At 74.0% G+C, this 53,527-nt stretch carries 50 protein-coding genes and 2 riboswitches; of the genes, 35 read left to right on the plus strand and 15 right to left on the minus strand.

All coding sequences use genetic code 11. The features are described from left to right. The first annotated feature begins 180 nt into the window (after positions 1-180). The 10 genes from V2S66_RS30965 (at position 181) to V2S66_RS31010 (ending at position 10,261) form a co-directional block, all read left to right on the plus strand. On the plus strand, positions 181-789 hold the full coding sequence (locus V2S66_RS30965) for a CDP-alcohol phosphatidyltransferase family protein (protein ID WP_330800073.1): 609 nt from the start codon (positions 181-183) through the stop codon (positions 787-789). A 23-nt stretch (positions 790-812) separates the two neighbouring features. Next, complete coding sequence (locus V2S66_RS30970) at positions 813-3,308, plus strand: mannose-1-phosphate guanyltransferase (protein ID WP_330800074.1); 2,496 nt, start codon at positions 813-815, stop codon at positions 3,306-3,308. Positions 3,309-3,370: 62 nt separating this feature from the next. Further along, positions 3,371-4,315, plus strand: coding sequence for a DUF881 domain-containing protein (locus tag V2S66_RS30975; RefSeq protein ID WP_330800075.1), 945 nt, complete (start codon positions 3,371-3,373; stop codon positions 4,313-4,315). Next, positions 4,312-4,644: a small basic family protein gene (locus tag V2S66_RS30980; protein WP_202237672.1), complete on the plus strand. Its 333-nt coding sequence runs from the start codon at positions 4,312-4,314 to the stop codon at positions 4,642-4,644. Before V2S66_RS30975 ends, V2S66_RS30980 begins: the two co-directional genes overlap by 4 nt. A gap of 7 nt (positions 4,645-4,651) precedes the next feature. After that, positions 4,652-5,515 carry a DUF881 domain-containing protein gene (locus V2S66_RS30985; protein WP_330800076.1) on the plus strand — a complete coding sequence of 288 codons (864 nt, stop codon included), beginning with the start codon at positions 4,652-4,654 and terminating at the stop codon, positions 5,513-5,515. A gap of 361 nt (positions 5,516-5,876) precedes the next feature. Then, positions 5,877-6,410 (plus strand): FHA domain-containing protein, encoded by a 534-nt coding sequence (locus V2S66_RS30990; RefSeq protein ID WP_330800077.1) that lies wholly within the window; start codon positions 5,877-5,879, stop codon positions 6,408-6,410. A 47-nt stretch (positions 6,411-6,457) separates the two neighbouring features. After that, positions 6,458-7,210, plus strand: coding sequence for a transcriptional regulator FtsR (gene ftsR, locus V2S66_RS30995; protein ID WP_330800078.1), 753 nt, complete (start codon positions 6,458-6,460; stop codon positions 7,208-7,210). A gap of 115 nt (positions 7,211-7,325) precedes the next feature. Then, entirely contained in the window at positions 7,326-7,799 is a 474-nt protein-coding gene (locus V2S66_RS31000; RefSeq protein WP_093716750.1) for a bifunctional nuclease family protein, read from the plus strand. Between the two features lie 235 nt (positions 7,800-8,034). Beyond that, positions 8,035-8,637 (plus strand): MerR family transcriptional regulator, encoded by a 603-nt coding sequence (locus V2S66_RS31005; RefSeq protein ID WP_330800079.1) that lies wholly within the window; start codon positions 8,035-8,037, stop codon positions 8,635-8,637. Positions 8,638-8,749: 112 nt separating this feature from the next. After that, the gene (locus tag V2S66_RS31010) at positions 8,750-10,261 is read left to right on the plus strand and encodes a DNA polymerase IV (protein WP_330800080.1); all 1,512 of its coding nucleotides are present in this window, start codon (positions 8,750-8,752) and stop codon (positions 10,259-10,261) included. Here the strand turns inward: V2S66_RS31010 and V2S66_RS31015 are convergent. Next, positions 10,177-10,554 (minus strand): PRC-barrel domain-containing protein, encoded by a 378-nt coding sequence (locus V2S66_RS31015; RefSeq protein ID WP_330800081.1) that lies wholly within the window; start codon positions 10,552-10,554, stop codon positions 10,177-10,179. The two genes, V2S66_RS31010 and V2S66_RS31015, sit on opposite strands and share 85 nt — an antisense overlap. 145 nt (positions 10,555-10,699) lie before the next feature. Then, a riboswitch (glycine riboswitch) is annotated at positions 10,700-10,808 on the plus strand. Then, a riboswitch (glycine riboswitch) is annotated at positions 10,809-10,933 on the plus strand. 60 nt (positions 10,934-10,993) lie between these two features. Here V2S66_RS31015 and gcvP point away from each other — a divergent pair. Beyond that, the gene (gcvP, locus tag V2S66_RS31020; protein WP_330800082.1) at positions 10,994-13,882 is read left to right on the plus strand and encodes an aminomethyl-transferring glycine dehydrogenase; all 2,889 of its coding nucleotides are present in this window, start codon (positions 10,994-10,996) and stop codon (positions 13,880-13,882) included. A gap of 46 nt (positions 13,883-13,928) precedes the next feature. Here the strand turns inward: gcvP and V2S66_RS31025 are convergent, their stop codons facing one another. Both V2S66_RS31025 and V2S66_RS31030 read right to left on the minus strand, forming a co-directional pair. Continuing rightward, positions 13,929-14,135 (minus strand): DUF5999 family protein, encoded by a 207-nt coding sequence (locus tag V2S66_RS31025; RefSeq protein WP_330800083.1) that lies wholly within the window; start codon positions 14,133-14,135, stop codon positions 13,929-13,931. Between the two features lie 263 nt (positions 14,136-14,398). Beyond that, positions 14,399-14,986: a hypothetical protein gene (locus V2S66_RS31030; RefSeq protein ID WP_330800084.1), complete on the minus strand. Its 588-nt coding sequence runs from the start codon at positions 14,984-14,986 to the stop codon at positions 14,399-14,401. 480 nt (positions 14,987-15,466) lie between these two features. Between V2S66_RS31030 and V2S66_RS31035 the strand changes: the two genes are divergently transcribed. The 3 genes from V2S66_RS31035 to V2S66_RS31045 all read left to right on the plus strand — a co-directional run bounded on the left by V2S66_RS31035 (position 15,467) and on the right by V2S66_RS31045 (position 18,397). Continuing rightward, on the plus strand, positions 15,467-16,957 hold the full coding sequence (locus V2S66_RS31035; protein WP_330800085.1) for a glutamate--cysteine ligase: 1,491 nt from the start codon (positions 15,467-15,469) through the stop codon (positions 16,955-16,957). A 202-nt stretch (positions 16,958-17,159) separates the two neighbouring features. Next, positions 17,160-17,309 (plus strand): hypothetical protein, encoded by a 150-nt coding sequence (locus V2S66_RS31040; RefSeq protein WP_330800086.1) that lies wholly within the window; start codon positions 17,160-17,162, stop codon positions 17,307-17,309. Between the two features lie 347 nt (positions 17,310-17,656). Continuing rightward, on the plus strand, positions 17,657-18,397 hold the full coding sequence (locus V2S66_RS31045; RefSeq protein WP_330800116.1) for a CPBP family intramembrane glutamic endopeptidase: 741 nt from the start codon (positions 17,657-17,659) through the stop codon (positions 18,395-18,397). Between the two features lie 37 nt (positions 18,398-18,434). Here V2S66_RS31045 and V2S66_RS31050 read toward each other — a convergent pair whose 3' ends face one another. Beyond that, the gene (locus V2S66_RS31050; protein ID WP_330800087.1) at positions 18,435-19,262 is read right to left on the minus strand and encodes a PhzF family phenazine biosynthesis protein; all 828 of its coding nucleotides are present in this window, start codon (positions 19,260-19,262) and stop codon (positions 18,435-18,437) included. A gap of 109 nt (positions 19,263-19,371) precedes the next feature. Continuing rightward, positions 19,372-19,563, minus strand: coding sequence for a DUF1059 domain-containing protein (locus V2S66_RS31055; protein WP_330800088.1), 192 nt, complete (start codon positions 19,561-19,563; stop codon positions 19,372-19,374). A gap of 145 nt (positions 19,564-19,708) precedes the next feature. Between V2S66_RS31055 and V2S66_RS31060 the strand changes: the two genes are divergently transcribed. The 3 genes from V2S66_RS31060 to V2S66_RS31070 all read left to right on the plus strand — a co-directional run bounded on the left by V2S66_RS31060 (position 19,709) and on the right by V2S66_RS31070 (position 22,511). After that, the gene (locus V2S66_RS31060; RefSeq protein WP_413966522.1) at positions 19,709-20,845 is read left to right on the plus strand and encodes a class I SAM-dependent methyltransferase; all 1,137 of its coding nucleotides are present in this window, start codon (positions 19,709-19,711) and stop codon (positions 20,843-20,845) included. A gap of 96 nt (positions 20,846-20,941) precedes the next feature. Further along, entirely contained in the window at positions 20,942-21,706 is a 765-nt protein-coding gene (locus V2S66_RS31065) for a helix-turn-helix transcriptional regulator (protein WP_330800089.1), read from the plus strand. 148 nt (positions 21,707-21,854) lie between these two features. Further along, entirely contained in the window at positions 21,855-22,511 is a 657-nt protein-coding gene (locus V2S66_RS31070) for a PadR family transcriptional regulator (protein WP_330800090.1), read from the plus strand. Between the two features lie 66 nt (positions 22,512-22,577). Here V2S66_RS31070 and V2S66_RS31075 read toward each other — a convergent pair whose 3' ends face one another. Continuing rightward, entirely contained in the window at positions 22,578-23,618 is a 1,041-nt protein-coding gene (locus V2S66_RS31075; RefSeq protein ID WP_330800091.1) for a LacI family DNA-binding transcriptional regulator, read from the minus strand. Between the two features lie 221 nt (positions 23,619-23,839). Between V2S66_RS31075 and V2S66_RS31080 the strand changes: the two genes are divergently transcribed. The 4 genes from V2S66_RS31080 (at position 23,840) to V2S66_RS31095 (ending at position 29,486) form a co-directional block, all read left to right on the plus strand. Then, positions 23,840-26,098 carry a glycoside hydrolase family 3 N-terminal domain-containing protein gene (locus V2S66_RS31080; protein ID WP_330800092.1) on the plus strand — a complete coding sequence of 753 codons (2,259 nt, stop codon included), beginning with the start codon at positions 23,840-23,842 and terminating at the stop codon, positions 26,096-26,098. 142 nt (positions 26,099-26,240) lie between these two features. Further along, positions 26,241-26,966: a pyridoxine/pyridoxamine 5'-phosphate oxidase gene (locus V2S66_RS31085; RefSeq protein ID WP_330800093.1), complete on the plus strand. Its 726-nt coding sequence runs from the start codon at positions 26,241-26,243 to the stop codon at positions 26,964-26,966. Positions 26,967-27,163: 197 nt separating this feature from the next. Further along, positions 27,164-28,264: an EamA family transporter gene (locus V2S66_RS31090; RefSeq protein WP_330800094.1), complete on the plus strand. Its 1,101-nt coding sequence runs from the start codon at positions 27,164-27,166 to the stop codon at positions 28,262-28,264. A gap of 196 nt (positions 28,265-28,460) precedes the next feature. Beyond that, positions 28,461-29,486, plus strand: a complete 1,026-nt coding sequence (locus V2S66_RS31095) for a DMT family transporter (protein WP_330800095.1) — start codon at positions 28,461-28,463, stop codon at positions 29,484-29,486. A gap of 15 nt (positions 29,487-29,501) precedes the next feature. Here the strand turns inward: V2S66_RS31095 and V2S66_RS31100 are convergent, their stop codons facing one another. Together V2S66_RS31100 and V2S66_RS31105 are read right to left on the minus strand one after the other, a co-directional pair. Beyond that, positions 29,502-30,173 carry an FMN-binding negative transcriptional regulator gene (locus V2S66_RS31100; RefSeq protein WP_330800096.1) on the minus strand — a complete coding sequence of 224 codons (672 nt, stop codon included), beginning with the start codon at positions 30,171-30,173 and terminating at the stop codon, positions 29,502-29,504. Between the two features lie 27 nt (positions 30,174-30,200). Beyond that, positions 30,201-30,896: a pyridoxamine 5'-phosphate oxidase family protein gene (locus V2S66_RS31105; RefSeq protein WP_330800097.1), complete on the minus strand. Its 696-nt coding sequence runs from the start codon at positions 30,894-30,896 to the stop codon at positions 30,201-30,203. A gap of 26 nt (positions 30,897-30,922) precedes the next feature. Here V2S66_RS31105 and V2S66_RS31110 point away from each other — a divergent pair, with 26 nt between their 5' ends. Further along, on the plus strand, positions 30,923-32,263 hold the full coding sequence (locus V2S66_RS31110; protein ID WP_330800098.1) for an aminotransferase class I/II-fold pyridoxal phosphate-dependent enzyme: 1,341 nt from the start codon (positions 30,923-30,925) through the stop codon (positions 32,261-32,263). Between the two features lie 28 nt (positions 32,264-32,291). Here V2S66_RS31110 and V2S66_RS31115 read toward each other — a convergent pair whose 3' ends face one another. After that, positions 32,292-33,350, minus strand: coding sequence for a DMT family transporter (locus V2S66_RS31115; RefSeq protein WP_330800099.1), 1,059 nt, complete (start codon positions 33,348-33,350; stop codon positions 32,292-32,294). A gap of 72 nt (positions 33,351-33,422) precedes the next feature. On the opposite strand from V2S66_RS31115, the gene V2S66_RS31120 reads away from it, so the two are divergent. Next, positions 33,423-34,328, plus strand: a complete 906-nt coding sequence (locus V2S66_RS31120; RefSeq protein ID WP_330800100.1) for a LysR family transcriptional regulator — start codon at positions 33,423-33,425, stop codon at positions 34,326-34,328. A 20-nt stretch (positions 34,329-34,348) separates the two neighbouring features. On the opposite strand, the gene V2S66_RS31125 is transcribed toward V2S66_RS31120, so the two are convergent. Both V2S66_RS31125 and V2S66_RS31130 read right to left on the minus strand, forming a co-directional pair. Continuing rightward, positions 34,349-34,858 carry a Rieske (2Fe-2S) protein gene (locus tag V2S66_RS31125; protein ID WP_330800101.1) on the minus strand — a complete coding sequence of 170 codons (510 nt, stop codon included), beginning with the start codon at positions 34,856-34,858 and terminating at the stop codon, positions 34,349-34,351. 97 nt (positions 34,859-34,955) lie between these two features. Then, complete coding sequence (locus tag V2S66_RS31130; RefSeq protein WP_330800102.1) at positions 34,956-37,115, minus strand: S9 family peptidase; 2,160 nt, start codon at positions 37,113-37,115, stop codon at positions 34,956-34,958. 31 nt (positions 37,116-37,146) lie between these two features. On the opposite strand from V2S66_RS31130, the gene V2S66_RS31135 reads away from it, so the two are divergent. From V2S66_RS31135 to ung, 5 genes are all read left to right on the plus strand, one after another. Then, positions 37,147-37,980 (plus strand): HipA family kinase, encoded by an 834-nt coding sequence (locus V2S66_RS31135; protein ID WP_330800103.1) that lies wholly within the window; start codon positions 37,147-37,149, stop codon positions 37,978-37,980. Next, positions 37,977-38,360, plus strand: a complete 384-nt coding sequence (locus tag V2S66_RS31140) for a DUF3037 domain-containing protein (protein ID WP_330800104.1) — start codon at positions 37,977-37,979, stop codon at positions 38,358-38,360. The genes V2S66_RS31135 and V2S66_RS31140 overlap by 4 nt, the downstream gene beginning before the upstream one ends. 198 nt (positions 38,361-38,558) lie before the next feature. Then, entirely contained in the window at positions 38,559-39,320 is a 762-nt protein-coding gene (locus V2S66_RS31145; protein ID WP_330800105.1) for an SDR family oxidoreductase, read from the plus strand. Between the two features lie 98 nt (positions 39,321-39,418). After that, the gene (locus V2S66_RS31150; RefSeq protein WP_330800106.1) at positions 39,419-40,177 is read left to right on the plus strand and encodes an SDR family oxidoreductase; all 759 of its coding nucleotides are present in this window, start codon (positions 39,419-39,421) and stop codon (positions 40,175-40,177) included. 136 nt (positions 40,178-40,313) lie between these two features. Then, positions 40,314-40,991 carry a uracil-DNA glycosylase gene (gene ung, locus V2S66_RS31155; RefSeq protein ID WP_330800118.1) on the plus strand — a complete coding sequence of 226 codons (678 nt, stop codon included), beginning with the start codon at positions 40,314-40,316 and terminating at the stop codon, positions 40,989-40,991. A 144-nt stretch (positions 40,992-41,135) separates the two neighbouring features. Here the strand turns inward: ung and V2S66_RS31160 are convergent, their stop codons facing one another. Then, positions 41,136-41,624: a hypothetical protein gene (locus V2S66_RS31160; protein ID WP_330800107.1), complete on the minus strand. Its 489-nt coding sequence runs from the start codon at positions 41,622-41,624 to the stop codon at positions 41,136-41,138. 208 nt (positions 41,625-41,832) lie between these two features. Between V2S66_RS31160 and V2S66_RS31165 the strand changes: the two genes are divergently transcribed. Further along, the gene (locus V2S66_RS31165) at positions 41,833-42,726 is read left to right on the plus strand and encodes a Gfo/Idh/MocA family protein (RefSeq protein ID WP_330800119.1); all 894 of its coding nucleotides are present in this window, start codon (positions 41,833-41,835) and stop codon (positions 42,724-42,726) included. On the opposite strand, the gene lnt is transcribed toward V2S66_RS31165, so the two are convergent. Together lnt and V2S66_RS31175 are read right to left on the minus strand one after the other, a co-directional pair. Next, on the minus strand, positions 42,704-44,404 hold the full coding sequence (lnt, locus tag V2S66_RS31170) for an apolipoprotein N-acyltransferase (protein WP_330800108.1): 1,701 nt from the start codon (positions 44,402-44,404) through the stop codon (positions 42,704-42,706). The genes V2S66_RS31165 and lnt overlap by 23 nt on opposite strands. Before the next feature lie 105 nt (positions 44,405-44,509). Then, positions 44,510-45,106: a histidine phosphatase family protein gene (locus V2S66_RS31175; protein WP_330800109.1), complete on the minus strand. Its 597-nt coding sequence runs from the start codon at positions 45,104-45,106 to the stop codon at positions 44,510-44,512. Between the two features lie 243 nt (positions 45,107-45,349). Here V2S66_RS31175 and V2S66_RS31180 point away from each other — a divergent pair, with 243 nt between their 5' ends. Next, the gene (locus V2S66_RS31180; protein ID WP_330800110.1) at positions 45,350-46,792 is read left to right on the plus strand and encodes a dihydrolipoyl dehydrogenase family protein; all 1,443 of its coding nucleotides are present in this window, start codon (positions 45,350-45,352) and stop codon (positions 46,790-46,792) included. Positions 46,793-46,900: 108 nt separating this feature from the next. On the opposite strand, the gene V2S66_RS31185 is transcribed toward V2S66_RS31180, so the two are convergent. After that, the gene (locus V2S66_RS31185) at positions 46,901-47,605 is read right to left on the minus strand and encodes an SDR family oxidoreductase (protein WP_330800111.1); all 705 of its coding nucleotides are present in this window, start codon (positions 47,603-47,605) and stop codon (positions 46,901-46,903) included. A gap of 112 nt (positions 47,606-47,717) precedes the next feature. Here V2S66_RS31185 and V2S66_RS31190 point away from each other — a divergent pair, with 112 nt between their 5' ends. From V2S66_RS31190 to V2S66_RS31210, 5 genes are all read left to right on the plus strand, one after another. Then, the gene (locus tag V2S66_RS31190; protein WP_330800120.1) at positions 47,718-48,332 is read left to right on the plus strand and encodes a TetR/AcrR family transcriptional regulator; all 615 of its coding nucleotides are present in this window, start codon (positions 47,718-47,720) and stop codon (positions 48,330-48,332) included. 428 nt (positions 48,333-48,760) lie between these two features. Next, on the plus strand, positions 48,761-49,990 hold the full coding sequence (locus tag V2S66_RS31195; RefSeq protein WP_413966523.1) for an ROK family transcriptional regulator: 1,230 nt from the start codon (positions 48,761-48,763) through the stop codon (positions 49,988-49,990). Positions 49,991-50,501: 511 nt separating this feature from the next. After that, complete coding sequence (locus tag V2S66_RS31200) at positions 50,502-50,993, plus strand: flavin reductase family protein (protein ID WP_330800113.1); 492 nt, start codon at positions 50,502-50,504, stop codon at positions 50,991-50,993. Between the two features lie 100 nt (positions 50,994-51,093). Continuing rightward, a complete protein-coding gene (locus V2S66_RS31205; protein ID WP_330800114.1) occupies positions 51,094-52,479 on the plus strand; it encodes an LLM class flavin-dependent oxidoreductase in 1,386 nt (461 codons plus the stop codon). After that, positions 52,476-53,527: aldo/keto reductase (locus V2S66_RS31210; protein WP_330800115.1), on the plus strand; the 1,052-nt coding region annotated here is incomplete at its 3' end. The genes V2S66_RS31205 and V2S66_RS31210, both read left to right, overlap by 4 nt.

Here is a 53,527-nt window from a genome sequence, read left to right on the forward strand (position 1 = left end):
AGCGCCGATGGTACTGCAGGGGGGACCCTGTGGGAGAGTAGGACACCGCCGAACAATTCTTCACAAAGAGGCCCGGCCTCGGATCCCGTATCCGAGGCCGGGCCTCTTTTGCGTCTGGGGTAGAGTCGGCCAGCAACGTCCGCACGTCCGCACAGACTTACAGCAGCAGGAGGGGACCCGGTGGAGGTCCAGGAGACACGGGTGCAAACGGATCGGATCTTCACGATCCCCAACATCCTCAGCATGGCTCGCCTGGTCGGCGTCCCCGTGTTCCTGTGGCTGATTCTGTGGCCCGAGTTCGGCGGCCCGAAGCTCGACGGGTGGGCGCTGCTGCTGCTGGCGTTCAGCGGTATCAGCGACTACCTGGACGGAAAGCTGGCCAGGCGCTGGAATCAGATCAGCAACCTCGGCAGGATCCTGGATCCCGCCGCGGACCGGCTGTATGTACTGTCCACGCTGGTCGGACTGACGTGGCGGGACATCCTGCCGCTGTGGCTCACGGTGCTCCTGCTGGCACGTGAGGCGATGATGGCGGTGATGCTCCTGATTCTGCGGAGGCACCGCTACGGCCCACCCCAGGTGAACTTCATCGGGAAAGCGGCTACCTTCAACCTCATGTACGCCTTTCCGCTGCTGCTCCTGAGCGACGGCAGCGGGTGGCTTGCGACTGTGGCGTCAGTTTTCGGCTGGGCGTTCGCAGGTTGGGGTACAACCCTGTACTGGTGGGCAGGGATCCTCTATGTGGTGCAGGTCCGGCGACTTGTCAGGACTGCCACCACGGTTGACTGAGTCACGAGGAGGACGTTTCCGACATGAAGGCGGTTGTTATGGCCGGCGGCGAAGGTACCCGCCTTCGCCCCATGACGTCGAGCATGCCCAAACCTCTGCTGCCCGTGGTGAACCGCCCGATCATGCAGCACGTTCTGACACTGCTCAAGCGGCACGGCCTCACTGAGACGGTGGTCACAGTCCAGTTCCTCGCATCCCTCGTGAAGAATTACTTCGGGGACGGCGAGGATTTCGGGATGGAGCTCACCTATGCCAACGAGGAAAAGCCGCTGGGCACGGCCGGAAGCGTCAAGAACGCCGAAGAGGCGTTGAAGGACGACTCTTTCCTGGTGATCTCGGGCGATGCCCTCACCGATTTCGATCTGACCGAGCTGATCGCCTTCCACAAGGAGAAGGGCGCTCTTGTCACCGTATGCCTGACGCGGGTGCCGAACCCCCTGGAGTTCGGCATCACCATCGTCGACGACGAGGGCAAGGTCGAGCGTTTCCTGGAGAAGCCGACATGGGGTCAGGTGTTCTCCGACACCGTCAACACCGGTATCTACGTGATGGAGCCGGAGGTCTTCGACTACGTCGAACCCGACGTCTCCGTCGACTGGTCGGGTGACGTCTTCCCGCAGTTGATGAAGGAGGGCAAGCCCGTCTTCGGCTATGTCGCCGAGGGGTACTGGGAGGACGTCGGCACCCACGAGAGCTATGTGAAGGCGCAGGCGGACGTCCTCGAGGGCAAGGTCGACGTCGACATCGACGGCTTCGAGATCTCACCGGGCGTGTGGGTGGCGGAAGGCGCCGAGGTGCACCCGGACGCGGTGCTGCGCGGCCCCCTCTACATCGGTGACTACGCGAAGGTCGAGGCCGGAGCCGAGATCCGCGAGCACAGCGTCATCGGGTCGAACGTCGTGGTGAAGACCGGCGCGTTCCTGCACAAGGCGGTGATCGCCGACAACGTGTATGTGGGCCCGCAGACCAATCTGCGCGGCTGCGTCATCGGCAAGAACACCGACGTGATGCGGGCCGCGCGGATCGACGAGGGCGCGGTCATCGGCGACGAGTGCCTGATCGGCGAGGAGTCGATCATCGCGGGCAACGTCCGCGTGTACCCCTTCAAGACGGTCGAGGCGGGCGCCTTCGTCAACACCTCCGTCATCTGGGAGTCGCGCGGCACCGCCCACCTGTTCGGCGCCCGCGGCGTCACCGGCATCCTCAACGTGGAGATCACCCCCGAGCTGGCGGTGCGGCTGGCCGGCGCGTACGCGACGACGCTGAAGAAGGGCGCGACCGTCACCACGGCCCGTGACCACTCCCGCGGCGCCCGCGCGCTCAAGCGCGCGGTGATCTCGGCGCTCCAGACCAGCGCGATCGACGTGCGGGACCTGGAGAACGTGCCGATGCCGGTGGCACGGCAGCAGACCGCCCGCGGCAGTGCGGGCGGCATCATGATCAGGACCACCCCGGGCCGTCCCGACTCGCTCGACATCATGTTCTTCGACGAGCGCGGCGCCGACCTGTCCGCGGCCGGCCAGCGCAAGCTCGACCGGGTGTTCTCCCGGCAGGAGTACCGCAGGGCGTTCCCCGGCGAGATCGGCGACCTGCGGTTCCCGCCGACGGTCTTCGACTCGTACACCGGCGCCCTGCTGCGCGCCGTGGACATCTCGGGGATCGCCGACTCCGGCCTGAAGGTCGTGGTGGACGCCGCGAACGGCAGTGCGGGCCTGGTGCTGCCCAGCCTGCTCGGCCGGCTGGGCGTGGACGCGCTGACCATCAACCCGGGCCTGGACGAGGCGCGGCCCACCGAGACCGAGGAGAGCCGCAGGGCCGGCCTGGTCAGGCTGGGCGAGATGGTGTCGTCCGCGCGGGCCGCGTTCGGTGTCAGGTTCGACCCGGTCGGCGAGCGGATGTCGCTGGTCGACGAGCGGGGCAGGATCGTCGAGGACGACCGTGCGCTGCTGGTGCTGCTCGACCTGGTGGCGGCCGAGCGCCGCAGCGGGCGGGTGGCACTGCCGGTGACGACCACGCGCATCGGCGAGCAGGTCGCCGCCTACCACGGCACGCAGGTGACGTGGACGACGACCGCCGCCGACGACCTGACCCGGGTGGGCCGGGAGGAGGGCACGATCTTCGGCGGTGACGGCCGCGGCGGCTTCATCGTGCCGGAGTTCAGCAGCGTCTTCGACGGCTCCGCGGCCTTCGTGCGGCTGATCGGCCTGGTCGCCCGTACCCAGCTCACCCTGAGCCAGATCGACGCCCGTATCCCGCGCGCGCACGTGCTGAAGCGGGACGTGCCCACGCCGTGGGCGGTCAAGGGCTCCGTGATGCGCAGGGTGGTCGAGGAGGCCGGTGAGCGGTCGGTGGACACCACCGACGGCGTGCGGGTCGTCGAGGCGGACGGGCGCTGGGTGATGGTGCTGCCCGACCCCGCGGAGGCGGTCACGCATCTGTGGGCCGAGGGTCCGGACGACGCGTCCGCACAGGCGCTGCTCGAGGAGTGGTCGGAGGTCGTGGAGAGCGCCGGGCGGTGACGGCGTGGGCTGACGGCGCGTCCTGAGGGGGCCATTCGAGTCTCCCGTCCCGACGTGGGACGATGTGCGGCATGCCGCAGCAGCAACCCGAACGGAGCAGCCCCCGGGGTGGGGCTGCTCGGCGGCGCCCGGACGCCTCCATGTCGCTGCTCACCAACGTCATGGAGCACAGCCTCGACGACGGCTACGCGCAGGCCGCGGCCCGTCGCGGTGCGGTCGGCAGCTCGCGGCTCCCGACCGCGCTCAGCGGCCGGCTGTGGCTGGCGGCCGGCCTGGTGCTGGCCGCGATCGTGGTGACCCTGGGCGCCGTTCAGGCGCAGCACTCGGCCCCCACCGAGGCCAAGGAGCGGCAGAAGCTGATCGACCGCGTCCAGTCGGAGACGAAGAGCGCCGACGCGCTGCAGAAGAACGTGGACGCGCTGCGGGACACGGTCTCCGCCGAGCAGCGCGCGGCGCTGCGGAACACCGGCGACGCCGGCAGGGCGGCGCTGCTCGAACTGCTGGCCGGAGGTACGCCCGTACAGGGTCCCGGGGTGAGGATGGTCGTCGACGACGCCAAGGAGGCGTCCGTCGGGAACACCGGAGGACCCCGGGAGAGCAGCGGTTTCGCCGACACCGGGCGGGTCCGCGACCGCGACATGCAGCGCGTGGTCAACGGCCTGTGGGCGTCGGGCGCGGAGGCGATCACCGTCAACGGGCAGCGGCTGACGGCGCTGTCGGCGATCCGCGCCGCCGGTGACGCCATACTGGTCGACAACAAGCCGCTCGCGCCGCCGTACACGGTGCTGGCGATCGGGGACGGGGAGCGGTTGAGCAAGGCATTCCAGGACAGCGCGGACGGCCAGTATCTTCAGGTCCTCAAGGACGACTACGGCATCCGTGCGAGCATCACCGTCCAGGACCGGCTGCACTTGGCGGCCGCGCCCAGCCTGACCGTGCGGTATGCCACGCCGGTTCCCGGCAACACGAAGGCCGACAGCGCCGCGAATGGGAAGGGTTCGAAGTGATCGCCGTACTGGGCCTCGTCGTCGGAGTCGTGGTCGGTCTTGTGGTGCGCCCCGTGGTGCCCTCCGGGGTCGAGCCCTACCTTCCGATCGCGGTGGTCGCCGCCCTCGACGCCGTCTTCGGCGGCCTGCGGGCCATGCTCGACGGGATCTTCGACGACAAGGTGTTCGTCGTCTCCTTCCTCTCCAACGTCGTGGTGGCCGCGCTGATCGTCTTCCTCGGCGACAAGCTGGGCGTCGGCGCCCAGCTGTCCACCGGCGTGGTGGTCGTGCTGGGCATCCGGATCTTCTCCAACGCGGCGGCGATCCGCCGCCACGTCTTCCGGGCGTGACGGCGGCATGAGCGACGAGCCCCCCACGACCGGGCGCACCCCGGACGGGAACCTTCCGCCCGAGCGCGCCCCGCACGAGCCCACCTCGCCCGAGCATGCCGCGCCCGAGCCGCCCGCTGCCGGGCGCAGGGGGCCGGACCCGGAGTCCGGGGAGTCCAACGGCCGCCGCCGGCTGCTGGCCGCGCTGTGGCCGCCGCGTGCCTCGCGCGCGCAGCTCATCGTGGCGCTGCTGCTGGCCGTGCTGGGCCTCGGCGTGGCCATCCAGGTCCGTACCACCAGCGACAACGGCGCGCTGCGCGGCGCCCGCCAGGAGGACCTGGTCCGCATCCTCACCGAGCTGGACAACCGGACGCAGCGCCTTCAGGACGAGAAGCGCGGCCTGGACAGCCAGCGCTCGGAGCTGGAGACCAGCTCCGACCAGGCGGCCGAGGCGCTGAAGCAGACCCAGCAGCGGGAGGCGCAGCTGGGCGTGCTGGCCGGCACGGTGGCCGCCCAGGGCCCCGGGATCACCCTCACGATCAACGACCCGCACGGCGGGGTCGAGGCCGACTCGCTGCTGGACACCCTCCAGGAGCTGCGCGCGGCCGGCGCGGAGGCGATCCAGATCAATGACGTCCGCGTGGTGGCGGACACGTACTTCACGCAGGGTGCGGACGGGGTGCTCATCGACGGGCACAAGGTGTCGCGGCCCTACGTGTTCAAGGTCATCGGCAATCCGCAGGATCTGGAGCCGGCGCTGAACATCCCCGGCGGGGTGGTGCAGACGCTGGAGAAGGAGCAGGCCACGGCGGATGTCGTGCGATCGCAGAAGATCGTCGTGGACGCCTTGCGGCCGCCGAAGCAGCCTGACTACGCTCGGTCATCCCAATGAGGCGGGGGGTCGGGGCATCAGTGGGGTGTTGCGTGGTGGAAACTGTGTGTAGCGAGGGTTCGTCCTGCCCCACGGGCGGGTCTGCTTCTTTCAAGGGGAATCGCCCGTGAAGTTGTTTGGGAAGTTGTTCGGCAAGAGCGCGCGGCAGTCGGGTGACCCGGCGACGGCGCGCCACCGTGCCCCGCGGGGCACGGCCGACGAGGGTCAGGGCACGGGCGACCGTCCCCTGTTCAGGAACGATCCGCAGGCTCCGGGCGGCGGCTACTCCGGTACTCCCGGCGTGGCGCCTGTTGACCCGGCTTCGGCGGCGAGCATAGGTTTCGGGGAAGCGTCAACCTCAACCACGGGTGGAGGGTTCGGCTTGCCGGTATGCACCAGGTGCGGGCACACCAACGCGGAGGCGAGTCGCTTCTGCTCCAACTGCGGCGCGCCGCTGCGCGGCTCGGCCGGCGGGTTCGAGCGGCCGTCGGAGACGACCTCGACCATCTCGATCTCCGGCATCGAGGCGTACGAGGCTGAGGCCACCGGCCAGACGCCCATGCCGTCGCTCTCCCCCGAGGCGCAGGCCGCGGTGGACGCGCTGCCGATCGGCTCCGCGCTGCTCGTGGTGCGCCGCGGGCCGAACTCGGGCAGCCGCTTCCTGCTGGACGGTGAGCTGACCACCGCGGGACGGCACCCGCAGAGCGACATCTTCCTCGACGACGTCACGGTCTCGCGGCGGCATGTGGAGTTCCGGCGCGGCCCGGACGGCGGCTTCACCGTCTCCGACGTGGGCAGCCTGAACGGCACGTACGTCAACCGGGAGCGGATCGACGCCGTGCCGCTGTCCAACGGCGACGAGGTGCAGATCGGCAAGTACCGGTTGGTCTTCTACGCGAGCCTGCGGGGCATCTGACCCTGCCCCGGCGCGGTGCGGGACCCGTGGGGACAGGGATGGTGTTCATGCCGAGAACGTCAGGCGGTGCCGGTGACGGCACCGCCACGGCCGACGGCGACCTGCTCAGCATCGGGGCGGTGCTCAGCCGGCTGCGGGACGAGTTCCCCGAGGTCACGATCTCGAAGATCCGTTTCCTCGAGGCGGAGGGCCTGGTCGAGCCGCAGCGCACTCCTTCGGGCTACCGCAAGTTCGCCGCCGGCGACGTGGAGCGGCTCGCGTACGTGCTGCGGGTGCAGCGGGACCACTATCTGCCGCTGCGGGTGATCCGGGAGCACTTGGACGCGCGGGACCGCGGCGAGCAGGTGGTGCTGCCGGGCCCGGCGGAGTCCAGGGAGTCCCTGGAGGGCCCGCTGGGCCTCGCGGCGGCCCTGGAGCCCGAACCGCCCGCGGAGCTGCGGATCGGCCGTGAGGAGCTGCTGGCGGCCACCGGGGCCGACGGCGGCGACCTGGACGAGTGGGAGTCGTACGGCCTGGTGGAGCCGGGCGGCGACGGCGGTTACGACGGCGCCACGGTGCAGATCGCCCGGCTGATCGTGGATCTCGGGCGGTTCGGCCTGGAACCACGCCATCTGCGGGCCGTGAAGGCCGCCGCGGACCGTGAGGCGGGGCTGGTGGAGCAGGTGGTCGCGCCGCTGCGCAGGCACCGCAATCCGCAGACCCGCACGCACGCGGAGGCCACCGCGCGTGAGCTGGCCGAACTCTCCGTTCGGCTGCATGCCGCGCTGGTGCAGTCGGCGCTGGGGCTGCGACGGCGCTGAGCAGGTCTCCAAGGCCGTCGCCCGGCCGCCGGCAGGGGGGTGCGACGCCGCCGGACGGCCCTGCCGGGGACGGCCCGACTACCCAAACCCGGCGGGCACGGCCTAGGGTTGCTGTGTGAACGAGCTCGACGTTGTGGGTGTCCGGGTCGAAATGCCCTCCAACCAACCGATCGTGCTCCTGCGTGAAGTGGGAGGCGACCGGTACCTGCCCATCTGGATCGGGCCGGGGGAGGCGACGGCCATCGCCTTCGCGCAGCAGGGCATGACCCCTGCGCGACCGCTCACCCATGACCTCTTCAAGGACGTGCTCGAAGCGGTCGGGCAGACCCTGACCGAGGTGCGCATCACCGACCTGCGCGACGGCGTCTTCTACGCGGAGCTGGTCTTCGCCAGCGGCGTCGAGGTCAGCGCCCGTCCGTCCGACGCCATAGCGCTGGCGCTGCGCACCGGTACGCCGATCTACGGCAGTGACGGTGTGCTGGACGACGCGGGCATCGCCATCCCGGACGAGCAGGAGGACGAGGTGGAGAAGTTCCGCGAGTTCCTTGACCAGATCTCGCCCGAGGACTTCGGCACCAGCAACCAGTGACCCGTCCGGCGCCGCCGACCGGCGCCGTTGTGGAGCAAGGGTGCTCCTGCGTACGGGCATTCGGGTAGTCGTTCCCGGGGCTGAGTCCGACCAAACCACTCGTGGGGTGAATTTCACTCGGCGTGCCGAGTGTGGCGATCGTTGACGCACCCCTGGCGACTGCCTACCGTCGAGTTGGAAAGTCTCGTGGCACATGCGCGTGGCTACGGGATGTGAAGGGACGGAGGGCGGCGGCGTGAGAAACACCGGCGACGGTTCGGCGCCCGGCGGTCCGTTTGCGACGCAGGGGGCCCTGGCCCGTGCGACCCCCGGCGAGGGGGGCGGCCCGGCCGCGCAGACTCCGCCCGAGCAGATCGGCTACCGCGGCCCCACCGCGTGCGCCGCGACCGGCATCACGTACCGCCAGCTCGACTACTGGGCGCGCACCGGCCTGGTGGAGCCCAGCGTCCGGCCCGCGTACGGCTCGGGCAGCCAGCGGCTCTACAGCTTCCGCGACGTGGTCGTCCTGAAGATCGTCAAGCGGCTGCTGGACACCGGCGTGGCGCTGCAGAACATCAGGACCGCGGTCCAGCACCTGCGCTCGGTCGGGCCCTCGGAGCTGGCCAGGATGACCCTGATGAGCGACGGCGCGACGGTCTACGAGTGCACCTCGCCCGACGAGGTCGTCGAACTCCTCCAGGGCGGCCAGGGCATCTTCGGCATCGCGGTCGGCGTGGTCTGGCGGGACGTGGAGAGCGCCCTGTCCCAGATGCACGGCGAGCGCGTGGACACCGGCGAGACGCTGGTCGGCCACAACCCCTCCGACGAGCTGGCCAGGCGCCGCCACCGGGCCGTCTGAGCCGCGGGCGGCGTCCCACGCCGCCGCCGGTGCGATCCCGCCGCTGCCGTGCACCCCGCCGCGCCGTACACCCGTACGGTGAATGTCGGCGGTGTGCGGGACGATCGGGGATGTGAGAAGTGCGCCGACCATCCTGCATCTCGACATGGACGCGTTCTTCGCCGCGGTCGAGCAGGCGTCGAAGCCGAGCCTGCGGGGCAAGCCCGTCGTCGTCGGGGGGATCGGCAACCGCGGCGTGGTGTCGACCGCGTCCTACGAGGCGCGCGTGCACGGCGTGCACTCCGCCATGGCCATCGCGCACGCCCGCCGGCTCTGCCCGAACGCGGCGTACCTCTACCCGCGCTTCGGCATCTACCGGCAGATCAGCGAGATCGTGATGGCGCTGCTGGCCGAGGTCTCACCGCTGATGGAGCCGCTCAGTCTCGACGAGGCGTTCCTGGACCTGGAGGCGGGCGCTGCCGCCACCGGCAGCCCGGCCGGGCCCAGAGAGGTCGCCGAGGGCCTGCGGGCGCGTATCAGGGCCGACACCGGGCTCACCGCGTCGGTCGGCCTGGCCGGCTCGAAGCTGCTCGCCAAGATCGCCTCGGAGCAGGCCAAGCCGGACGGCCTGCTGGTGGTCGAGCCGGGCACCGAGCGGGCGCTGCTGGACCCGATGCCGGTGCGCACCCTGTGGGGCGTCGGCCCGGCCACCGCGGAGCATCTGCGCAGGGCCGGCATCACCACCGTCGCCGAGATCAGCGGGGCCGGCGAGGCGGAGCTGGTCAGACTGCTCGGCAAGTCGCACGGCGCCGGGCTCTACGCGATGGCGGCGGGTCTGGACAACCGCCCGGTGGTCGCCGACCGGGACGTGAAGTCGGTGTCGGTCGAGGACACCTTCGACCACGACCTCACCGACCGCGCCCACGTCCGCCACGAGATCGACCGGCTCGCCGACCGCTGCGTGCAGCGGCTGCGCGGCGCGGGCCGCTCCGGCCGGACGGTGGTGGTGAAGGTGCGGCGCTACGACTTCTCCACGCTGACCCGCTCCGAGACGCTGCGCGCCCCCACCGACGACCCCTCCGTGGTCCGCGAGACCGCCCGCCGGCTGATCGAGGCGGTCGACATCACCGGCGGCCTGCGGCTGCTGGGCGTGGGCGTGACGGGCCTGGCCGACTTCACCCAGGAGGACCTGTTCGCGCAGCGCGCGGCGGAGCGGGAGCCCGGTGAGTCCGATGCGGCGGAGCTGCCGTCCAGCCCGCCCCCGCCGCCCGCGCGGTCCGACCGCTGGCTGTCCGGCCAGGACGTGGTGCACGAGGAGTACGGCCCCGGCTGGGTGCAGGGCAGCGGGGTCGGGCGGGTCACGGTCCGCTTCGAGGTGCCGACGGACACCCTGCCCGGCCGGGTGCGCACCTTCGCCGTCGAGGACCCGGCGCTCACCCACGGCGAGCCGCTGCCGCTCGTCGCGCTGCGCGACACGCCCCTGCCGACGCCGCAGCAGCCGCGGCCGACGCCGGGCGCGGCCGGGGACGCGACGCCCGAGCCAGAGCCGCCGGCCGTCGCTCAGTCCTCGCCAGGCCGCGCGCCGAAGTCCCGCTCGGGCGCCGGCACCGGCTCCGGTCCTGAGCGCGGCACGTCCATCCCGTAGTGGTGGTACAGCTGCAGCTCCTGCTCGGGGGACAGGTGGCGGCCCACGCCGAAGTCCGGGGCGTCCTTGATGAGCGACTTCTTGAACGGCACCTCCAGCCGGCCGTCCACCAGCGCGCTGGGCTCCAGCGGCACGAACGCGTCCCGGGTGAACAGCCCGGTACGCACCGCCGCCCATTCGGGGGTGCCGGTCGCGTCGTCGAGGTACACCTCGTCCACCGTGCCGATCCTGGTCCCGTCGCGGTCGAAGGCGCGGCGCCCGATCAGGCTGCGCGGATCGATGTCGGTCTGCACGGTCCCTCCAACTCACGGCGAATGCTGCTGGACACCACCCAAAGCCACATTACGGGCGCTGTCGACCGCGGATCGGCCGGGCGCGCGACCCGCCAGGCGGCCTCGGCCTGCCCGGCGTCGTCGCTGGTACGCTGAGGGTGGCTGCAAACCCCATGCGGGAGAGTCCTTCGCACGCACCGTCAAGGGCGTGACGAAGGCGCCGAAGGAGCAATCCCTCCCCGGAATCTCTCAGGCATCCGTACCGCACGGGCGAGGTCACTCTGGAAAGCAGGGCCTGCTCCGGAAGCGCCGCCGCCTCCGGAACGCGTCCTCACCGACGGTGAAAGCCGCCCCGGCAGGGGCGGTGAAGCTCTCAGGTTCTGATGACAGAGGGGGAGGCCGTACGGGTGCCCGCACCGCGCACCCCCGAAGGTCGTGACAGACCAGGAGGCCGCCGCAGATGACTGACCGCCGCATCCCCCTCGCCGAGCTGGAAGCCGGAGTGCCCTTCGCACGCCGCCACATCGGGCCCGACGCCGAGGCGCAGGCGAAGATGCTCGCCCAGGTCGGCTACGGCTCGCTGGACGAGCTGACCGACGCGGCCGTGCCCGCGGCCATAAAGAGCGCCGAGGCGCTCGGCCTGCCCGCGGCGGTGACCGAGGCCGAGGTGCTCGCCGAGCTGCGCGCCCTGGCCGGCCGCAACCAGGTGCTGGCCCCGATGATCGGCCTCGGCTACTACGGCACCTTCACGCCGCCGGTGATCCTGCGCAACGTCATGGAGAACCCGTCCTGGTACACGGCCTACACGCCGTACCAGCCGGAGATCTCGCAGGGCCGGCTGGAGGCGCTGATCAACTTCCAGACGGTGGTCGCCGACCTCACCGGGCTGCCCACCTCCGGCGCCTCGCTGCTGGACGAGAGCACCGCCGCGGCCGAGGCGATGGCGCTGTCCCGGCGGGTCGGCAAGGTCAAGGAGGGCGTCTTCCTGGTCGACGCCGACACCTTCCCGCAGACCCTGGCGGTGCTCAGGACCCGCGCGGAGCCGACCGGCGTCGAGATCGTCGTCGCCGACCTGGCCGACGGCATCCCGGCCGAGGCCGCCGAGCGCGGCGTCTTCGGCGTGCTGCTGCAGTACCCCGGCGCCTCGGGGGCGGTACGGGACCTGCGGCCGATCGTGGCGCGGGCGCACGAGCTGGGCGCGGTCGTCACGGTGGCCGCCGACCTGCTGGCGCTGACGCTGCTCGCCTCGCCCGGTGCCCTCGGCGCGGACATCGCGGTCGGCACCACGCAGCGGTTCGGCGTGCCCATGGGCTTCGGCGGCCCGCACGCCGGCTACATGGCGGTGCGCGAGTCCTACGCGCGCAACCTGCCCGGCCGGCTCGTGGGGGTCTCGGTGGACGCGGACGGCGACAAGGCGTACCGCCTGGCGCTCCAGACCCGCGAGCAGCACATCCGCCGGGAGAAGGCCACCAGCAACATCTGCACCGCGCAGGTGCTGCTCGCCGTGATGGCGGGCATGTACGCCGTCTACCACGGCCCCGACGGGCTGGCCGGCATCGCCCGCCGCACCCACCGCTACGCCGCGGTGCTCGCCGCGGGCCTGCGGGCCGGCGGCGTCGAGATCGAGCACGACGCCTTCTTCGACACCCTCACCGCCCGGGTGCCCGGCCGCGCCGCCGAGGTCGTGGCCGCCGCCCGCGCGGCCGGCGTCAACCTGCGCCTCACCGACGCCGACCGGGTCGGCGTGGCCTGCGACGAGACCACCGACCGCGCCCAGCTGGCCGCCGTGCTCGCCGCTTTCGGCGCGCCCGCCGCCGACCTCGACGCGCTGGACGCGCGGACCGCCGACACGCTGCCCGCCGCGCTGGTCCGCACCGAGCCCTACCTGACCCACCCGGTCTTCCACCAGTACCGCAGCGAGACCGCGATGCTCCGCTACCTGCGCCGCCTCGCCGACCGCGACTACGCGCTGGACCGCGGCATGATCCCGCTGGGCTCCTGCACGATGAAGCTCAACGCCACCACCGAGATGGAGCCGGTCACCTGGCCCGAGTTCGGCGCGCTGCACCCGTTCGCGCCGATCGAGCAGGCCGCGGGCTACCTGGAGCTGATCCACGGCCTGGAGGACCAGCTCGCCGAGGTCACCGGCTACGACCGGGTCAGCCTTCAGCCGAACGCCGGGTCCCAGGGCGAGCTGGCCGGACTGCTCGCGGTCCGCGCCTACCACCGCGCCAACGGCGACACCGGACGCACGGTGTGCCTCATCCCGTCCTCCGCGCACGGCACCAACGCCGCCAGCGCGGTGATGGCCGGCATGAAGGTCGTCGTGGTGAAGACCGGCGAGAACGGCGACGTGGACGTCGAGGACCTGCACGCGAAGATCGACCGGCACCGGGACGAGCTGGCCGTGCTGATGGTCACCTACCCCTCGACCCACGGCGTCTTCGAGGACAACATCACCGACGTCTGCGCGGCCGTGCACGACGCCGGCGGCCAGGTGTACGTCGACGGCGCGAACCTCAACGCGCTGGTCGGCCTCGCCCGGCCGGGCCGGTTCGGCGCGGACGTCTCCCACCTGAACCTGCACAAGACCTTCTGCATCCCGCACGGCGGCGGCGGTCCCGGCGTCGGCCCGGTCGCGGTCCGCGCCCACCTGGCCCCGTACCTGCCGAACCACCCGCTGCAGCCCGGCGCGGGCCCGGCGACCGGCGTGGGACCCGTCTCCGGCGCGCCCTGGGGCTCGGCGGGCATCCTGCCGATCTCCTGGACGTATGTGCGGCTGATGGGCGGCGAGGGCCTGAAGCGGGCGACCCAGATCGCGGTGCTCGGCGCGAACTACGTCGCCAAGCGCCTGGAACCGCACTTCCCGGTGCTCTACACCGGCCCCGGCGGCCTGGTCGCGCACGAGTGCATCATCGACCTGCGTCCGCTGACCAGGGAGACCGGCGTCAGCGTCGACGACATCGCCAAGCGGCTGATCGACTACGGCTTCCACGCGCCGACCATGTCGTTCCCGGTGGCGGGCACCCTGATGATCGAGCCGACCGAGAGCGAGGACCTCGCCGAGCTGGACCGCTTCTGCGACGCCATGATCGCGATCCGCGGCGAGGTCGAGCGGGTCGGCGCGGGGGACTGGCCGGCCGACGACAACCCGCTGCGCGGCGCCCCGCACACCGCGGCCGCGCTCGGTGGAGAGTGGACGCACCCGTACAGCCGCGAAGAGGCCGTCTTCCCGGCCGGGGTGTCGGCCGCCGACAAGTACTGGCCGCCGGTGCGCCGCATCGACGGCGCCTACGGCGACCGCAACCTGGTCTGCTCCTGCCCGCCGCTGGACGCGTACGAGGGCTGACCGCCCGCCGTCCGCCGCCGGCCCCTCGGCCGGCGGCGGCCTGCGTTCAGGCCGCGGTGATGACCCGGCCGGAGGCCAGCGGGCGGTGCGGCGCGATGATCTGCCCGTCGGGCAGCAGCTCTCCGGTGTCCTCGAAGAGGAGCACCCCGTTGCACAGCAGGCTCCAGCCCTGTTCCGGGTGGTGGGCCACGGTGTGCGCCGCCTCGCGGTCGGAGCAGTCTGCGGTCGGGCACTGCGGGTGGTGCTGGCACATGGTCGATGCCGTCTTTCGCTGCGAGTGGTCGGTGCTGCCGGCGGTCGCTTCCCCTGTCCGCAACATGTGCGTACCCCCGTTCCTGGTGCGGCCGGTCCCAGTGTTGCTCTGCCGGCGCCGTTCCGCAGGGATTTGGCGGAGCCAGGGCACACTCGGAGAAGACTCCTCACCCGGGCGGGTGGTCGCGGTACGACGACGGCGCTCCCCTGCCTCCAAGGCGGGGGAGCGCCGTGCTGCCGTCGCAGCGGCCGCCCCTGCTGCGTTCAGGCCGGTGAGCCGGCGAGTGGCGGAGGCGCCAGCCGCACGCTCAGCACCGGCGCCAGGTCCACCAGCCGGTGCACCCGGTGCGAGGTGATCCCGGGCGGCGCGGGGGCCAGCGGGATCAGCAGGTCGGCGGGGTCCGGCTGGGCGGTCGCCGCGTCGGCGCGCGCGTCGTGGTGCAGCCACAGCGCCAGCATGTACAGCCCCGGCACCGACAGCAGATGCGGCTGGTAGGTGGCCGGCAGCGCCTCCGCCTGGCGCAGCGCCCGCTCGGTGGAGACCAGGTACGGCCCTTCGGAGAAGCGGGAGAAGACCCACCCGTCCGGCGTGGCGACGGTCTCGCCCGCAGCTGCCACCCTGGCGCCCGCCCTGATATGGAACCGCCAGCCGGTCAGCCGGGCCTGCGGCAGGGCGCCGGGCACCAGAGCCGGTTCGAACGCATGGACGGGAAGGGGGTGTTCGGCGTCCAGTGGCCCTTCCGCGGTGCGCAGCGCGGGGGTCCGCGCCTCGAGGACCGCGGTGGGCGAACTGAGCGCCGCCAGGACGCTCAGCAGGGCGGGGGCGGGTGCAGGGGGGACAAGCAGCGGCATGATGTCGCCTCTCACTTGGAGACACAACGGGAGACACATGTGGTGCGGGGGGTGCGGACGACGTCGTCGATGCGGGGGAGCATTCCTGCTCGGTTGCCTGCTCCGGCGCGCCCGGCCGAAGGCGGTATGCACAGCCTCGTGCGCGGAGTTTATACGACGCGTGTTCGCTCCGTGTTTCGTCTAGTCGCTGCCAGTATTACGCGCAAGACGAGAATTCGCCTTCTTCGACAGGCCGCTCCACGGCATTCCCGCAGGGTGTGGGGCGGGTGGCCCGTATTTTCGCCCGCCAGGGACGGCCTGAACCCGACCGCCATATTCACCCGGGGTTTACGCAGGTCCCGTGGCCACCGAATGTGCCACCGGAACATGCTCGCACCGCCGTTACTGCAAGCCTAGCGTGTACGGTGCGCCCGGCGGGGCGTTATCGATCATTTGGGTGGGCATCCTCCCGTGGGGACCCGCCGGAGGAAGGATGCTTGCATGGGGGAGAAGGTCGTGGCCGGGACGTTCGACCTGGCGGACCGGCGCATGTACCGCAGGAAGCTGCAGCAGTGCCTGCTGGGGCTGGAGCGGTTGCTGGACGAGAAGCGATTCGACCGGCCGCGCAATCTCATGGGCCTTGAGATCGAGTTGAATCTCGCGGATTCCGACGGGTTGCCCCGCATGATGAACGAAGAGGTGCTGGAGCGCATCGCGAGCCGGGATTTCCAGACCGAGCTGGCACAGTTCAATATTGAAGTGAACATCGCGCCGCACCGGCTATCGGGACGGGTGCTCGACGGGCTCGCCGAGGAACTGCGCACCGGCCTGGGCTACGCCGACCGGATGGCCCGCGAAGTCGGCGCTCACATCGTCATGGTCGGAATTCTGCCCACCCTGGAGGCGCAGGACCTGGTCTCGGCCAACCTGTCGAGGGCCGATCGGTACACGCTGCTCAACGACCGCATCCTCGCGATGCGCGGCGAGGACATCACGCTGGACATCGAAGGCGTCGAGCGCTTGGTGTACACCTCGTCCTCCATCGCCCCCGAGGCCGCCTGCACCTCCATGCAGATGCACCTCCAGGTCACGCCGGGCCGCTTCGCCGCGGTCTGGAACGCCGCGCAGGCCGTGTCGGGGCCGCAGGTCGCGGCCGGTGCGAACTCGCCCTTCCTGTTCGGCCGCGAACTGTGGCGCGAGACCCGCCCGCTGCTCTTCCAGCAGTCCACCGACACCCGTCCGATGGAGCTGCGCGCCCAGGGCGTACGGCCGCTGGCGTGGTTCGGCGAGCGGTGGATCGACTCGCCCGCCGACCTGTTCGCCGAGAACGTGCGCTACTTCCCCTCACTGCTGCCGATCTGCGACGACGAGGACCCGCTGCGGGTGCTCGACGACGGCGGAGTCCCGCAGCTGCGCGAGCTGACCCTGCACAACGGCACGATCTACCGCTGGAACCGCCCGGTCTACGAGGTGGTGGACGGCGTGCCGCACCTGCGGGTGGAGAACCGGGTGATGCCCGCGGGGCCGACGGTCGCCGACGTCATCGCCAACGCCGCCTTCTACTACGGGCTGGTCAGGGCGCTGGCCGACGCGCCGCGCCCGCTCTGGCAGCGGATGCCCTTCGGCGCGGCCGCCGCCAACTTCGACGCGGCCTGCCGGGACGGCATCCACGCGGTGCTGCACTGGCCGCGCGGCCGCGGCGGCTCGCTCGCCGAGGTCCCCGCCGCCGAGCTGATCCGGGACGAGCTGCTGCCGCTCGCCGCGGCGGGACTCGACGCCTGGGGCATCGAGGCGGTCGACCGCGACCGCTACCTCGGCATCATCGAGCAGCGCTGCCTGCGCCGCGTCAACGGCGCCGAGTGGCAGGCCGCGACCTTCCACCGGCAGTTGGAGCAGGGCCTGGACCGGCGGGCGGCGCTCGCCGCGATGACCCAGCGCTACCGCGACCACATGGAGGGCGGCGACCCCGTCCACACCTGGCCGGCCGCCTGACCCCGGCGTCCGACCCCGCCGGCTCAGAGGCGCCGGCTGAGGCTGCCGCGGCGGCCGCGCTGGTCGCCGCGGCCATGGGCCCCGACACCGACACCGCGTCCGCCGGCGTGGCCGAGCTGCCGGCCCGGCGGGCCGCGCCGACCGAGGCGCGGGCGGTCGCCGCGCTGCCGCACGACACCGGCCGGCAGCTTCGACGCGTACGGTGCCCGCGTGGCACGCCCCGCCCGCCGACACCCAGCCGCTGCCGCGCAGCACCGCGAAGGCGCCGCCGCCCGCGGCCAGCACCAGCACCACGGCCACCGCGGTCGTCCGGCCGCGGGCGCTGGACCTGCGGCGCCCGGCATCCGGCTGAGGGCTGCCCGGTGCGGCCCGCGGGGGCGATATTCCGTGACGTCCCATGGCGGCCGTGCCTCCTGCGGTGCTCCGTACCCGAACGCCGCTCCGTACCCGAACCCCGGTCCGCGCCCCGAACGCCGCTCCGCGACCGGACCCGGTGCCGCGCCGGAAACCGTGCGGGGACGCCCGAATCGGTGCTGATGGGGTGCTGTGGAGGGGGCGGCCCGGAACGCCGGGCCCGATCTTCGTATCGTGTTCCGGGAGACCCTCATCGTGCGCGCACGGCGCTGAAGCGGGATGACGATATTGGAGGCCCGCGTGCACGCAGAGTCATACGAGGTGGAGACTCGCGGCAGCAACCGGATGCTGCGCGACGAGACGCTGATCGTGCTCGCCCTGTCGCTCGGCGCCAGCGGAGTCTCCGCCCTGATCAGCTTCGTCGGCTCGGTGACCAGGCCGGGGGCGCTGAAGAACCAGGCGGCCACCCTCGTCGGCTCCGCCGCCCCCGGCCGGCCGTGGCTCGACCTGGCCTGGCAGGTCTTCGACGTCGCCAGCGCGCTGGTCCCGGTGCTGCTGGTCGCGCACCTGCTGACCCGCGAGGGCGTGGGGCTGCGCGCGATCGGCTTCGACCTCAGCCGCCCGCGGCGCGACCTGGGCAGGGGCGCGGTCGTCGCGGCCGTCATCGGCGGCACCGGTCTGGCCTTCTACCTGGGCGTGCGGGCGGCCGGCTTCAACCTGACCGTCGTTCCCGAGTCGCTGCCCGCGGTGTGGTGGCGCATCCCGATCCTGATTGCCTCCGCGGTGCAGAACGCGGTGCTCGAAGAGGTCATCGTCGTCGGCTACCTGCTGCGCAGGCTCGGCCAGTTGGGCTGGACGCCGGCCGCCGCGCTGGCCGCGAGCGCGGTGCTGCGCGGCTCCTACCACCTCTACCAGGGCGTCGGCGGCTTCGTCGGCAACATGATCATGGGCGTGGTGTTCGTCCTGCTCTACCGCCGGTGGGGCCGGGTCGGTCCGCTGGTGGCCGCGCACGCCCTCATCGACACGGTGGCCTTCGTCGGCTACGCGCTGCTGGCCGGCAAAGTCGGCTGGCTGCCCACCGGCTGACCGGCGCGCCCGGCGCGACGGTGGGTCGGGGGAGCGGTCACGGCACCGCGTGCAGCTCCCCGTCCACCACGGTGACGGCCGCGCCGGTCAGCAGCACCCGCGCGCCGCTGACCCGGGTGGCGACCAGGCCGCCGCGGGACGACGCCTGCAGACCGGTGAGCGTCCCGCGGCCCAGCCGGCCGGCCCAGAACGGCGCGAGCGCGGTGTGCGCGCTGCCGGTCACCGGGTCCTCGTCGATGCCGACCGCGGGGAAGAAGCCGCGCGAGACGAAGTCGTAGCCGCTGTCCGGCTTCGCGGCCGCGGCGGTCGCGATCACCCCGCGCCGTGACACCCGCGCCAGCGCCGCGAAGTCCGGGGCCAGCGCGCGGACGGCGGCCTCGTCGGGCAGCTCGACGAGCAGGTCGCCGCAGTCGGGCCCGGTGTCGAGCACCGTCAGCGGCCGGGCGCCCAGTGCCGCGGCGAGACCGTCCGGCGGCTCCGCCGCGGTGAGCGGGGCGGCGGGGAAGTCCAGCGTCGTGGTGCCGTCCCCGTGGCTCAGCGCGGGCAGCACCCCCGCCCTGGTGTGGAACCTGACCGCCCCGGCCCGCGCCGCGCCGGTGGTGCGCAGCACGTGCGCGGTGGCCAGCGTCGCGTGCCCGCACAGGCCGACCTCGGTGACCGGGGTGAACCAGCGCAGCGCCCAGTCCGCGCCGCCCTCCACGGCCGACAGCGGGTGCGCGAAAGCCGTCTCGGAGAGGTTCAGCTCGGCGGCGACCTGCTGCATCCAGCGGTCCGCGGGGAATCCGCCGGCGTCGAGCAGCAGCACGCCCGCGGGGTTGCCGGCGAACGGCCGGTCGGTGAAGGCGTCGACGATACGGATGCGCATGCGGTGAGCGTAGGCCCCGCGTCTTCGGCGCAGGTCCTGTCCCGGCATCCGCGCACGGCGCCGCCGCCCGGCGCGCGCGGCGCTCGGCGGCGGCGGTGGACCCCGAGGCTCAGGCGTGCTGCGGGACGTCGTCCTTCAGCATGGAGCGGATCTGCTCGCGCAGCTCAGGGGTGTTCTCGTGACCGTGCACGGACGAGGCGTGCTCGCTCGCGGCACGCAACACTTCCTCTTCCTCACCGGAGATGGCGAGGCTGCAGTTCATGTCACTCGGGTAATCCCGGCAGTCGGCGACTTTGCGCATGACGCACCTCCTCCCTTCGAGGATAGGCCGCCTCCGCCCCCCGCACGCGGCCCCGGGTGGCGAGGGCGTACGGACTTCTCCGTATAGCCCGCGGCGTCCCCGGCCTGGTCGGCTGGAGAGGACGAGGAAGCGGGAAGTGAGTGCGATGACCGCGACAGCGCATGGAGGACCCGGCGTCGAAGAGCCCGGCGCCACCCCCGGGGCGACGGCCGGTGGTGCGGCCGCGCCGCCCGACGAAGACCTGGTGAGGGAGTTCCTGGAACAGGTCATCACGGATGGAGCGGCCGCCATGGCGGGGCTGTGCACCTCGATCGGCGACCGGCTGGGCCTCTACGCGGCGATGGCGGGCGCGGGTCCGCTCACCTCGCACCAGCTGGCGGACCGCACCGGCCTGGCCGAGCGCTACCTCCGCGAATGGCTGGCCGCACAGGTGGCGGGACAGTACGTCGACCACCACCGCGACGACGACACGTACGAACTGCCCGCCGAGCGCGCCGCCGTCCTCGCCGACCCGGACGCGCCGACCTACGCCGCCGGGCTGTTCACCATGCTGCAGGCCCTCTACGCCACCGAGAACGAGCTGATGGACGCCTTCCGCACCGGCGAGGGCGTCGGCTGGGGCGACCACGGCCCGGCGCTCTTCGAGGGCACCGCGAAGTTCTTCCGGCCCGGCTACGCGGCGTCCCTGGTGCCGGAGTGGCTGGCGTCCGTCGAGGGCATGACGGGCAGGCTGGAGGCAGGCGCGAAGGTCGCCGACGTGGGCTGCGGCTTCGGGCACTCCACCCTGCTGATGGCGCGCGCGTTCCCGAACTCGCGCTTCCACGGCTACGACTTCCACCGCCCCTCGGTGGAGGCGGCCCGCGGTCTGGCCGCGTCGCAGGGGATGGGCGACCGGGTCGCGTTCGACGTGGCGACCGCCCAGGACTTCCCCGGCGGCGGCTACGACCTGATCACCTTCTTCGACTGCCTGCACGACATGAGCGACCCCGGCGCCGCGCTGCGCCAGGCGGAGCGGGCGCTCTCCGAGGACGGCGTGTGCATGCTCGTCGAGCCCAACATGTCGGCCGACGTCGAGGAGAACGTCCACCCGGTCGGGCGGGGGCTGTCCGCCGCCTCCGTCGCGGTCTGCCTGCCGGCCGCGCTGGCCCAGCAGGGACCGGAGGCGCTCGGCAACCACGCGGGCGAGGCGGCCATGCGGCGGATCGCCGACGCCGCGGGCCTGCACCACTGGACGCTCACCGCGCAGAGCCCGGTCAACCGCGTCTACGCGCTCGCCCGCTGACCGCTGACCGCTGACCGCTGACCTCTGACCGCACGGCGTCCGCCCCCGGGGCCTGCGCTCCTTGACGGAGCGCGGGCGGCTGGCGAGGCTTGAAGCATGACCACGGCCGCGGAGGCCGCGCTACGGCGGGTGCTCGCCGTGTTCGACCTCCTGATCGACGCGGTCGACGAGGACGACATGGTTCCCGCCCTGATGCCGCTGCTGCTGGCGGCCGTGCCGGGCGACAGCATCGTGTGGGCGCCGCACCCCGCCCCCGGCGACCGGGTCTGCCTGCCCGGCGACCTCGTCACCCCCGAAGCCGCCGCGGCGTTCGCGCGGGGAGCGGGCGAGGACCCGCTGGTGGCGCACACCGTCGCGGGGCCCGGCACGCCGGCCCGGCGCTCCGATCTGCAGAGCCGGGCCGAGACACTGGCGATGCCGGTGTACGGCGAGGTGTACCGGCCGCTGGGCGCTGAGCACCAGCTCGCGATGGCCTTCCCCGCCGGGTACGCCGACGGCGCGCGCCGCCGGGTGTGCCTGGTGGTCAACCGCAGGACCCCCGACTTCGCCGACCGCGACCTGGAGACCGCCGGGATGCTGCGCGTGCGCCTGGCTCACGCCCTGGGGCGGCTCGCCCCGCGGGCTCCGCAGGTACCGCCCGCCGCCGCCCTGGCGCCCTCCGCGCGTGACCAGGTCACCCGGCGGGAGGCCGCCGTGCTCGCCCTGCTGTGCCGCGGGCTGACCAACGAGCAGATCGGCCACCGGCTGGACATCAGCCCGCGCACGGTCGACAAGCACCTGGAGCACGCCTACCCCAAGCTGCGGGCGGGCGGCCGGGTCGCGGCCGCCAACGCCTGGCGCGCCGGCAGCGCCACGCGCTGAGCCCGTCCGGCGCACGCTCTCCCGGTCCATCCCCGCCGGCCCCGGCCCGCCCCCTTCACCAAGGGCATCGGAAGCAGCCTAGCCATCCGATCGGTTCCGATATATCGTTGAGTTGTCGCGAACGATCAACGATGGAAGGAGCGACATCATGCGTTCCCAAGGACATGGACATGAGCACGGCCACGGACCCTGCGGCCCCGGCCATCACGGGCGGGGCGAGCGGGAGAGGCTGCGAGCGGCGTTCGGGCCGTTCGGACCGCCGTTCGGCGGCGGGCCCTTCGGCGGCGGCGGTGGCGGTGGGCCCTTCGGGCCCGGCGGCCGCGGACGCGGGGGAGGCCGCGCGCGGCGCGGCGACGTCCGCGCGTCGATCCTGGCCCTGCTCAAGGACCGGCCGATGCACGGCTACGAGATGATCCAGGAGATCGCCGAGCGCAGCGGCGGAGCGTGGCGGCCGAGCCCCGGCTCGGTCTACCCCACGCTTCAGCTGCTCGAGGACGAGGGCCTGATCAGCAGTGCCAGCGAGGGCGGCAAGAAGCTCTTCACGCTCACCGACGAGGGCCGTGCGGAGGCCGGGTCCGGCTCCGAGGCCCCCTGGGAGGAGGCGGGTCGCGGCGTCGACTGGGACAGCCTCAACGAGATAAGGAAAGCGGGCGGCGGCCTCATCGAGGCATTCCGCCAGGTGTGGGCGACCGGCACCCCCGAACAGCGAGACAAGGCGCTGGGCGTGGTCAACGAGGCCCGCAAGAGGCTCTACCTGATCCTCGCCGACGAGGACGTCGAGCAGGACCGGCCCGCCAAGGACTGACCGCGGCCGCGGGACCACGAGTCCGCGCGGGGCCGGGCGCCTAGCCGGCCCGGGGCAGTGACGCCGTCACGCCCCGGGCCGGCTCGACCCGCGTACGAGCAGTCTCGTGGGCACGATCCGCGGCGTGGCGGAGACCGTGCGTTCGGAGCGCGGCGTGAGGTCCGGGCCGTCCAGCAGGCCGCGCAGCGCGGCGACCGCGGCCTCGCCCAGCGCCCGCTGGTCCTGCGCCACGGTGCTCAGCGACGGGCGGACGAGCGCCGCCGCGTCGATGTCGTCGAAGCCCACCACGGCCAGGTCGCGCGGCACCGAGAGGTTCAGGTCCGCGGCCGCGTGCATCGCGCCTATCGCCATCTGGTCGCCCGCCGCGAAGATCGCGGTGGGCGGCTCGCCGAGCGCGAGCAGCCGGTCGCCCGCCCGCTGGCCGCTGTCGAGGAAGAAGTCGCCCTCCACCACGTACTCCTCGGGCACCGCGAGGCCGAGCCGCTCGCAGGCCCGCCGGTAGCCCGCGAGGCGCTCGGCGGCCGGCGGCAGGTGCAGCGGACCGGTGATGGTGGCGATCCTGCGGTGGCCGAGCGTGTGGAGGTGCTCGACGGCCGCCTCGGCGCCCGCCGCGTTGTCGGAGCTGACCCGTACCGTGTGCGGGCCGGTGAAGGCGGTGTCGATGCCCGCGCACGGCACGTCGGAGGCGGCGAGCACCCGCAGGCAGCGGTCGTCCGGGGGCGTGGTCAGCACGATGACGCCCTCCAGGTTGTGTCGGCGCACCGCCTGCAGATAGCTGGCGTCCGGGTCGTCGGCCGCCGGGGTGGTGAGCAGCATCAGGTGGTAGTCCGCCTCGGACAGCGCGGTGCGCACCGCGCTCAACAGGCCGAGCAGGAAGGGGTTGTGCAGCCCCTGCGCCTCCTGGCCGCTGTCCCAGATCAGCCCGATGGTGTCCGACCTGCGGCGCACCAGGGTGCGGGCCGGCTCGTTGGGCGCGTACCCCAACTCGCTGGCCAGCCGCCTGATCCGCTCCCGGGTGGCTTCGCTGACCTCGGCGCGATCGTTGAGCGCGCGTGAGACGGTGGCGGTCGAGACCCCGCTGCGGCGTGCCAGTTCACGGATGTTCACGTCAAAGCCGTTCTGCGCGAGTGGACAGGGGCCCACCTGGGGGAAGCCGACGGAACCAGACTGAGGGAAAACGCCTTCTGCGTACAGTCTTGACGATCAGTGAGGGGGAGGACAGACTTCCGGCCGATCGGAAACGTTTACGGCAATTCGGTCCCCAAATGTGACGGGGCCCTGACAGGAATGGGACTCCTGCGATGCCAGCGAACGCACGACGACTACGTATGAACGCCCTTGTGACGCTCGCCACCGCGGTGGCCTGTGTGGCGGCCGTCGCGTCGGTTCCCGCCCAGGCCGGCGACAACCCGACGTACACGAACCCCAACGCGCCGGTCGACCTGCGCGTCAAGGACCTGCTGCACCGGATGACCCTGGACGAGAAGATCGGCCAGATGGACCAGATCTCGGTGGTGCGGATGCAGGGCGACTGCCAGTGGAGCGGCGGCGCCTTCACCGAGGCCTGCCTGAAGAACGTGATCGTCGACAACCACGCGGGATCGATCCTCTCCGGCGGCGGCGCCGGACCGGCCGTCAACACGCCCGGGAACTGGGCGGCGATGGTCAACACCGTCCAGAAGTACGCCGTCGACAACTCGCGGCTGCACATCCCGGTCATCTACGGCGTCGACGCCGTGCACGGGCACAACAACGTGCTGGGCGCGACGATCTTCCCGCAGGAGATCGGCATGGGCTCGACCTGGGACCCCTCGCTCGTCGAGGACTCCGGCGCGGCCACGGCACGCGCGGTCGCGGCCACCGGCATCGACTGGAACTTCGCCCCGGTCACCGACATCGCCAGGGACCAGCGCTGGGGCCGCTACTACGAGACCTTCGGCGAGGACCCGCTGCTGGCCGGCACCCTCGCCGCCGCCGCGGTCACCGGCATCCAGGGCGCGGACGGCGCGAAGAACGTGGCCGCCACCGTCAAGCACTTCGCCGGCTACGGCGAGCCGGGCAACGGCCACGACCGGGTGCCGGGCGACGTGTCGATCCGCTACCTGCAGGACACCCTGCTGCCCTCGTACAAGCAGGCCATCGACGCGGGGGCCAAGAGCGTCATGGTCAACTCGGCCGCCGTCAACGGCATTCCGGCGACCGGCTCGCACTACCTGCTGACCGACGTGCTGCGCAAGCAGTTCGGCTTCCAGGGCGTCGTGGTCAGCGACTGGCAGGACGTGCGCGCGCTGCAGACCAGCTACCACGTCGCGGCCGACTACCCCGAGGCCATCGCCAAAGCCGTCAACGCGGGCCTGGACATGGCCATGGAGCCGTACGACGCCCAGGGCTTCACCGACGGCCTGAAGGCCGCGGTGCAGCGCCACCTGGTCTCGGTGAGCCGGATCGACCAGTCGGTGTCGCGCATCCTGAAGATGAAGTTTCAGCTCGGACTCTTCGAACACCCCTACGTGGACGCCTCCAAGGCCGACTCCCGGGTGCTCGGGGCCGACACCGCACTCGCCCGGCGGGCCTCGGACGAGTCGCAGGTGCTGCTGCGCAACGACGGCGGCGTGCTGCCCGTCTCCTCCTCCGCCAAGAAGATCGTCGTCGCCGGCTCCTACGCCGACGACATCAACGACCAGGTCGGCGGCTGGACCGTGGGCTGGCAGGGCGTGCCCGACGGCGTGGCACTGCCCGGCACCACCGTCCTCCAGGGCATCGAGAAGGCCGCGCCGTCCGGCACCCGGGTCGTCCCGGCGAAGACCGCCGAGGACGCGGTCACCCAGGCCCAGGACGCCGACCTGACCGTCGTGGTGGTCGGCGAGAAGGCCGCCGCCGAAGGCACCGCGGACAGCCCGCGACCCGAACTCAGCGCCGACCAGCAGGCGTTGGTCAAGTCCCTGAAGGCGACCGGCAAGCCGGTGGTCACCGTCGTGATCGCCGGCCGGCCGCTGGTGCTCGGCGACGCCGACGGCACCCAGGGCCTGCTGATGTCGTGGCTGCCCGGCAGCGAGGGCGGAAACGCCGTGGCCGACGTGCTGTTCGGCAAGGTGAACCCGAGCGGCCGGCTCAACGCCTCCTGGCCCAAGGACATCGGCGACGAGCCGCTGTACTACCAGCAGCTGCCCGGCACCAACGCCGGACCCGAGTCGACGTACGACGCGGCCTACCCGTTCGGCGCGGGCCTGTCCTACACCACGTACGACTTCGCCTCGATCAGCGCGCGTTCGGCGACCGCCGGCACCCGCGACACCATCCACCTGAAGGTGCACGTCTCCGACACCGGCGACCGCGCCGGCGACGTGGTCGTGCCGGTCTACGTCTCGCAGCCGGTCAGCGACGTGCTGTCGCCGTCCCGGAAGCTGGTCGCCTTCGCCAAGGTGCACCTGGCGGCGGGGCAGTCCCGCACCGTCACCCTCGACGTGCCGCCGAGCCGGCTGGCCGTCACCCCGGGCGACGTCGACGGGGCCGGCAGGCAGCAGGTCGCGCGCGGCGACTACGTCTTCACCGCGGGCACCCACACGGCCACGGTGACCGTGCGCTGACCCGCACGGGCCGGCACCGGCGCCGGGCCGCCGGGCGGGTTCTCCCGCCCGCGGCCCGGCGTCTGGTGTCTGATGGACCGCGGGGCCCGGCACACCGGCCCCGCGGTCCATCAGACACCGCGCAGGGCACATGGGAGGACACGTGGGCGGTACCGGCACCCAGGACGGCGGTGTGGCCGATGGCGGCGGCGCCGCCGGGTACGACGACGAGGCGCTGCTCGGGCGGGTGCGGGCGGCGCCGGTGCTCGCCGGGGAGCTGCCGCGGTTCGACCCGGCGACGGCCCCCGGGGCGCCCGGCCCGCTCTTCGCCCGCTGGCTGGACCGGGCGCTCGCCGACCGCCTGCCCGAGCCGCAGGTCATGACGCTGAGCACGGCGAGCCCGGACGGCACGCCCAGCGCCCGGGTGCTGATCCTGCGCGGCATCGACACGGCGGACTGCGCGTACGTCTTCGCCACCGACGCCCGCAGCCGCAAGGGCCGCGACCTGGCCGCCAACCCGCGGGCCGCGCTCACCTTCTACTGGCCCGCGCACGGCCGGCAGATCCGGCTGACCGGGCCGGTCACGGTGCTCGGACCGCGGATCACCCGGCAGGACTTCCTCGGCCGCAGCCCCGCCTCCCGCGCGGCCGGCTTCACCGGACGGCAGAGCGCGCCGCTGGCCGGCCCCGAGGAGTACGAGCGGGCCCGCCGCGCCGCGCAGGAGGTGGTGGCGGCCGAGCCGGGCAGCGTCCCCGAGACGCACACCGTCTACCGGCTGCGCGCCCAGGACGCCGAGTTCTTCCAGGCCGACCCCGACCGCGGGCACCTGCGGCTGCGCTACGAGCGCACCGCCGAGAACGGCTGGATCAGGTCGCAGCTCTGGCCCTGACGGGCGGTCGGGGCGGCCGGGGGAGGCCTGCACACGGCCGGGCGCGGTGGGGCGCGGCCGGGCACGGCCGGTGGGGCCCGGTCGACGCGCCCGTCGCCGCCCCCGCTGCACGGGCCGTCGCGGTGCTGGAGGCGGCCGGGCTCGATGTCAGCCGCCATCGGGATGACGGTCCTGTCGCCGACTGACATCATGGCCGGATGCAAGCATGGTCGGGGAGGACCAGGGGCCTCGGACTCGCCCTGGTGTCGGCGGTCGCGTTCGGCGGATCAGGGGTGGCCGCCAAACCGCTGATCGAGGCGGGCTTCGACCCGCTGCACGTGGTCTGGATGCGCGTCGCGGGCGCCGCGCTCATCCTGCTGCCGGTGGCGCTCCGCCACCGTGAACTGCCCCGGCTGCGGCCCGGACTGCTGCTCGGCTTCGGCGCCCTCGGCGTCGCCGGCTGCCAGGCGCTGTACTTCGTCGCGATCTCCCGCATCCCGGTCGGCGTCGCGATCCTGGTGGAGTACCTCGGCCCGGCGCTGCTGCTCGGCTGGGTGCGGTTCGTGCAGCGCCGCCCGGTCAGCGGGGCCGCGGCCGTCGGCGTGCTGCTCGCCGTCTCCGGGATGGCGTGTGTCGTGGAGGTCTGGTCCGGGCTGGCCTTCGACGCGCTGGGCCTGCTCTGCGCCTTCGGCGCGGCCTGCTGCCAGGTGGCGTACTTCGTCCTCGCCGACCACGGCTCCGCCGGCGAGGACGCGCCCGACCCGGTGGCGGTCATCGCCTACGGCCTCATCGTCGGCACCGTGCTGCTCACCGCCGTCGCGCGGCCGTGGAACATCGCCTTCGGCGCGCTCGCCCACCGGGCCGCGCTCGGCGAACGCGAGGTGCCGTCGGTCCTGCTGGTCGGCTGGATCGTGCTCGTCGCCACCGTCGTCGCGTACCTGTCCGGAGTCCTCGCGGTGCGCCGGCTCACCCCGCAGGTCGCCGGGGTCGTCGCCTGCATCGAGGCGGTCGTCGGGACGGTGCTGGCCTGGTTCCTGCTCGGCGAGCACCTCGGCGCGGTGCAGGTGGCCGGCGGCGCGCTCGTCCTGTGCGGGGCGTTCGTCGCCCAGACCGCCGCGTCCTCCCGGCCGGCCTCCCCGTCCGCCTCCTCGCCGCAGCCGACGCTCGAAGTCGCCTCCTCCCGCACGGGCGCGGCGCAGCACGGGCGGCGGGGGGAGTCCGGCAATCCGGGGGAGCGCGCCAACTCGGCGGAGCAGGACGCGAACCCGGCGGCGGCCGCCGCGCGCCAGGCCGGCGCCGCCGACCCGGCCTCCCGGTAGGCTGACCGCATGCATTCCACTGTGCTTCCCCCTCCCACCCGCTGACGCGGGCGGCCCGCGCGCACGCGCGCGGCCGGATGAGGTCACGGAACGGGACGGGCGTCGGGCCGCTGTGCGGCCGCGCAGGACCGGACGGTGAGTGCTGCCCGCAGACGGTGACGTGCCCCCTGCTCACCTCTTTCGCGGGAGAACTCTCGTGCCACTCACGCCCATCCGGCCTGCCTCCCCGCAGGCCCGCCCGGCCCTGTCCGTCGGCCGCGGCCTGCTGTCCGTCGTCTTCGCCGCCACCGCCTGGGGGACCGCGGGCGCCGCGGCCGCCCTGCTCTACCGGGGCAGCGGGCTCGGCCCGCTCGGACTCACCTTCTGGCGCGCGGCCGGCGGCTTCGTCCTGCTGCTCGCCGTCCGCCTGCTGCGCCCCCGGCGGCCCGCCCGCCCGCGCTCGGTGCTGCGCGTGCTCACCACGGGCGCGGGCCTGACGCTCTTCCAGGCCGCGTACTTCTGCGCGGTCAAGTCGACCGGACTGGCGGTCGCGACCGTGGTCACGCTCGGCGCGGGCCCGGTCATGATCGCTCTGGCCGCCCGCCTGGCGATGGGCGAACGGCTCGGCCGCGGCGGCGTGGTCGCGGTCGCGGGAGCGCCCGCCGGGCTCGCCGTCCTGGTGGTCGGCGGCGGGCCGGCGGCGGAGAGCACCGCGGGCGTCCTCCTCGCGGTGCTCTCCGCCGCCGGGTACGCCGGCATCACGCTGCTCACCCGCTGGCACGGCAGCCGGGGCACGGCGGGCGACCCGCTGGACACCGCGCTGTGGTCCTTCGGCGTCTGCGCGCTGGCGCTGCTGCCCGCCGCGCTCGGTGAGGGCATCGCGCCGGACGCCACGGGGCTCGGCCGGACCGTGCTGCTGCTCGGCTACCTCGCCGTCGTGCCGACCGCGCTCGCCTACGCGCTGTACTTCGCGGGCGCGGCCGTGCTGCGGGCGGCGACCGTCTCGGTGGTCGCGCTGATCGAACCGGTCTCGGCGGCGGCCCTCGCCGTGCTGCTGCTCGGCGAACGCCTCACCGCCGCGACCCTCGCCGGCACGGTGATCCTGCTGGCCGCGGTGGCGGCCCTGGCCTGCCAGGAGGCGGCCGCCGGCCGGGCCGCTCCGGCAGCGCCCGTGTCCACACCCGCGCCCGCGTCCCCCTCCACACCCGCGCCCGCGCCTGTGCCGGCCGCCGACGTGGACTGACCCGGGGCGGCAGCCCTACGCCCCGCCGCCCGCGTCGTTCGCGTCGAACGCCGCCAGCCGCCTCAGCTGGTGGGCGCGGGCGGCGAGATCGTGCGGCGCGGCGCGGGCGGCGAGCAGTCCGGTGACCCGGCGCTGGACCTCGCGCGGCTTGTTGCCGCCGTACTTGAACTTGGCCCGCACGGAGGTGACCTCGATCCGGACCCCGCGGATGCCCGGCAGCATCCGGCCGAACGGCGCGTCGGGCGACCCCACCGGCGCGGTGCCGCCGGCCGGCTGGAAGTGGGCGAGCTGGCGCTCCAGCAGCGCTGCCTTGTCCCGCGGGTCGTCCAGCACATGCGCCACGCCGAGCAGTTGGACGGCGGCGTAGAAGCTCGTCGGGGTGCCGTGCTCGGCCGGCGCGTCCGGCGCGGCGTGCCAGGGCCCGGGGATGAAGACGTAGTCGTCGACGACGCTGAGGGTGACCCGCGGGCTCGCCGACAGCGCCGCCCACAGCGGGTTGGGCCGGGCGAGGTGGAGCAGCGCCTCGCCGTGCCCGCCGGGCCCGGGGTCGTACGCGAAGTGCACCGGCTGGACGAACGGCGGTTCGCCGTCGAGGCCGTTGACCGCCAGCTGCCCGAAGTCGCGGGCGGTGAGCCACTCGCGCCACTCGTCGTCGTCGGCGGGCGCGTCCCAGGGGTGGATCAGCACGAGGTCCTCCGGATCTTCCGTGGCGGGTCAGGCCGCGCCGTGCGGTGCGCCGGGCGCCGGGCGGTCCGCGGTGAGGTAGCCGGGCAGCGCGACGGCCGGGTCGAGGTCGTCGGCCGGCAGCGGCTGCCCGTGCCCGCGGGTCACCGGGACGACGCCCGTCCAGTAGGGGAGCGCGGCGTCCTCCGGCTCGTCGCTCGGGCCGCCGGTGCGGATCTTGGCGGAGACCTCGGCGAGGTCCAGCCGCAGGACGGCGGTGGCGGCCAGCTCCCTGGAGTTCGCCCGGCGGGAGTCGGCCGCCCGGCCCGGCACCACCTGCTCGACGATCGCGTCCAGCGCCGCCGACTTCTCGGCCGGGTCGGTGACCTGGCGGGCGGTGCCGTGCACCACCACCGAGCGGTAGTTGAGGGAGTGGTGGAAGGCGGAGCGGGCCAGCACCAGCCCGTCGACATGGGTGACGGTCAGGCACACCGCGAGCCCGGCCGAGGCGCCGCGCAGCGGCCGCGAGCCGGTCGACCCGTGCACGTAGAGCCGTTCGCCGGACCGCGCGTACAGCGTCGGCAGCACCACCGGCCGGCCGTCGCGGACGAAACCGAGGTGGCACACGTAGCCGTCGTCGAGGATGCCGTGCACCACCGCGCGGTCGTACGACGCGCGCTCGCGCAGGCGGGTCGGGACGGTGAGGTCCGACGGCGGGTACGGAGGCGGCGGCGCGGCGCTGTCCATGGCACCATCCTTTGAACTAGTGCATAATGCTGTTTGTGCTAGGAGAGTATCGGATCACTGGTCGGGGCGCATCGGCTATTGCCGCCGACATCGAGGGCGCGGTCGGCGCGGGAGCGCTGCGGCCGGGCGAAACCCTGCCGCCGCTGCGGGAGTTGGCGCGGGAGCTGGACGTCAACCCGAACACCGTCGCGGCCGCCTACCGGCTGCTGCGCGACCGCGGGGTGATCGAGACGGCGGGCCGCCGCGGCAGCAGGGTGCGGGCCCGGCCCGCGACCGCGCCGCGCGACAGCATCAGGATCGACGTGCCGCCGGGCGTCCGCGACATCTCCACCGGCAACCCGGACGTCGCGCTGCTGCCGCCGCTGGCCGAGGCGCTCGCCGCGGCCGCCGCGCACCACGCGCGCTCGCCCGCCCTCTACGGCGGCCCGCCGGTCGACGCCGACCTGGCGCGGCTCGCCCGCGCCGCCTTCGACGCCGACGGCGTGCCCGCCGGCCCGGTGGGCCTGGCCTCGGGATCGCTGGACGCGATGGAACGGGTGCTGGCCGCCCACCTCAGGCCCGGCGACGCGGTCGCCGTCGAGGACCCGGGCTGGGGCAGCCTGCTGGACCTGGTGCCCGCGCTGGGTCTGCGCGCGGTCCCGGTCGGCGTGGACGACGAGGGCCCGCTGGCCGCCGACGTGGCCCGCGCGCTGGCCGCGGGGGCGCGCGCCCTGGTCGTCACCGACCGCGGGCAGAACCCGACCGGCGCCGCGCTGTCCGCGGACCGCGCGGCGCGGCTGCGGGACCTGCTGGCCGCCCACCGCCAGGTGCTGGTCGTCGACGACGACCACGTGCACGGCCTGACCGCGGAGCCGCTGCACTGCCTGTCCGGCGCCACCGAGCACTGGGCGCTGGTGCGCTCCACCGCCAAGGCGTACGGGCCCGACCTGCGCCTCGCCCTCTACACCGGGGACGCCGTCACCGTCGACCGGGTCCGCGGCCGGCACCGGCTCGGCGCCGGCTGGGTCAGCCACCTGCTGCAGCGCGCGGTGGTCCACCTGTGGCAGAGCGGCGCGCTGGACCCGGACGCGACCGCACGCTCCTACGACGCACGGCGCGAGGCGCTGCTCGCCGCGCTGGCCGACCGCGGGGTCGCCGCGCACGGGCGCAGCGGCATGAACGTCTGGGTCCCGGTCTCCGACGAGACCGGCGCGGTGGCCGGACTGCTGCAGCGGGGCTGGGCGGTCGCGCCCGGCGCCCGCTTCCGGGCGCGGTCGCGGCCCGGCGTGCGGCTGACCGTCTCCCCGCTCGGCCCGCAGGACGTCACGCCGCTCGCCGACGCCGTCGCCGAGGTGCTGCGGCCCACCGGCGCGGGCCGCTACGCCTGAGCGCGGGCCGCTCGCCCGAGCCCGCCGGTCAGATCGCGTCGGCGCGCGCGGCGGCTCTGCCGGCCCGGCCCGGCCTGGGCCGCCGCTGGGTGAGCGCGGCGCCGAACAGGATCACCGCGGCGCCCACCGGTTCGTTCCAGCTCAGGGACTCGCCGAGGAGCAGCGCGCCGGCCGCGGTGGCCACGATCGGTATGAGGTAGGTGACCATCGCGCCGATGGTCGGGCCCTTCTCCGCCACCAGGCCGTACTGCACGAGGAAGGCGAGGCCGGTGCCCAGCGCGCCCAGCGCCAGCACCGACAGCACCGACTTCAGCGGATAGGAGTCCGGCACCGAGGTGAAGAACGGCGTCACCAGCAGGAGCTGTCCCGTGCCGATCGCCAACTGGGCGGCGGACATGGACAGGTTGGAGCTGCCGGTGCCGGCCAGTGTGCGGCGGACGTACGCCCAGCCGACCGCGTAGCTGAAGGCCGCCGTGAGCGCCATGAGCGTGCCCTCGGGGTCCTGGCCGGAGAAGCCCTGCCAGGCGCCGAGGACGGTGAGCACCCCCACGAAGCCGATGCCGACCCCGGCGAACCGCTGCCGCGACGGACGGTCCTCGGAGAGCGCCACCACCGAGACGAGCATCGAGAACAGCGGAGTCGCCGCGTTGCACATCCCGGCCAGCACCGAGGGGATGGTCTGCTCGGCGGTGGCGAACAGCGAGAACGGCAGCGCGTTGAGCAGGAAGGCGGCGACGGTCAGATGCAGCCAGGTGCGCCCGCCGCGCGGCAGCCGCTCGCGCCGGGCGACGAGGGCGACGGCCAGCACGGCGGTGCCGAACACCATCCGGCCCAGGGTCACCTGGAGAGGGGCGAACGCCTCGTTCCCCACCTTCATGAACAGGAAGCTGAACCCCCAGACCAGGCCGAGCGCGACGAAGCGGATCCGCCAGTCCACGAACCGGCCGAGACCGGCGGGCGCGGCCGGGGGAGCCGGGACCGGCGGGGGATCGTCGACGGCCGTCGCAGCCGTGCCGATCTCAGTCGTGCCGATCTCGGTGGTGCGGCGGCTCTCGGTGCTGCTGCGGCTCTCGGCGGGTGCGCTCATGGCACCACGATGGACCGCGGGACCTCTTAGAACAAGCGAGTTTTCTTACACGGACAACGTAGAATCGCTTACATGTTGAGTCTGGAGCGCCTCCGCATCCTGCACGCCATCGACACCTACGGCTCGGTGAGCGCCGCGGCGGACGTGCTGAGCGTGACGACCTCCGCGGTCTCCCAGCAGATGGCCAAGCTGGAGCGGGAGACCGGCCAGTCGCTGCTGGCCAGGAACGGCCGCGGGGTCCGGCTCACCGACGCGGGCCGGCTGCTGTCCGGCCACGCCGAACGGATACTGTCGCTGGTCGAACTGGCCCACGCCGACCTGGAGGCGCACCGCGGCGCCGCCGTCGGCGAGCTGCGGGCCGGCGCGTTCCCCACCGCGGTCCGCGGCCTGTTCCCCGAGGCGCTGCGCGAGCTGCGCCGCGCGCACCCGCAGCTGCGCACCGTCGTCCACGAGCTGGAACCGCAGGACCAGCTGGCCCGGCTGACCCGCGGCGACATCGACCTGGCCATCGTCCTGGACTGGTACAACAAGCCGCTCTCGCTGCCGGGCGGCCTCGCCAAGGCGCCGCTCCTGGACGACATCGTGGACGTCGCGCTGCCCGCGGGCCACCGGCTGGAGGACCGGGAGCTGATCGATCTCGTCGAGCTCGCGGACGAGGACTGGATCGCCTGGCCCGACGGCGGCTTCTGCCACGAGTGGCTGCTGTTCACGCTGCGCGGGAAGGGCATCGAGCCGCGCATCGCCCACCACGCCGAGGAGCACGCCACCGTCCTCGCGCTGGTCGCCGCGGGGCTCGGCGTGGCGGTGATGCCGCGGCTGGGCCGCGACCCGATGCCGGCCGGCGTCCGCATCACCCCGGTGCGCCACACCATGCGCCGCCACGTCTACGCGGTGTGGCGGGCGGACGCCGACCGCCGTCCCGCGATCCGGGCGGCGGTCGACGCGCTGCGCCGCTCGGCCGGCGATCATCCCCGGTGACGCGGCCGGGCGGCGCCGTCTCAGGCCAGCGTCACCTCGCCCCCGGAGACGGTGACCTGCTTGGCCGGAAGGGGCGCGCTCGCCGGGCCGTCGGCGACGCTGCCGTCGGCCACGTGGAACTTGCTGCCGTGGCACGGGCAGCTGATGACGCCGTCGGCGACGCCCGCGACGGTGCAGCCCTGGTGCGTGCAGACCGCGGAGAACGCCTTGAACTGGCCGGCGGTCGGCTGGGTGACGACCACCTTCTGGGCGGCGAAGACCTTGCCGCCGCCGACCGGGATTTCCGAGGTCCTGGCCAGCGCCGTCCCGCCGCCGCCGGCCGCGGCCGAGGTCGTGGGGTCGGAGGACGGGGCGCCGGCGCCGGTGGACGCCCCGCCGGAGGAGGGCGAGTCCGCGCCGCGCTTGGAGCCGGCGGCGGAGTCGGAGCCGGAGCCGCAGGCGGTGAGAACGGCGGCGAGACCCGCGCCGCCCGCCGCGGCGACGACGCCGCGGCGGGAGGGGGACTCGGGGAATCCGGGGTTGTCGGCCATGTGCTGCATCCTGTCCGCTGGTGGGGCCGGGCGGGCGGACAGGTGAGGTCCGGTGCCCGGCGGCGTGCTGTGCTTCACGCGTGCCGGGTCATACGGATCAGGGCGCCGCGGCGTTCAGCGCGGTGCGCAGGAAATCCACCTCGTGCCGCATCAGCCCCTCCACCACCACCTCGTCCGAGGGCGAGTGGGTGACGCGCGACAGCGGCAGCACCTGGTGCGGCCGCCCCGCGGCGAGCAGCGCCGCCGACATCCGCAGGGTGTGCGCCGCCACCACGTTGTCGTCGGCGAGGCCGTGCACCAGCAGCAGCGGCCGGGAGAGCGACGCCGCCTCGGAGATCGGCGAGGAGCGCTCGTACGCCGCGGGGTCCTCGTCCGGGTGGCCGAGGAACCGCTCGCGCCAGTGCGTGTCGTACAGCCGCTGGTCGCTCGGCCCCGCGCCGCAGACCGCCGCGTGGAAGACGTCGGGCCGGCGCAGCACCGCCATCGCGGCCAGCGAGCCGCCGAAGCTCCAGCCGCGGATCGCCACCCGCGTCAGGTCCAGGTCGGGGCAGTGGCTCGCAGCCGCGTGCAGCGCGCGCACCTGGTCCTCCACCGGCGCGGTCAGCGTGTCCCCGTGCACGGTCTTCTCCCACCGCGGGCCCCGCCCCGGAGTGCCGCGGCCGTCCGCCACCACCACCGCGAAGCCCTCCTCGGCGAACCACTGCGCCTGGCACAGCGGTCCGCTCCTGGCGCGCACCGCCAGCTGCATCGCGGGCCCGCCGTACGGCGCGAGGAGCACCGGCAGCGGGCCGACGCCCGGTTCGTACCAGGAGGGCAGCAACAGCGCGGTGCGCAGGGCGCGTTCGCCAGCCCGCAGCCACACCGGGCGCGGCCGCACCAGGGGTTCGGCGGCCAGGTTCGCCACGGGCAGCGATCTCCCGCCCGACGAGAACCGGAACTCCTGGCCGCCCTCGGTGTGCGAGGCGAGCAGCAGGCCCGCGCCGGCCCGCTGCCCCGCGTGCACCCCGGGCCCCTCGCTCAGCCGCACGAGCGGGCCGCCCGCGCCCACGGGCCGCCGGGCCGGGTCGTACGACCACAGGTGCGCCTCGGTCGGCTCGTCGGAGGCGACGAACAGCACCGACTCCCCTTCGACGCCCACCACTTCACGGATCTGCAGTCCTTCGGGCGTCACCGGCCGCCCGTCGACGGTCAGCCGCCGGGTGTCGCCCTCGTCCGCGGTGTGCACCAGCGCGCCGGAGGCGGTGCGGACCGGGGTGCCGGGGATCAGCTGCACCCAGGCCGGGTCGCGCTGCTCGTGCAGCACCCGGGTGGCGCCGCTGCCGGGGTCGCAGTCGAGCACCCGCACGGTCCGCTGGTCGCGGCTCTGCACACCGACGAGCGGGCCGTGCGCGTCCCAGTGCGCGGCGGTCACGTACTCGTAGGCGGTGCGGTCCCAGTCGATCGCGGTCCTGGCGCCGTCCAGGCCGAGGACGTGCAGCGAGACGTCGGCGTTGGCGGTGCCCGCCGCCGGGTAGGGCACCTCGCGCGGCGGGCGGGCCGGGTCGGCCGGGTCGGCGATCCACCAGCGCCGTACCGGCGAGGTGTCCACCCGGGCGACCAGCAGCCGTTCCCCGTCCGGGGCCCACCAGTGGCCGCGGCGCCGGCCCATCGACTCCGCGGCCACGTGCTCGGCCAGCCCGTACGTCACCTCCGGCCCCTCCGGCGCGGCGAGCGTCCGGTCCGCGCCGGAGTCCAGCTCGACGACGTGCAGCGCGCCCGCGGTGACGTAGGCGACGCGGCGGCCCGACGGATCGGGGCGCGGGTCGACGACCGGTCCCGCGGTCGGCACGCGGCGGGTGCGCCCGGTGCCGGGATCGCAGGTCCACAGCGCCGCGTCGAGGGTGAGGACGACCAGGCGCACCGCGGCGTCGGTGGCGTAGCCGACGATCCCCGAGGTGTGCTCGCGGGCCCGCTCGCGCCGGACGCGTTCGGCCTCGGGCAGCTCGGCGGGCGCGCCGCCCGCGAGGTCGGCCGGGTCGGCCAGCAGGCGCTCGCCGCCGGCGTCGCGCCGCCAGAGGCAGGACACCGGGTCCTCGGCGCCGCGCGTGCGCAGGAAAAGCACCCCGTCGCCCTCGGGCGTGAGGGTGAAGGCGCGCGGGACGCCGAGCGCGAAGCGCCGGGTGCGGGCGAACTGGCGGGGGAAGCCGCGGTGGTCGGGGGAGCGCGGGCGATCCCGGCGGTCGGGGGAGTCCTGGGTACCGGAGGTGATCTTGTCCATGAGGGCAGTCTTCTCCGCATAACCTGGGGGGATGGTGAGAGAAGTGACCGGGATCCGGTACGTGACGCCGCTGCGTGAGGGCGGCTCGGTGCCCGGTGTGGTCGAGGCGGACGACCTCGGCACCTACGTGGTGAAGTTCGTCGGCGCGGCCCAGGGCCGCAAGGCGCTCGTCGCCGAGATGATCGCGGGAGAGCTCGGCAGGCGGCTGGACCTGCGGGTGCCCGAACTCGTGCGCTTCGACTTCGATCCGGTGATCGGGCTCGGCGAACCGGACCAGGAGATCCAGGACCTGCTCAAGGCGAGCGGCGGGCTCAACCTGGGGATGGACTTCCTGCCCGGCTCCCTCGGCTTCGATCCGCTGGTGTTCACCGTGGATCCCGCGGAGGCGAGCCGCATCGTGTGGTTCGACGCGCTCATCGGCAACGCCGACCGGTCGTGGCGGAATCCTAACATGCTGGTCTGGCACCGGGACCTGTGGCTGATCGACCACGGGGCCTCCCTGATCTGGCACCACAACTGGGCGTCCGCGCAGGCGGCTTCGGCCAAGCCGTACGACGCCTCGGACCACGCGCTGAGCCGCTTCTCACCCGATCCTGCGGCAGTGGCCGAGGAGTTGGCGGCCAAGGTCACCGACGACCTGCTCGCCGAGGTCACTTCACTGGTGCCCGACGAGTGGCTCACCGGCGAGCCGGGCTTCGACACGCCGGACGACGTGCGCGCCGCCTACCGCGAACTGCTGGGCGCCCGCGCGGTGGACGTCCACGAGCGGATCACCATGGCGCCGGGGCGGCGCGAGAAGCAGCCGCCGCCGGAGTGGCTGCGGCCGTGGGTCGAGGGACACGCCGACGGGAAGGGATCGCGGTGAACGGGCGGGACGTCTTCGAGTACGCGCTCGTCCGCGTGGTGCCGCGGATCGAGCGCGGCGAGATGATCAACGCGGGCGTGCTGGTGTACTGCCGCGCGCAGGGATACGTGGGCGCCCGGGTGCACCTGGACGAGGCCCGGCTGCGCTGCCTGGACCCGTCGATCGATGTCGACGGCGTACGGGCGGCGCTGCGCGGCTACCAGGGCGTCTGCGGCGGCGGCGAGGGCGCGGGCCAGGCGGCGGGGGACGACCCGGGGCGCCGCTTCCGCTGGCTCACCGCGCCGCGCTCCACGGTGGTCCAGCCCGGCCCCATCCACACCGGCCTGACCGCGGACGCCGCGCGTGAGGCGGACCGGCTGCTGGAGCTGCTGGTCCGCTGATCGCGTCCCTCCCGGGTGCGCGGCCGGGAGGGACGCGGCCGCACGCGCCCCCGGTGTCCGTGCGGTCAGCCACATCCCCCGTGGTGACGTTGACACAGGGTCACGGCGCTCCTACGGTTTCGGCTACGGGACCTACTAAGCGGTCGCTCATGCGCGGGACGTGCGGGCGGCTCCACCACCGGGCTTGAGGAGACACAGATGTCCACCACCGAGCAGCGCGTCGCGATCGTCACCGGGGCCGCCCGCGGGATCGGCGCCGCCACCGCCGTACGGCTGGCCGCCGAAGGCCGCGCCGTCGCGGTACTCGACCTCGACGAGGACGCCTGCAAGGACACCGTCGCCACCATCACCGCGGCCGGCGGCCGGGCGCTGGCGGTCGGCGCGGACGTGTCGGACGAGGCGCAGGTCGAGGCCGCCGTCGCCAAGGTCGCGGCCGAGCTGGGCGCGCCCACCATCCTGGTCAACAACGCCGGCGTGCTCCGCGACAACCTGCTCTTCAAGATGACCGCCGCCGACTGGGACACCGTGCTGGGCGTGCACCTGCGCGGCGCCTTCCTGATGACCCGCGCCGTCCAGAAGCACATGGTGGACGCGAAGTTCGGCCGGGTGGTGAACCTCTCCTCGTCCTCCGCGCTCGGCAACCGCGGCCAGGCGAACTACTCGGCGGCCAAGGCGGGCATGCAGGGCCTCACCAAGACCCTCGCCATCGAGCTGGGCAAGTTCGGCGTCACCGCCAACGCCGTCGCCCCCGGCTTCATCGCCACCGACATGACCGCCGCCACCGCCGCGCGCGTCGGCATGGGCTTCGAGGACTTCAAGACCGCCGCCGCCGGCCAGATCCCGGTCCAGCGGGTCGGCGAGCCGGACGACGTCGCCAACGCCGTGGCCTTCTTCACCGGTGAGGCGGCCGGCTTCGTCTCCGGTCAGGTGCTGTACGTGGCCGGCGGCCCGCTCGACTGACGCCCGCACCCGCCCGCGCCGTCCCCACCGGTCCTCCGCGCCCGCCGCCCGTCCCGGCGGCGGCCCTGCCGATCCGCCACGTCAAGAAGGCCCAGCACATGATTCAGCTCCCCCCGGAAAGCGGCCGCGCCGCACTCGTCACCGGCGCAAGCCGCGGCATCGGCTACGGCATCGCCGAGGCGCTCGTCGCCCGCGGTGACCGCGTCTGCATCACCGGACGCAACGAGGACGCCCTCAATGCGGCGGTGGAAAGCCTCGGCAGCGACCGCGTCATCGGCGTCGCCGGCAAGGCCCACGACGAGGCCCACCAGGCCGTCGCCGTCGAGCGCGCCATGGCGGCCTTCGGCCGGATCGACTACCTGGCCAACAACGCGGGCACCAACCCCGTCTACGGCCTGCTCGCCGACCTCGACCTCGGCGTCGCGCGCAAGGTCTACGAGACCAACGTGATCTCCGCGCTCGGTTTCGCCCAGCAGACCTGGCGGGCCTGGCAGAAGGACAACGGCGGCGCGATCGTCAACGTCGCCTCCGTCGCGGGCCTCGCGCCCTCCCCGCTCATCGGCGCCTACGGCGTCAGCAAGGCCGCGCTGGTCAACCTGACCGTGCAGCTCGCCGCGGAGATGGCGCCCGGCGTGCGGGTCAACTCCGTCTCGCCCGCCGTGGTGAAGACGAAGTTCGCCGCCGCCCTCTACGAGGGACGCGAGGAGGAGGCCGCCGCGGCCTACCCGCTGGGCCGGCTCGGCGTACCGGAGGACATCGGCGGCGCCGCCGCCTTCCTGCTCTCCGAGCAGGCCGCCTGGATCACCGGCCAGAACCTGGTCATCGACGGCGGGCTGTTCCTCCAGGCCGGCCACTGACACGGGGGCGCCGCGCGCGGGCGCTGCCGGCGGGCCTGGAGGAACAGCCCGCCGTCGGTGAGGGCGCTGTCAGCGGGTGGGGCTAGGTTCTGAGGCAGCAACGGATCGCTTACCGGAGGTTCCCGACGTGCCCAGCATGCTGCCCGACTCCTGGCAGGCCGCTCTCGGCGAGGAGTTGGACAAGCCCTACTTCCAGCAGCTCGCCGAGTTCGTCGAGGCCGAGCGGCGCGAGCACCGCGTCTTCCCGCCGCGGGACCAGGTGTTCGCCGCCCTGGAGGCCACGCCGTTCGACCAGGTGAAGGTGCTGATCCTCGGCCAGGACCCGTACCACGGCGAGGGGCAGGGCCACGGGCTGTGCTTCTCGGTGCGGCCCGGGGTCAGGACCCCGCCGTCGCTGCGCAACATCTTCAAGGAGCTGCGGGACGAGTTCGGCTACCCGGTGCCGGACAACGGCTACCTGATGCCCTGGGCCGAGCAGGGCGTCCTGCTGCTCAACGCGGTGCTCACGGTCCGCGAGGGCGAGGCCAACTCCCACAAGGGCAGGGGCTGGGAGAAGTTCACCGACGCGGTGATCACGGCGGTCTCCGGCCGCCCCGACCCCGCGGTGTTCGTCCTGTGGGGGAACTACGCGAAGAAGAAGCTGCCGCTGATCGACACCGAGCGGCACGCCGTCATCCAGGGCGCCCACCCGTCGCCGCTGTCCGCCAAGCTCTTCCTCGGCAGCAAGCCGTTCGGGCAGATCGACGAAGCGGTCAAGGCGCAGGGCCACGCGCCGATCGACTGGCGCGTCCCGGACCTCGCCGCGCAGCGCTGAGCGCGCAGCTCTGAACGGCCGCTTCCGCACGCCGGGTGCGGACGGACGGGAGCGGGTTCCGGCAATCCGTGCCGGCCCGCCGCCGTCGCTCGCCCGCCGTCGCTCACCGGCCGCCCGCCTCCGGTCTCCGCATCCGGCGTCGCGTCAACCGCCGTACGCGCCGCGGCAGATGCGCGCCGCGGGGCTGCCGCCCGACCAGCCGCCGTACGTCCGCCCGAGCCGGCACACGTCGGGGGCGCGGCCCACGAGCGGCGCCGGAGGAACGGTGCCCGACCGGTTCGTGCCGGGCCGGAAGGCGGGCCGCCGCCGGCCCGAACGGCCGCGCCGGCGCTCCGGGTCCGGCGCGGCGGCCCCCACCCGTGTGGCCGGTGCGGGCCGGACCTCCGCCGGCGCCGGGTGCGGCGTCGACGCGACGTCCGGACCCGTCGTGCCGATCGCCTGGTGCACCGGCGGCGCGGACGGCGGTCCGGACCGGGCGCCCGTCGCCCCGTCCGGGTGCGCGGCGCCTGCGGCCACGGCGGCCGGGTGGGACGACAGGGACGGCCCTGAAGGCCGCGGGGCGGGGGAGACGGTGGCGCAGCCGGCCGCGGCCCAGGCCGCCACCAGCACCACTACGAGGGGGAGAGGACGCACCCGGCCAACTCTGCACGAACCAGGAGTGATCGGGTATTCCCCGCAGGAGTGAACCTCCGGCCGACACCGTATGCTGCGGTGACGGCACCCCCGCCACCAGCGGAAACGGGCCGTCGCGGCGGTCCACCCCACACAGCGGCCGGCGGCGGCGCCCGGCGCCGGGCCACCGGCGACGACAGGAGCAGGCATGGCATCCGGCAGCGCCCCACTGAAGATCGGCGTCATCGGGCTCGGTGACATCGCACAGAAGGCGTACCTGCCCGTGCTGGCCGCGCAGCCGGGCCTCGAACTGCACCTGCAGACCCGCACCCCCGCCACGCTCGACCGGGTCGGCGACGCCCTCCGGCTGCCGAACCGGCACACCACCCTCGACGCCCTGCTCGACCAGGGCCTCGACGCCGCCTTCGTGCACGCGCCGACCACCCACCACGTGGAGATCGCCGAGCGGCTGATCGAGGCGGGCGTCCCCGCGTACGTCGACAAGCCCCTCGCCTACGACCTGGCCGGCGCCCGGCGCGTGGTGACGCTCGCCGAGGAGCGCGGCGTGCCGCTGATGGTCGGCTTCAACCGCCGCTACGCACCCGGCTACGCGCAGTGCCTGGACCACCCGCGCGACCTGATCCTGATGCAGAAGAACCGTGTCGGCCTCGCCGAGGAGCCGCGCGGTGTGATCTTCGACGACTTCGTGCACGTCGTCGACACGCTGCGCTTCCTCGCCCCGGGCCCGGTCGAGCGGATCACGGTGTCGGCCCGGCTGGAGCGCGGCCTGCTGCACCACGTGGTGCTCCAGTTGTCGGGCGACGGCTTCACCGCGATCGGCTCGATGAACCGGATGAGCGGCTCCACCGAGGAGAGCCTCGACGTCAGCGGCGCCGACTCACGTCGCCAGGTGCTCAACCTCGCCGAGGTCGTCGACCACAAGGGTCAGCCGACGGTCCGCCGCCGCGGCGACTGGGTGTCCGTCGCCCGCCAGCGCGGCATCGAGCAGATCACCCTGGCGTTCCTGGACGCGGTCCGCTCCGGTGCGCCGCTCGACGGCCACGACGCGCTGCTCACCCACGAGCTGTGCGAGCGCATCGTCACGGAGATTCTTCCGGCCTAGCGTCCCGGGACCCCGGCGCGGCGGGCGTCGCCTTCGCTCCGCCGGACCCGCCGGACGAGGCTGTCGGCCCGGCTGAGGCCGTCGGCGCGCCGGAGGCTGCAGGGCGGGTGGCGCCGGCCCGCGCCACCGGCCGCGGCGGCGCCCCCACCGGGAGGAGGTCGTCGTCCGGCTGCGGGCCCCTGAACCGCCGTGTCACCTCGTACGCGAGCGCCGACAGCACCAGCAGCAGCGCCACCCGCGGCACCCAGTCGCCGAAGCGCACATAGGGGCTCACCCCGGTCGCCAGCGGCACCTGGTACACCGCGGTGGTGCTCGCGCCGGTGCCGATCCGGTCGCCGACCGGCCGGCCGTGCGCGTCGTAGACCGCGCTGATCCCGGTGAGCGTCGCGTGCACCATCGGGCGCCAGGTCTCGGCCGCGCGCAGCGCCGCCAGCGAGGCGTGCTGCGCGGGCGCCCAGCTGTGCTGGAAGGACGAGGTGGAGGACTGCGCGACGAGCAGCTGGACGCCGTCGCCCGCCAGATGACGGCTCATGTCGGGGAAGGCCGACTCGAAGCACACCAGCGGCCCGAACCGCAGCGCCCCGGTGTCCATCACCACCTGGCGGGTGCCCGGCCTGCGGTCCTCGCCCGCCGCCTTGCCCACCGACGTGGCCCAGCCGAGCACCGACCGCAGCGGGATGTACTCGCCGAAGGGCACCAGCCGCATCTTGTCGTACGTCGGCCCGACCACCCCCCGCGGGCCGATCAGCTCCGAGGTCTTGGAGATGCCGCTGCCGTCCGCCTTCTCCGCGTCCACGTTGACCAGCAGGTCGGCGCCGACCTGCCGGGACAGCGAGGCGAGCTGCCCGGCCATGGCCGGGTGGGAGGTCAGGTCGGCGCCGACGCTGCTCTCCCCCCACACCACGAGGTCGGCGTGGGTGCCCGCCAGCCGCCGGGTCAGCGCGACCTCCCGCGCGAAGCGGGCCCCGGGGGTCGCGACGACCCCCGGCTGCACCACGGCGACCCGCACCGAGCCGCGGGCGTGCGGGCGCGGCGCCCACAGTGCGACGGAGGCCGTCGCCACGCCCGCGGCGAGCAGCCCGAGCACCGCGGGCCTGCGCAGCGCGGGCACCGCGAGGAAGAGCGCGACGCAGGTGTTCACGAGCACCACGACGAAGCTGACCAGCCACACTCCGCCGACTGACGCGAGCCGCAGCGCGGGCGTCACCTGCCACTGGCTGGCGCCCAGCAGCCCCCAGGGGCCGCCCAGGTACTGCCAGGAGCGCGCCAGCTCCACCATCAGCCACGCGGACGGCAGCAGCACCAGCGCCGCCCCGGCCTGCCGCGGCCCGGCGCCCGCACCGAGCAGGCGGCGCACCAGCCATCCCCAGGGCGCCCACAGCGCGCCCAGCAGCAGTGCCAGCGCGAAGATGAAGACGGTCAGGCTCGGCAGCAGCCAGTGGTGCACGGCGAGCATGAAGCCGGCGCCGCCGAACCATCCGTCGCGAGCGGCCGTCCGTGCGGTGTCCGCCGAGCGGGCGAGCAGCATCCACGGCACCAGGGCCACGTACGCCAGCCACCACAGCGAGGGCGCGGGAAAGGCCAGCGCGGGGAGCGCGCCCGCCGCCGCCGCCGCGAATCCGCGCACCCAGGCCGACCTGGTCCGCGCTGCGGTGCGCGCCCCGGCGGTGACGGTCATACGCACTCCCTCGGCTGTCCCCGTACGCTCTACCCCCGCCCCGGCGCACCATACCGGCCGGCGGATCACCGTCAGGGCGGGCGGCGCGGGCCGCGGCCGCCCGGCTCAGGGCAGCCGGTTCCAGGCGGTCAGCACATGGCGGCCGTGCTCCATGCCCAGCCGGCTGACGGTGCCGGTGGCTAGCTGGAAGAGGGCGCCGTCGGCGGGCGGCAGGCCGAGCCGGCGCGCGGTGAGCACCCGCAGCAGGTGGGCGTGGGCGACCAGCACCACGTCGCCGCCCTCGCCGTTGGCGAAGGCCGCGTCGGCCCTGGCGAGCACCCGGTCGACGCGGTCGCCGACCTCCTCCGCGCCCTCCCCGGGATGGCCCTCGGGCCCCTCGGGGACGCCGTCGGTCCACAGGTCCCAGCTCGGGCGGGTCTTGTGGATCGCCCGGGTGGTCACCCCCTCGTAGCCGCCGTAGTCCCACTCGACGAGGTCGGGGTCGATCCTGGAGTGGTCGAGGCCGGCGAGCTTCGCGGTGTCGCGGGCCCGCTGCATCGGACTGGTCAGCACCCGCGCGATGTGCCGCGACGCAAGCAGCGGCGCCAGGCTGCGGGCCTGCTCCTCGCCGTGCGGCGTCAGCGGGATGTCGGTATAGCTCGTGTGCTGCCCGGACAGGGTCCACTCGGTCTCGCCGTGGCGGATCAGAACCAGCTCACCCATCGGACACCTCCCGTGACGCCCCTCGGCGCCACGTTGTGATCATATGCGCTGTCGCACGACGGCGCCCCGGGCGGCACGGCCGTCCCCCGTCCCATGAACGGCGGCGAACGGGAAAGCCTTCCTCTCACGTGCCGTCAGTACGATGGCGGGCAGCGCGCCGGAGCCGCCCCCGGCCGGGGGCGGCGAGCCGGGCGACGCCGGCGGAGCACCGCCGGTCGGCAGGCCACCAGCACAGGAGCCGTTATGGACGACGCCCCCCGCACCTACGACGTCGTGGTCATCGGCGCGGGTCCGGTCGGCGAGAACGTCGCCGACCGCACCCGGGCCGCCGGGCTGACGACGGTCGTCGTGGAGAGCGAACTGGTGGGCGGGGAGTGCTCGTACTGGGCCTGCATGCCCAGCAAGGCGCTGCTGCGCCCGGTGATCGCGCGGGCGGACGCCCGCCGGCTGCCGGGCCTGGACCAGGCGGTCGCCGGGCCGCTGGACACGGCGGCGGTGCTGGCTAGGCGCGACGAGTTCGCCTCGCACTGGAAGGACGACGGCCAGGTCGGCTGGCTGGAGTCGGTCGGCGTCGACCTGGTCCGCGGCCACGCCCGGCTCGACGGCCCCCGCGCGGTCACCGTCACCACCGCGGACGGCGGCACCGTACGGCTGACCGCCCGTCACGCGGTGGCGGTCTGCACCGGCACCGCCGCGGCGCTGCCCGAGCTGCCCGGTCTCACCGATGTGGCGCCGTGGACCAGCCGGGAGGCCACCAGCGCGAAGGAGGCGCCCGGCCGCCTCGTGGTGGTCGGCGGCGGCGTGGTCGCGGTCGAGATGGCCACCGCCTGGCAGGCGCTGGGCTCGCAGGTCACGGTGCTGGTCAGGGGTCGGGCGCTGCTGCCGCGGATGGAGCCCTTCGCCGGCGAACTGGTCGCCGACGGGCTGCGCGAGGCGGGCGCCGACGTGCGGTACGGCGTGTCGGTGACGTCCGTGGCGCGCGAAGGCGGCCGCCCCGACGGCGAACTGCGCGTCGTCCTCGACGACGGCGGGGAGCTCACCGCCGACGAGATCCTCTTCGCCACCGGGCGCACCCCGCGGACCGGGGACATCGGCCTGGAGACGGTCGGGCTCACCCCCGGCGGCTGGCTGACCGTCGACGACACCTGCCGGGTGACCGGCGTCGAGGACGGCTGGCTGTACGCGGTGGGCGACGTCAACCACCGCGCGCTCCTCACCCACCAGGGCAAGTACCAGGCCAGGATGGCCGGTGCGGCGATCGGCGCGCGCGCCCAGGGCGCGCCGGTCGACGACGCGCCCTGGGGCGCGCACGTCGCCACCGCCGACATCGCCGCGGTGCCGCAGGTGGTCTTCACCGACCCCGAGATCGGCTCGGTCGGGCTGACCGCGGCCGAGGCGGAGCGCGCCGGGCTGCGGGTGCGGACGGTGGACCACGACCTCGCGAACACCGCGGGCGCGAGCCTGTACGCGGACGGCTACCGGGGCAGGGCGCGGATGGTGGTGGACCTGGACGCGGGACATCTGGTGGGGGTGACCTTCGCCGGGCCGGGCGTGGGTGAGCTGCTGCACTCCGCGACGATCGCGGTGGTCGGCCGGGTGCCGGTGGACCGGCTCTGGCACGCCGTGCCGTCCTATCCCACGGTCAGCGAGGTGTGGCTGCGGCTGCTGGAGACGTACCGGGGCTGAACCGCCCCGGGGGTGCGGGTGCGGCTGCGGCTGCGGCTGCGGGCAGGGGTGCGGTGGTCCCGGCCTGCGGCCGTCCCTGCGCCCCCGCGGGGGCGCGGTGGGACGCCGTCAGGCGCCGAGCCCGGCGTACAGCGCCTCCACGCCCTGCGACAGGGCCGACTTGACCTGCGTGGCGGTGTCGTCGGCGGTGACCTCCGGGTCGCCGGCCGCGAACCCGGCGAGCGCGGCGCGGACGATGTCGGCCGGCGCGGACTTGGGCACGTCGAGGTGGGAGATGAGGTCGGTGTCGACGTAGCCCATGTGCAGGGCCGTGACCTGGGTCTGCTGGGACGCCAGCCCGACGCGCAGCGCGTTGGTGAGCGACCACTCGGCGGACTTCGCGGCGCAGTAGGCCGCGCTCTCGGGCGTCGAGAACCAGGACAGCGCGGAGAGCACGTTGATGATGCCGCCGCCGCCGTTGCGGCCGAGGATCGGCGCGAAGGCCCGGCTGACCGTCAGGGTGCCGAGCACGTGGGTCTCGAACTCGCGTCGCCAGTCGTCGAGCGCGCCGTCCAGCAGGGTGGCGCCGGAGGAGATGCCCGCGTTGTTGACCAGCAGGTCCACGTCGCCGGCCTGCTCGGCCGCGGCGCGTACCGACTCCGGGTCGGTGACGTCCAGGCGCAGCGGCTCCGCGCCGGGCACGGTGACCTTCCGCGGGTCGCGCGCCGCCGCGTAGACCTTGGCGGCCCCGCCGTCGAGCAGCGCCTGGACGAAGGTCGCGCCGATGCCGCGGTTGCCACCGGTGACCAGTGCGACCGAGCCGTTGATCTTCATGGGGAGTCCTTCGGGGGAGGAGCGGCAGAACGGAGGAAACCGATCTGTTTCCTCGACTGTAGACCGATCTGTTTCCCCTGTCGAGCCGGCGCGCTAACCTGGGCCCATGACCATGACGACACCCGGGTCCGCGCAGGCCAAGCCGCCGCCGCGCGAGCGCCTGCTCGACGCGGCGGCCGACCTCTTCTACCGGCGGGGCACCGCCACCGGTGTCGACGCGCTGTGCAAGGCCGCCGGGGTGTCCAAGCGCTCGATGTACCAGCTGTTCGCCGGCAAGGACGAGGTGCTCGCCGCCGCGCTGGAGCGGATCGGACCGCCGCTGGAGGCCGCGCTGCTGCCCCCGCCGGACGCCCCCGCGGACCCGCGCGCCCGCATCCTGTACGTCTTCGAGCGGATGGAGGAGGCCGCCGCGCAGGCCGGGTACCACGGCTGCCCGTACCTGTCCGCTCAGGTGGAGCTGAAGGACCCGGCGCACCAGGCGAGTGTGGTCGCCGCCCGCAACAAGCAGCAGATGACCGCCCACTTCCTTACCGAGGCCGAGCGGGCCGGCGCGGCCGACCCCGAACTGGTCGCGCGCCGGCTGATGGTGGTCTACGACGGCGCGAGCGCCCGCGCCGGCATCGGCTCGGAACACCTCGACGGCCTCTCGGCCGGGCTGGCCGCCCTCGTGCTGGACGCCGCCGGGATCACCGGCGCGGGCGCGGCCGGCTCCGGGGCCGCCGGCTGAGCCCAGGCACCGCCCGCCCGCGCCCGGCGCTGTCCGGGTGTGTCCGCGGTGCGCCGGCGTGTCCACGATGCGGTCAGGTGTTTGACCGCTTTCGGCCCCGCCGGTTACGTTGCGCGGCATGCAGCGAACCACACATCTCACGACGCGGGGTCACGTCGACCTCAAGCGCGTGTGCTCCGCTGCGTGTCACCAGGTCTGAGCGCCCGGCCCGAGCGCCACCGCTCGGGTGCAACGGACGTGCCCGCCCCGCCGGTTCACCGCCGGCGCGGCCGTGGCGCACGCCCCCGCCCCGCCGACCTGGGAAGGCTCCCGTGGCAGCAACCCCGCACGACCGCAGGCCCGTCCGCCCGACTCCGCGCCCCCTCGACGACCGGCAGGCCGCCGCCCGGCAGCCTCCCGCCCCGCAGCCGCGCGACGCGCCGACCCGGCTGCGCCGCAGGGCCGTGCCGTACGTCCCCGGCGTGCGGCGCGGTTCCGCGCCGGGCGCGGTGCTGGGCGCGATCCTCGACCACGGGCCGGTCGCCCGCAGCACCGTGGCCCGCCTCACCGGCCTGTCGCCGGCCGCGGTCAGCGGGCACTGCGCGCAGTTCCTGGCCCGCGGTCTGGTCGTCGAGCGCCCGGAGACGACCGGACCGCGAGGACTCGGCCGCCCGCACATCCCGCTGGAGATCGACACCGCCAGGCACCTGGTGGCCGGCGCCCACATCGCGGTCGCCCACTCGACCGTGTCGCTGATGGATCTGCGCGGCGCGATCGTCGCGGAGGACCGCAGGGCCCACTCCAGGCCCCGCCCCGACCCCGATGAGGTGGTCGGCGACCTGGCCGCACGGCTCGCCGGGCTGATCGCCGCACACGCCGCAGGCCGCACCGTGCTCGCGCTCGGCCTGGCCACCGGCTACTGGGTGGACCCCGGGGCCGGGGTGATCGTCGACCATCCGCGGCTCGGCTGGCGCGACGTGCCGGCCGGCCGGATGCTCGAGGCGGCGACCGGGCTGCCGGTGCACGTCGACAGCCACTCGCGCGCGCTGGCCCGCGCCGAGCAGCTCCTCGGCGACGCGGCGGCCCGGGAGAGCAGCGTGCTGCTCTTCGTCGGCGCCGTCGTGGACGCTGCGTTCGCCACCGCGGGGGCGGTGCACCGCGGGCCGCGCTCCGGCGCGGGCAGCGTCGCCCACCTGCCGCTCGGCCCCGACGAGCCGTACGCCGACCGGGCCGCCGAGCCGTGCGCCTGCGGCACGCCGCGCTGCCTGCAGTCCGCGGTCAGCGAACCCACCCTGCTGCGGCAGGCGTGGGCCCGCGGGCTGCCGGTGCGGGTCTTCGGCGACGTGCTGGAACTGGCGAAGGCGGGGGACCCCGCCGCGGTGGAGATCTTCCGGCGCAGGGCCCGGCTGGTCGGGCGGGTCGCGGCGCTGCTGCTCGACATGTTCGACCCCGAGGTGCTGGTGGTCGTCGAACCCGGCGCCGGCTGGCTCCCGGAGTGCCTGGCCGAGCTGCGCGCCGAGGTCGCCGCGCGCTCCTGGGTCTGCGACGACCCGGAACGGGCCGTGGTGCCCAGCAGCTTCACCGGATCGGTGCTGCCCGTCGCCGGCGGCGCGGTGGCCCTCGGCGCGCTCTACGCCGATCCGCTCGGACCGTGGCCGGTGCTGCCCGCGGTGTCCTGACCGGCCGCCCGATCGATGTACCCGACGCCCGACTTAATTCAGCGAGTCGCATTGTTGACCACCGAAAACGCCGACAGGACAATGGATTCATGACCAGTGAGCAGCGGAATGCGCAAGGCGTGCCGGCATCGGCCCGCCGCCTCCGTACGGCCGTGGTCCCGGCCTGCGGGTGCGCCCCGGGCTGCTGTTGTCGCACGTCGCGCGCGTGTTGTCGGCGCTCCACCGCCGGTCCGCGTACGGGATCGGCCGCCTTCTCCCGCGTGACGCGGTAAGCAGCGAAGCGGGCGCCGCCCGGCGGCGCCGAAAGGGCGCCCGCTCCCCGCACTTTCGCTCCCTCTTTTCTCCTTCGTGATTCCCGCGGCCGCGCCGTGCGTCGACGCCGCGACGCGATCCGCCGCGCCGCCACAGCGCGGGGTGACGCGTCGCGCCCTGACTCCGTCGCCGGAGCCCGCTGCCTGTCCTCCTGTTGTTCCTGCCTTCCATCGATCTGGGGGAGACGTTGACCGTCACCATGTCCTCGGTTCCCGCGACGGGCATCGGCCCCGAGCGGTTCAAGAAGATCTTCCGCAACCATCCCGCCGGGGTGGTCGTCGTCACCGTGGACGCCGGCCGCGGGCCCGCGGGCTTCACCGCGACCTCGCTCACGTCGCTGTCGCTGACCCCGCCGCTGGTCTCCTTCGGGATCGGCGTCACCGCCTCCTCCTGGCCGCACGTCGAGCAGGCGGACAGCGCGGTCGTCAACTTCCTCGGCGCCGACCAGGAGGACCTCGCCCGGCGGTTCGCCACCAGCGGCATCGACCGCTTCGCCGGGCCGACCGCGTGGCGGCGGCTGGAGCACGGCCAGCCGGTGCTCGACGGCGTCAGCGGCTGGCTGCGGACCCGCGTCGAGCAGATCGTGCCGGCCGGCGACCACCGCATCGTCATCGCACGGGTGGAGGAGTCCTGGCTCGACGAGGGCCGCGCGCCGCTGCTCTTCCACAACGGCGCCTACCACTCGCTCTGACCGCCGGTCCGCACCCGTCTCCCGCACCCACCGGGAGCCGGTGGTGCACAGCACCGCCCCGGCGTCCCGTCCACCGCACCGCGCGTAAGGAGAACCCCGCATGACCCGCAGCACCGACCGCAAACCGCTGCACCTCAACGCCTTCCTGATGTCCGTCGGCCACCACGAGGCCGCCTGGCGGCTCCCGGAGAGCCCGGCCTCGGGCGGCACCGACATCGAGCACTACAAGAACCTCGCGCGGATCGCCGAACGCGGCCGCCTGGACTCGCTGTTCCTCGCGGACAGCCCGGTGCTGATGGGCGATCCGGGCCGGCGTCCCGGCAGCAAACTGGAGCCGACCGTGCTGCTGACCGCACTCGCCGGTGTCACCGAGCACATCGGCCTCATCGCGACCGCCTCGACCAGCTACAACGAGCCCTACAACCTGGCCCGCAGGTTCGCCTCGGTGGACCACATCTCCGGCGGCCGGGCCGGCTGGAACATCGTCACCACCGCGGGCGCCGAGGCGGCCCGCAACTTCGGCCTCGACGACACCCCGCTGCACCGCGAACGCTACCTGCGCGCCGCGGAGTTCGTGGACGTGGCGACGAAGCTCTGGGACAGCTGGGCCGACGACGCGGTGCTCGCCGACAAGGACCTCGGTGTGCACGCGCAGGCCGACAAGGTGCGCAGCATCGACCACAGGGGCGCGTACTTCCGGGTCGACGGCCCGCTCAACGTGCAGCGCTCCCCGCAGGGTTACCCGCTGCTGGTGCAGGCCGGCTCCAGCGAGGACGGCAAGGACTTCGCGGCGCGCTACGCCGAGGCCGTCTTCACCGCGCAGCAGACCCTGGAGGAGGCCATCGCGTTCTACCAGGACGTCAAGCAGCGCGCGATCGGCTTCGGCCGCGACCCCGAGGGCGTCAAGATCCTGCCCGGCATCGTGCCGGTGATCGGCGACACCGAGGCGCAGGCGCTGGAGCTGGACGCCGAACTCGACCGCCTGATCCGCCCGGAGTACGCCAAGCGGCAGCTCGCCAAGACCCTGCGGCTGGACCCGGACACCCTCGACCTCGACGCCGAACTGCCCGGCGACATCCCCAGCGAGGACGAGATCGAGGGCGCCAAGAGCCGCTTCACGCTCATCGTGGAGCTCGCCCGCCGCGAGCGGCTGACGGTACGTCAGCTCATCGGCCGGCTCGGCGGCGGCCGCGGCCACCGCACCTTCGCGGGCACTGCGGAGCAGGTCGCCGACACCATCGAGCACTGGTACGACGCGGGGGCCGCGGACGGCTTCAACATCATGCCGGCCGTACTGCCCTCCGGCCTCGAGCTGTTCGTCGACCGCGTGGTGCCGATCCTCCAGGAACGCGGGCTGTTCCGCAATGAGTACACCGGCCGCACGCTGCGCGAGCACTACGGGCTGCCGCGGCCCGCCAACCGCCTCTTCGAGGCCGCGCCGACCGGCGGCGACCACCTCGGCATCGCCCTCGCGGACGCCCGATGACCGGGTACCGCCCGTTCGGGCGCACCGGTGTCCAGGTGAGTCCGCTGTGCCTGGGCACCATGATGTTCGGCCCGCGCGGCAACCCGGACCACGACGACGCGGTGCGGATCATCCACCACGCACTGGACTCCGGTATCAACTTCGTGGACACCGCCGACGTCTACTCGGCCGGCGAGTCCGAGACCATCGTCGGCAAGGCGCTGGCCGGGGGCCGCCGCGACAACGTGGTGCTGGCCACCAAGTTCCACGGCGCGCTGGGCGCCGACGTCAACGAGCAGGGCAACTCCCGCCGCTGGATCGTCCGCGAGGTCGAGAACAGCCTGCGCCGCCTCGGCACCGACTGGATCGACCTCTACCAGGTCCACCGGCCCGAGCCCGGCACGGACTTCGACGAGACGCTCGGCGCGCTCACCGACCTCGTCCGGCAGGGCAAGATCCGCTACATCGGCACCTCCACCTTCGAGCCCTCGGCCATCGTCGAGGGCCAGTGGATCGCCGAACGCCGCGGCCGGGAACGGGTGGTGGCCGAGCAGCCGCCGTACTCGCTGCTCGCCCGCGGCATCGAACGGGAGGTGCTGCCGGTCGCCCAGCGCCACGGGCTCGCGGTGCTGTCCTGGTCCCCGCTGGCCGGCGGCTGGCTGTCCGGGCGCTACCGCACCGGCGGCGGCCAGCCGGCATCGAGCCGCGCCGAACGGCAGGCGGCCCGGTTCGACGTCTCCTCGCCGGAGAACGCCGCGAAGCTCGCCGCCGCCGAGGCCCTCGCGCGGCTCGCCGACGAGGCCGGCCTGACGCTCGTCCAACTGGCCCTGGCCTTCGTGCTGGAGCACCCGGCAATCACCTCGGCCATCATCGGCCCGCGCACCTTCGAACAGCTCGACGGGCAACTGGGCGCGGACAAGGTCACGTTGAGCCGGGACGTGCTCGACAGGATCGATGAGATCGTGCCGCCCGGCGTCAACCTCTCGGCCCGCGACGCGGGTTACACCCCGCCCGCCCTCGCCGACTCCGCGCTGCGCCGTCGGCACGCCTGCCCCCCGGCCGGGGGGGG

This window comes from Actinacidiphila polyblastidii (assembly GCF_036353415.1).
In the GTDB taxonomy this organism is placed as follows: Bacteria; Actinomycetota; Actinomycetes; order Streptomycetales; family Streptomycetaceae; genus Actinacidiphila; species Actinacidiphila polyblastidii.

Bases quoted from the DNA above. Each gene is read 5' to 3' on its own strand.
- V2S66_RS30970 (WP_330800074.1), top strand. From the start codon at position 813: ATGAAGGCGGTTGTTATGGCCGGCGGCGAAGGTACCCGCCTTCGCCCC.
- V2S66_RS30975 (WP_330800075.1), top strand. From the start codon at position 3,371: ATGTGCGGCATGCCGCAGCAGCAACCCGAACGGAGCAGCCCCCGGGGT.
- V2S66_RS30985 (WP_330800076.1), top strand. From the start codon at position 4,652: ATGAGCGACGAGCCCCCCACGACCGGGCGCACCCCGGACGGGAACCTT.
- ftsR (WP_330800078.1), top strand. From the start codon at position 6,458: ATGCCGAGAACGTCAGGCGGTGCCGGTGACGGCACCGCCACGGCCGAC.
- gcvP (WP_330800082.1), top strand. From the start codon at position 10,994: ATGACTGACCGCCGCATCCCCCTCGCCGAGCTGGAAGCCGGAGTGCCC.
- V2S66_RS31025 (WP_330800083.1), bottom strand. From the start codon at position 14,135: ATGTGCCAGCACCACCCGCAGTGCCCGACCGCAGACTGCTCCGACCGC.
- V2S66_RS31030 (WP_330800084.1), bottom strand. From the start codon at position 14,986: ATGCCGCTGCTTGTCCCCCCTGCACCCGCCCCCGCCCTGCTGAGCGTC.
- V2S66_RS31035 (WP_330800085.1), top strand. From the start codon at position 15,467: ATGGGGGAGAAGGTCGTGGCCGGGACGTTCGACCTGGCGGACCGGCGC.
- V2S66_RS31045 (WP_330800116.1), top strand. From the start codon at position 17,657: ATGCTGCGCGACGAGACGCTGATCGTGCTCGCCCTGTCGCTCGGCGCC.
- V2S66_RS31050 (WP_330800087.1), bottom strand. From the start codon at position 19,262: ATGCGCATCCGTATCGTCGACGCCTTCACCGACCGGCCGTTCGCCGGC.
- V2S66_RS31055 (WP_330800088.1), bottom strand. From the start codon at position 19,563: ATGCGCAAAGTCGCCGACTGCCGGGATTACCCGAGTGACATGAACTGC.
- V2S66_RS31060 (WP_413966522.1), top strand. From the start codon at position 19,709: ATGACCGCGACAGCGCATGGAGGACCCGGCGTCGAAGAGCCCGGCGCC.
- V2S66_RS31065 (WP_330800089.1), top strand. From the start codon at position 20,942: ATGACCACGGCCGCGGAGGCCGCGCTACGGCGGGTGCTCGCCGTGTTC.
- V2S66_RS31070 (WP_330800090.1), top strand. From the start codon at position 21,855: ATGCGTTCCCAAGGACATGGACATGAGCACGGCCACGGACCCTGCGGC.
- V2S66_RS31080 (WP_330800092.1), top strand. From the start codon at position 23,840: ATGAACGCCCTTGTGACGCTCGCCACCGCGGTGGCCTGTGTGGCGGCC.
- V2S66_RS31090 (WP_330800094.1), top strand. From the start codon at position 27,164: ATGCAAGCATGGTCGGGGAGGACCAGGGGCCTCGGACTCGCCCTGGTG.
- V2S66_RS31105 (WP_330800097.1), bottom strand. From the start codon at position 30,896: ATGGACAGCGCCGCGCCGCCGCCTCCGTACCCGCCGTCGGACCTCACC.
- V2S66_RS31110 (WP_330800098.1), top strand. From the start codon at position 30,923: ATGCTGTTTGTGCTAGGAGAGTATCGGATCACTGGTCGGGGCGCATCG.
- V2S66_RS31115 (WP_330800099.1), bottom strand. From the start codon at position 33,350: ATGAGCGCACCCGCCGAGAGCCGCAGCAGCACCGAGAGCCGCCGCACC.
- V2S66_RS31120 (WP_330800100.1), top strand. From the start codon at position 33,423: ATGTTGAGTCTGGAGCGCCTCCGCATCCTGCACGCCATCGACACCTAC.
- V2S66_RS31125 (WP_330800101.1), bottom strand. From the start codon at position 34,858: ATGGCCGACAACCCCGGATTCCCCGAGTCCCCCTCCCGCCGCGGCGTC.
- V2S66_RS31130 (WP_330800102.1), bottom strand. From the start codon at position 37,115: ATGGACAAGATCACCTCCGGTACCCAGGACTCCCCCGACCGCCGGGAT.
- V2S66_RS31135 (WP_330800103.1), top strand. From the start codon at position 37,147: ATGGTGAGAGAAGTGACCGGGATCCGGTACGTGACGCCGCTGCGTGAG.
- V2S66_RS31145 (WP_330800105.1), top strand. From the start codon at position 38,559: ATGTCCACCACCGAGCAGCGCGTCGCGATCGTCACCGGGGCCGCCCGC.
- V2S66_RS31150 (WP_330800106.1), top strand. From the start codon at position 39,419: ATGATTCAGCTCCCCCCGGAAAGCGGCCGCGCCGCACTCGTCACCGGC.
- ung (WP_330800118.1), top strand. From the start codon at position 40,314: ATGCTGCCCGACTCCTGGCAGGCCGCTCTCGGCGAGGAGTTGGACAAG.
- lnt (WP_330800108.1), bottom strand. From the start codon at position 44,404: ATGACCGTCACCGCCGGGGCGCGCACCGCAGCGCGGACCAGGTCGGCC.
- V2S66_RS31175 (WP_330800109.1), bottom strand. From the start codon at position 45,106: ATGGGTGAGCTGGTTCTGATCCGCCACGGCGAGACCGAGTGGACCCTG.
- V2S66_RS31180 (WP_330800110.1), top strand. From the start codon at position 45,350: ATGGACGACGCCCCCCGCACCTACGACGTCGTGGTCATCGGCGCGGGT.
- V2S66_RS31185 (WP_330800111.1), bottom strand. From the start codon at position 47,605: ATGAAGATCAACGGCTCGGTCGCACTGGTCACCGGTGGCAACCGCGGC.
- V2S66_RS31190 (WP_330800120.1), top strand. From the start codon at position 47,718: ATGACGACACCCGGGTCCGCGCAGGCCAAGCCGCCGCCGCGCGAGCGC.
- V2S66_RS31200 (WP_330800113.1), top strand. From the start codon at position 50,502: ATGTCCTCGGTTCCCGCGACGGGCATCGGCCCCGAGCGGTTCAAGAAG.
- V2S66_RS31205 (WP_330800114.1), top strand. From the start codon at position 51,094: ATGACCCGCAGCACCGACCGCAAACCGCTGCACCTCAACGCCTTCCTG.